Source organism: Streptomyces sp. NBC_00631 (assembly GCF_045206895.1).
GTDB lineage: Bacteria > Actinomycetota > Actinomycetes > Streptomycetales > Streptomycetaceae > Streptomyces.
Genome location: NZ_CP107734.1, coordinates 4,682,331 through 4,737,683, shown reverse-complemented (window position 1 = coordinate 4,737,683; position 55,353 = coordinate 4,682,331). Strand labels below are relative to the sequence as shown.

Genomic DNA, 55,353 nt, shown 5'->3' with positions numbered 1-55,353 from the left:
GTAGGCCTGTACGCAGCTCGGCGCATTCTCAAGAAGATGCGCTACGGCGAGGCGACCGTCACGGTCGTCGACCCCCGGTCGTACATGACCTACCAGCCCTTCCTCCCCGAAGCCGCCGCCGGCAGCATCTCCCCTCGGCACGTCGTCGTCCCGCTGCGACGCGTGCTGCCGAAGGCGGAGGTCCTCACCGGCCGGGTCACCACCATCGACCAGGACCGCAAGGTCGCCACGATCGCGCCGCTCGTCGGCGAGGCGTACGAGCTGCCCTTCGACTACCTGGTCATCGCGCTCGGCGCGGTCTCCCGCACCTTCCCGATCCCCGGCCTCGCCGAGCAGGGCATCGGCATGAAGGGCATCGAGGAGTCCATCGGCCTGCGCAACCACGTCCTTGAGCAGCTGGACAAGGCCGACTCCACGACCGACGAGGAGATCCGCCGCAAGGCGCTCACCTTCGTCTTCATCGGCGGTGGCTTCGCCGGCGCGGAGACCATCGGCGAGGTCGAGGACATGGCCCGCGACGCCGCCAAGTACTACAAGAACGTGTCCCGTGAGGACATGCGCTTCGTCCTCGTCGACGCCGCCGACAAGATCCTTCCCGAGGTCGGCCCCAAGCTCGGCCTCTACGGCAAGGAGCACCTGGAGAGCCGCGGTGTGGAGATCTACCTCTCCACCTCGATGGACTCCTGCGTCGACGGTCACGTGGTGCTGAAGAACGGCCTTGAGGTCGACTCCAACACGATCGTCTGGACGGCCGGCGTCAAGCCGAACCCGGCGCTGGCCCGCTTCGGCCTGCCGCTCGGCCCGCGCGGTCACGTCGACACCGCGCCGACCCTCCAGGTGCAGGGCACCGACTACATCTGGGCCGCGGGCGACAACGCCCAGGTGCCGGACGTCGCCGCCCGCAAGGCCGGCGTGGAGAACGCCTGGTGCCCGCCGAACGCGCAGCACGCGCTGCGGCAGGCCAAGATCCTCGGCGACAACGTGGTCTCCGGCATGCGGGGCTTCCCGCAGAAGGAGTACAGCCACGCCAACAAGGGCGCGGTCGCCGGTCTGGGTCTGCACAAGGGCGTCGCGATGATCGTCCTGGGCAAGACGAAGATCAAGGTCAAGGGCCGTCTCGCCTGGTACATGCACCGCGGCTACCACGGTCTGGCCATGCCGACCTGGAACCGCAAGATCCGCATCTTCGCCGACTGGACGCTCGGCATGTTCCTCAAGCGCGAGGTCGTGTCCCTGGGTGCCATGGAGAACCCCCGCGAGGAGTTCTACGAGGCCGCCAAGCCCGCGCCGGTCGCCGCCCCGAAGGCCGAGGAGAAGGCCAAGGCCTCCTGACCCAGGGCACATCGGTCGCCGAACCAGCCGAAGGACCTCCCGCCATCCGTGGTGCGGGAGGTCCTTCGGCGTTTCCGGGAGCCGACCCGATTAGATGTTGACTACACCTGTTTTGCCCAGTCGTAACTCCTTTGCGGGACTGCGCTGGTGGCCTCACGGTGTTTACGTGGTAACCGGCATCCGGGATCGACGTCTTGGAGGTGTGCGCCATGGCCGACGCAGCGTCGCGGCTGAGGAGTGTTGCCGAGCAGGTGCTGGGAGTTCCGCTCCCGGTGCGGCTGCGGGCCTGGGACGGCTCACAGGCCGGACCGCCGGGCGCCCCGGCGCTCGTGATCCGCAATCGCCGAGCTCTGCGTCACATGCTGTTCAAGCCGGGCGAACTGGGCCTCGCCCGGGCCTGGGTCGCCGGCGACCTGGACATCGAGGGCGACCTCTACGGCGTCCTCGGGGCGATGTCCGGTCTGCTCTGGGAGCGCGAGGACGGCGGTCGTACGGTCCTTCAGGCCCTGCGCGACCCCTCCGTGCGCAGGGCCGTCCGGGAGCTGCTCGGGCTCGTCGGACCGCCCGTCCCGCCGGCCCCGCCCCGCGAGGAGGTCCGCAGACCCCGCCATCTGCACACCCGCCACAGCGACAGGCGGGCCATCAGCCACCACTACGACGTGGGCAACGACTTCTACGAGCTCGTCCTCGGCCCGTCGATGGTCTACTCGTGCGCATACTGGGGGGCCGTCGAAAACGCAGAGACGCTGGAGAGCGCGCAGCGCGACAAGCTCGAACTCGTCTGCGCGAAGCTCGGCCTGACCCCCGGTCAGCGGCTGCTCGACGTCGGCTGCGGCTGGGGCTCCATGGCGATCCACGCGGCCCGGGAGCACGGTGTGGGCGTCGTCGGGGTCACCCTCTCCCAGGAGCAGGCCGCGTACGCCCGTAAACGGGTCGCTGACGCGGGTCTGACGGACCGGGTGGAGATCAGGGTCCAGGACTACCGGGACGTCCGGGACGGCCCGTACGACGCGATCTCGTCGATCGGGATGGCCGAGCACGTCGGGGCCGAGCGGTACCTGGCGTACGCGCAGGACCTTTACGGGCTCGTGAAGCCCGGCGGGCGGCTGCTCAACCACCAGATCGCGCGGCGGCCGCAGCGCGACGAGTCGGCGTACAACGTCGACGCGTTCATCGACGCCTACGTCTTCCCGGACGGTGAGCTCGCCCCGATCGGCACCACCGTCACCCAGCTGGAGCGGGCCGGGTTCGAGGTGCGGGACGTGGAGTCGATCCGTGAGCACTACGCGCGCACCCTGCGCCAGTGGGTGGCCAACCTGGAGGCCGAGTGGCCGCGCGCCATGCGGCTGACCAGCCCGGGCCGGGCCCGGGTCTGGCGGCTCTACATGGCCGCCTGCGCCCTGGCCTTCGAACGCAACCGCATCGGCGTCAACCAGGTGCTGGCCGTCCGTACCCCGGACTCGGGCGCCTCCGGACTGCCGCTGCGCACCCGTACCTGGAACTGACGGCATCCGAAAGGGGCCCCGCGGCGAGCGTGGGGCCCCTTCGCCGTACGTGCCGCCGCTCGCTACTCGGCCTTGATCGCCGCCAGCACGTTCAGCTTCGCCGCGCGCCGGGCGGGCCACAGGGCCGCCAGGACGCCGACCGTGCCGGCCAGCAGCAGGAAGACCGCCATCCTGGCCCAGGGCAGCACCAGTTCGTACGTCGGCATCCGCGAGCCGACCAGCTGCCCGGCCGCCCAGCCGAAGAACACGCCGAGGCCGATGCCCAGCACCCCGCCGAAGAGGGAGATGACCAGGGACTCCAGGCGGACCATCCGCTTGACCGCCTTGCGGTCCAGGCCGATCGCGCGGAGCATGCCGATCTCCTGGGAGCGTTCGAACACCGACATGGCCAGGGTGTTGATGACACCCAGGACCGCGACGATCACCGCCATCGCGAGCAGCCCGTAGACCATGTTCAGGATCAGCGTGAACGCCTGGGCGATGGAGTTCGACAGGTCCTGCTTGTCCTGGACCTTGATCGCAGGGTTGGAGCCGAGGGCCTTCTCCAGCTTGTCCTTGGTCGCGCTCGACGCGCCGTCCGCCGTCCTGACCATGACCTGCATGTCGGCGGGGTCGGTCTCGTGCGGGGTGAGGGTGGTGCTGTCGAGCATGATCCCGCGGATCACCGCGTTGCCCTCGTAGACCCCGGCGACCGTCAGCCGCTGCGACTTCCCGTCCTCGTAGTGGACGGTGAAGACGGAACCGGCCTTCCAGCCGTGCGACTTGGCGGTGTCGTCGTCCACGGCGACGTCCGAACCGCCGACCTTGAAGGTGCCGCTGTCCACCGTGAGGTCGGTGAGCTTCCCGATCGACGAGCCGTCGACGCCGGTCAGGAACTCGGTCTCGCCGTCGATCCGGGAGGCCGCGTTGCTGAGCGGGCTGGAGGCGGTCACGCCGTCGGTGGCCGCGACCTTCTTCGCCACGTCGGGGGAGAGCGCGTTGCCGTTGGCCATCGAGACGATGTAGTCCGCGCGGATCGCCGAGCTCGCCATCCTGTCGATGGACTTCTGCAGGCTGCCCGCCATCACCGTCATGCCGGTGATCAGGGTCAGGCCGATCATCAGGGCGGAGGCGGTGGCGGCGGTACGGCGCGGGTTGCGCACCGAGTTCTGGCGGGCGAGCTTGCCGGAGACCCCGAACCCGCGCAGCAGCGGTGCCGCGGCCGCGATCAGCGGACGGGACAGCAGCGGGGTCAGGACGAAGACGCCGACGATGAGCAGGACGGTGCCGAGGCCCATCGGGGCCTGGCCGTCGCTGCCGTTCATCGTGGTCGCCGCCAGGATCACCGCCACGCCCGCCGCCGAGAAGAGGGCGCCGATCGTGTTGCGCAGTACCAGCGACTTGGTGGTCGGGGCGGCGTGCAGGGCGCTCATCGCGGCCACCGGCGGGATCTTCGCGGCGCGGCGGCCGGGCAGCCAGGCGGCCAGCATGGTGATGACGACGCCGACCGCGAGCGCGGCGGCCACCGTGCCGGGGCTGACGACCAGCGGGCCGTCCGGGACGGTCGCGCCGAACGAGCCCAGCAGCGAGCGCAGTCCGGCGCCGATGCCGATACCGGCGACCAGACCGGTCACCCCCGCCACCGCGCCGACCACGAACGCCTCGATCAGCACCGAGCGGGTGACCTGACGGCGGGAGGCGCCGACCGCCCGCAGCAGCGCCAGTTCCCTGGTGCGCTGGGCGACCAGCATGGTGAAGGTGTTGGCGATGATGAACGTGCCGACGAACAGGGCGATACCGGCGAAGACCAGCAGGCCCTGGCGCAGCCCGCTCATGCTGCTGGAGATCTGCTGCGCCTGGTCGTCGGCGAGCTTCTGGCCGGTGGTGGTCTCCACGAGCTTCTTCGGCAGCGCCTGGTCCAGCTGGGACTTGAGCGCGGCCTGCCCGGTGCCGGACCTCGCGGTCACGTCGATCTCGTCGTACGCGCCCTTCTTGCCGAACAGCTGCTGCGCGGTCGCCGTGTCGAACAGGGCGAGGCTGCCGCCGGCCGCGACATTGCCGTCGTCGGTGGTGAAGACGCCGGCGACGGTCGGGGTGAGGACCGGGCCGTCGACCGAGATGCGCACGGTGTCGCCGACCTTGTAGCCGGCCCGCTCGGCGGTCCTGGAGTCGATCAGCACCTCGTCCTTGCCGCTGGGCGCGTGGCCGCTGACGAGGGGGTAGCGGGCGTCCTTGGTGCCCCAGTAGTTGCCGCCCTCGGACTGCCAGCCGCCGCCTATCAGCTTGCCGTCCTTGTCGGCGATCGCGGTGAAGCCGGAGACGACCCCGGTCGCGGAGGCGGCGCCGGGGACCTTCGCGGCCTTGTCGAGGACGGCCTGGGTGAGGTCGGGCGTCTTGCCGACGGTATTGCCCTTGTCCTCCTGGCTCTTGGCGGTGACGGCCACGTCGACGCCCTTGAAGCCCTTGGCGGAGCTGTTCTGGTAGGCGTCCGAGATGGTGTTGGTGAAGACGAGGGTGCCGGACACGAACGCGACGCCGAGCATGACGGCGAGCACGGTCATCAGCAGCCGGGCCTTGTGCGCGAGTACGTTGCGCAGGGCGGTGCGGAACATCAGCTGGTGCGGCCCTTCGCGTCGAACTGCTTCATGAAATCGAGGACCGTCTCGGCTGTCGGCCGGTACATCTCGTCGACGATCCGGCCGTCGGCGAGGAAGACCACGCGGTCCGCGTACGACGCCGCCACCGGGTCGTGGGTCACCATGACGACCGTCTGGCCCAGCTCCCGCACCGAGTTGCGCAGGAAGCCCAGGACCTCGGCGCCGGAGCGGGAGTCGAGGTTCCCGGTCGGCTCGTCGCCGAAGATGATCTCCGGGCGGGAGGCGAGCGCGCGGGCCACGGCGACGCGCTGCTGCTGACCGCCGGAGAGCTGCGAGGGACGGTGGCCGAGCCGGTCCCGCAGACCGACCATCTCGATCACGGAGTCCAGCCACTGCTTGTCCGGTTTCCGCCCCGCGATGTCCATCGGGAGGGTGATGTTCTCCAGTGCGGTCAGCGTCGGCAGCAGGTTGAACGCCTGGAAGATGAACCCGATCTTGTCCCGGCGCAGCTTGGTCAGCTGCTTGTCCTTCAGGGTGCCCAGCTCGGTGTCGCCGATCCGCGCGGAACCGGAGGAGAAGGTGTCGAGGCCGGCCACGCAGTGCATCAGCGTGGACTTGCCGGAGCCGGACGGCCCCATGATCGCGGTGAACTCGGCCTGCCGGAACTCGACGGTGACCCGGTCCAGGGCGACCACCTGGGTCTCGCCCTGGCCGTAGATCTTCGAGAGGTCCGTGGCGCGTGCGGCCACGGAAGTGGTCCGCCGGTCGGCGATGGGTGTGGTGGACACGGAAGGGCGCTCCTGTCGGGACGGCGGTGTTCGTACGGCCGAACCATCGTCTCGGGCGTACGGCGCCGTGTAGTCAGCCGCAGTTCCGGTTCCGGGGGGCGACCGAGGGGGGACCGGACGGGGGCCGGGTCATACCTGGGGATGACACCGAACCCCGAGACCCGAACCGGAACCGGATGCTCCCGGTCGTCGAGAACAGGTGGAGCCCCCTTGTTCGGACGGTGAAATTCCGTCATTCCGTGTACGTGTCCACCCACCGCGCGTAACGCTATTGGCAAGTGCGGATGGCTCGTTCCGGGGGCTGATGCTCCCTCAGACGTCAATAAAATAAGACAACATCGGGTCGCCCGTCCGCTGTTCGGGGGACGCCTCCCGATAGGGTCGGAGCCTCGTAGCGGAGCCCATGGCCTGCCCGGATGGTGGAATGCAGACACGGCGAGCTTAAACCTCGCTGCCCCTCGCGGGCGTACCGGTTCAAGTCCGGTTCCGGGCACTTCCCGCACTTCTCGTGAGTGGCGCCGACTCACCCTCGGCGCGGGCTCACCCTTCGTAGACGGTCAGGACGGCGCCGTCGACCTCGATGCGGCGGCCCGCGCGCATGCCGTTGCGGCGCAGGGCGCGCAGGCACTCCTCGAACAGGGCGAGTTCGCCCGGGTCCAGGATGGCCGCGGCCAGGTCCAGGAGTTCGCTGACCGACGCGTCGGTGAGCACCTCGGGGAGCTCCCCGGACAGCAGGACGACGGACTCGCCGTCGGGTTTGCGGACCACGGCCGTCGCCGGTCCACCGTGCACGAACAACACATCTTCCCCCTGAGAGCCCGTGGTCGTGCGGCTCTCGCGTCCCGGGCAGGACGAGAGACTAGCCGGGGATCTTGACGCTTTCGTGCGGAGTTGGATTCTTTTTCCGACTTGACGGAAGAACGTCCGGGAGTGGTCCGGCCCCGGTCACTTCTCCTCGCCGGGCCGGGAGGGCCCCGCGGGGCGGGAGGAACGGTCCAGCAGGGACTCGACGAGTGCGGTGACATGCCGGCGGTCGTCGGCCGACAGTTTCTGGACGCTCGCGATGAGCAGCGCGACCTCGGGATCGGCGGTGCCGGCGCCTTCGATGCCGTTCGGGTCCGCGGCCGGCGAGGTGTCGTACACGTGGATCCCGCAGGCCTCGGCGGCGGCGCGGCGCACCCCCTCCAGCGGGAGTTCCAGCCCCTTGGCCAGGCCTTCCAGGGTGGTCGCCTGGGGCATGCGGACCACGCGGTCGGTGGTGGCCAGGTGGTGCACGGTGGAGCGGGGGATGCCGCCGCGCCGCGCCACGTCGCCGTAGGACCAGCCCTTGCGGTCGAGGCGCTCACGGATCAACTGCTGCAGTGCGTTGGCCACTGACCGTCACTTCCTGCTCGCCGCCGGCGGGGATCGCCATGTCGCGGCCGATTCTACGGTCGGGTAGGCGATCGGCCGAGAGGGTGATTTTTCAAAAGGGTTGCGCGGCGGGTTCCAGAGGGCCTAGTGTCCAATCTCGTTGGACAGCTTGTCCGACCAGATTGGACAAAGTCCGGGGGGAACCTGACTGGGTCCGATCGGAAATGTCTATCCCTGAGGGGGAAGCGATCATGATGGACGCCCACGAGCTTGAGGCCGAGTCCGCGGAGCTGCTGCCGGGCCGTGAGGCCCTGGGCCGGCTGAAGTTCGGCTTCGGCAAGACGGTCAACGTGACCAAGCACGTCGCGAACATCAGCGCCCACAACGAGTCCGCCGCGCTGAACGACCACTCGTCGTGGTCGGTGGCCGACTCCGGCGCCGGACAGACCATCAGCGTCACCCAGTAACACCGCCCTGGCGCACGGCGCCGGCACCGAGATCGACCTCAACCTCACCGCACACGAAACGAAGGGACATCCGTCATGAGCATGGACATGAACGAGCTGGAGAACGAGTCCGCCGAGCTGCTGCCGGGCCGTGAGGCCCTCGGCCGCCTGAAGTTCAGCTTCGGCAAGACGGTCAACGTCACCAAGCACATCGCGAACATCGACGCGTCCAACCAGTCCGCCGCGCTGAACGACCACTCCGCCTGGTCGTCCGCCGAGTCGTCGGCCGCGCAGACGATCAGCGTCACCCAGTAGTCGCCAGGAGCGCCACCGCCGTCGCCCCGGCGGTGGCGCTCCCGGCCACCGGGGGGGAACACCATGGGTATCCGGGGGGAGACCACACATGACGGTGCTCGGGGACGGGGCCGCCGCACTGCACGACACGGGCCCGGTGCCCGGACCCGGCGGCTGGCCGGTGACCTACGAGCAGGTGGCGACGGGCAACCTGCCGGTCGTCGACCCGCCGTCGCCGGTGCCGAGGCTGAGCGCGGGGCTGCGGCTGCACGGTGAGTACCAGGGGTCGGGTTTCACCGAGCCCAAGTACATCGCCCGTCGGGGGGACGGGCAGGTCGTGCAGCTGTCCAGACTGCTGTACCTGGTGGCGTCGTCGGTCGACGGCGTCCGCGATGCCGAGGCCATCGCCCACCGGGTCAGCGCCCGCTTCGGACGTGAGGTCAGCGGGGAGAACATCCGCTACCTCGTCGAGAAGAAGCTCCAGCCGCTGGGTGTGACGGTCCCGGAGGGCCAGGAGGACGACGAGGTCGAGGCCCCGCGCTCCGACCTGCTGCTCGCCCTCAAGGGCCACCGGGTGATCTTCAACGAGCGGCGTACGGCGAAGATCGCGCGTTCGCTGGCGTGGCTGCACCGGCCGGCCGTGGTCGCGCTGGTGCTGGGCTCGGCCGTCGCCATGGACGTCTGGCTGTTCGGGTTCTTCGGGGCGATCGAGCCCGTCCTGGAGGTGCTCGACCAGCCGGTCCTGATCCTCGTCGTCTTCGTGCTCACCGTGGCCTCCCTCGTCTTCCACGAGTTCGGACACGCCTCCGCCTGCAGATACGGAGGAGCCCGCCCCGGCTGCATCGGGTGCGGGCTCTTCCTCATCTGGCCCTCGATGTACACCGACGTCACCGACGTCTACCGGATCGGGCGGGCCGGCCGGCTCCGCACCGACCTGGGCGGCGTCTACTTCAACGTCGTCTTCATGCTGGCCATGGCCGGGGCCTACTTCGCCACCGGGGCCCAGTTCTTCCTGGCCGCGGTGTATCTCGGGCACTTCGAGATCATGGAACAGCTGATGCCGGCCGTACGGCTGGACGGCTACTACATCCTCGGCGACCTGGCCGGGGTCCCGGACCTCTACGGCAAGATCAAGCCGATCCTGCTGGGCCTGGTGCCGGGACCGAAGGGGGACCGGGCCCGCCAGGAGGTCGCCGGGCTGAAGAAGTCGGCCCGGGCCATCGTCGCCACCTGGGTTCTGACGATGGTCCCGCTGATCATCGGCGAACTCGGCTACGCGCTGTGGAACCTGCCGCGCATCCTCACCACGATGATCCGCTCGCTGACCGAGCAACTCCTCGGCACCGGCTCGGCGTTCGTGGACGGGAAGATCGTCGAAGGGCTGGTCGGGACCATCGGCTGCGTGATGCTGCTGTGCCCGATGGCCGGTGTCGTCTATCTGTCCGTGAAGATCGGCGGCCGGATCGTCCGGGCCGCCAAGCGCGCCACGGCGGGACGGCCGAGGCTGAGGCTCGCGATCTGCGCCCTCGCCCTCGCCGCGCTCACCGGGCTCAGTTACGCCTGGATGTCCGGGGTGACTCCGAAGCCGCTGCCCAAGCAGCCGCCGATCGCACCGATCCTGCAGCCGGGGGTGCCGACCGAGGAACGGCCGCCGGCCCGGCAGGCCTCGACCCCGGACCAGCCGGAGGACTCCGGCGCCCCCTCGGACACGGTGCCCGGCGGCCCGTCCGGCTCGGCCGGGGCGAGCGCCGCGCCCTCGACCGGGAAGCCGTCGAGCGGCGCGTCCGCCTCGGCGTCGCCCTCCGCCTCGGTGCCGGGCAGCCCCGGGCAGGGCGGCCCCACCAGGTCGCCGGCGCCGGCCAGCGGGGGCCCGGTCACCGAGCCGGTGTCCTCGCCGCCTCAGAGCGTGCCGGCGTCCCCGACGCCCACCCCGTCGGAGAGCGTCCCGGTCTCCCCGACCCCCAGCCCGTCGCCGCCGCCGGCCAGCGACTCGCCGAGCCCGGCCCCGGCCACGTCCTGACGGGCGAGCCCCGGCCACGTCCTGACGGGCGGGCTCCGGCCATGCCCTGACGGGCGGCGGCACCGAACCACCTACCGCAGCAGCACAGGAGCACAGGAGCACTCCATGAGCAGTCACCGAAAACCACGCACCACCGCAGGTCCGCTCACCCGGCGGGCCGTCCGGATCGGCCTGTTCGCCGCCGGCGTCGCCGGAGCGGCGACCGCGGTACCCGCGCAGGCGGCCACCTTCGCGCCGCACGCCGCGGTCGTCTCCGACACGGTCTTCAGCCACGCCGACCGCGGGCACCACACCCAGGCCAGGGACTCCTTCACGGTCCGCCAGTTCGGCACGGTGAACGCCGCCGGCGTACGCAACCAGGCCAACGCCGTCTCGGCCGGCTGCTCGGCGGACGACCACTGCCGCTCGGTGGCCCTCTCCTTCCAGATCGTCACGATCGCCGGAGAGCACACCCACCTGAACGCCGTGAACCGCAGCGACGCCGCCAACAAGGAGTGCACGGGCTGTCAGACCCTCGCCGGGGCCTACCAGTTCGTGGTCTCCACACCGACCGCGCTGCGCTTCGACAAGGCCACCCAGGACAAGCTCGCCGACATCCACCACCGGCTCGACGCGCTGACCCGCTCCACCCTGCCGGCCGACCAGCTGCGCTCGCAGGCCGACGGGCTCGCCGCCGAGGTCACCGCGGTCCTGCACGACGCGGTGGCGAACGCCCCGAAGGGCGACCCGCAGAAGGACGTCACCCTCCACCGCCACCTGGACGGCTGGCCGGGCCGCTGATCCGTCCGCGCACACCGGCCGCCGGGCCCGCGACCGCCTCCCGCGGGCCCGGCGGCCTGCCGCATGCCATCACCAGCGGGCCCTGACCACTGCCTTCCATTGACAGGGGACACGACCGGGCCGAGACTCAGGGGAAGTCAGTGAAGGAAAGTTCACCAGACGAACGGCCTACTCTCGGAATCCCGGGCGACGACGCCCGGCCACGGAAGGGAACGACCGATGCGCACCACCGTCGGCATCATCGGAGCCGGACCCGCCGGGCTCCTCCTCGCGCGGCTGCTGCACAACGCGGGCATCGACTCGGTCGTCCTGGAGAGCCGCGATCGCTCCTACGTCGAGCACCGCCAGCGCGCCGGGATCCTGGAGCAGGGCACGGTGGACGTGCTGCGCGCGGCCGGCGCGGGGGAGCGCATGGACCGCGAGGGCCTGCGCCACGACGGCATCGAGCTGCGGTTCGCGAAGCGGCGCCACCGCGTCGACTTCCCCGGCCTCACCGGCGGCCGGTCCGTGATGGTCTACGCCCAGACCGAGGTCTGCAAGGACCTCATCGCCCTCCAGCTCAAGGAGGGCGGCCCACTGCTCTTCGAGGCGGAGGCGCTGGCGGTGGAGGGCGCCGAGGGCGAGCGGCCGCGGATCCGGTTCCGGCACGAAGGCCGCGAGGACGTCCTGGAGTGCGACTACGTGGCCGGCTGCGACGGCTTCTGGGGCGTCGCCCGCCAGGCGTTCCCCGCCGCCCTCTCACAGGTCTTCGAGCGGACGTACCCCTACTCCTGGCTGGGCGTCCTCGCCGACGTCGCCCCCTCCCACGACGAACTGGTCTACGCCCGCCACGACCGGGGCTTCGCCCTGCTCTCCATGCGTTCGCCGTCCGTCTCCCGCCTCTACCTCCAGGTCCCGGCCGGCACGGACGCCGAGGAGTGGACCGACGAGGCGATCTGGGACGAGCTGGAGCGGCGCTTCGAGACCGGCGACGACTGGCGCCTGGAGCGCGGCCCGATCACCCAGAAGTCGGTCACGCCCATGCGCTCCTACGTCCATGAGCCCATGCGGCACGGCCGGCTCCTCCTCGCCGGGGACGCCGCCCACATCGTGCCCCCGACCGGCGCCAAGGGGCTGAACCTGGCGGTCGGCGACGTCGTGACCCTCGCCCGCGCCCTGGTCCACGAGCGGGAGACCGGGTCGCCCGAACTCCTTGAGACCTACTCGGCGACCTGCCTGCGCCGCGTCTGGCAGGCCGAGCGGTTCTCGTACGACATGACGAGCATGCTCCACCCCGGCCCCGGCGACACCCCCTTCGACGCCCGGCTCCAGCTGGCCCGGCTCGGCCGGATCGCCGCCTCCCGGGCCGCCGAGACCGATCTGGCGGAGGCCTACACCGGCTTCCCCCTGGACGCCTGAGGAATGAACCGTTCCTAGAGACTGAGCGGGAGTGAGTCCTGTTGCCAGAACCCATGCTCAGCCGACGCCCCGGACGGTGTTGGGGGCGACCGCGATGACGGGGACGCCGAGTTCGGCCGCCATGGACACGAGCCGGGCCCGCAGCCGGGCCACCGGCATACCGGAGATCAGGTTCCGGAACCGCTTTTTGCGGCCGTGTTGAAGTCGAGGTCCTCGACTTCGATCGCCAGGCCGTGCCGCCCGGCTCAGTGCAGCAGCCGGATCAGGGCATGCCTGACCTGCGCGTCTCGGTGCTGGGCGATGACGCGGTCGGCCCACTGCTCGCTGTCGTGGTCCAGCCCGGCCGCGCACCGCGCCTTCAGATCGCGGGAGGCCAGCGTGCCGAGAAGGTCACCTACCAGGCCGGGCACAAACACGCTCAAGTGCCGTCAACCACCACCTGGCCACGGCCCCAAAAGGAAAGCAAGCGCTTAGAAAGTGCGGTCAGTGTCACACCCCGACACCGGTGACCGATGACATACGTACGGGTAACTTCCCAACCACCCACCCAAACGTCAATGGAGCCGTGATGCCCGAAGCCGTCATCGTCTCGACCGCCCGTTCCCCGATCGGCCGTGCCGTCAAGGGCTCCCTGAAGGACCTGCGCCCCGACGACCTCACCGCCACGATCATCCAGGCCGCCCTCGCCAAGGTCCCCGAGCTGGACCCGAGGGACATCGAGGACCTGATGCTCGGCTGCGGTCTGCCCGGCGGCGAGCAGGGCTACAACCTCGGCCGGATCGTCGCCGTGCAGATGGGCATGGACCACCTGCCCGGCACCACGATCACCCGTTACTGTTCCTCGTCGCTGCAGACCAGCCGCATGGCCCTGCACGCCATCAAGGCCGGCGAGGGCGACGTCTTCATCTCGGCCGGTGTCGAGATGGTCTCCCGCTACGCCAAGGGCAGCTCGGACGGCCTCCCGGACACCATGAACCCGATCTTCGCCGAGGCCCGGGAGCGTACCGCCGCCACCGCCGCGTCGACCGGCTCCACCTGGCACGACCCGCGCGAGGACGGCCTGCTCCCCGACCCGTACATCGCGATGGGCCAGACCGCCGAGAACCTGGCCCGCGTCAAGGGCGTCACCCGTCAGGACATGGACGAGTTCGGCGTCCGCTCCCAGAACCTCGCCGAGGAAGCCATCAAGAACGGCTTCTGGGAGCGCGAGATCACCCCCATCACCCTCCCGGACGGCACGGTCGTCAGCAAGGACGACGGCCCGCGCGCCGGCGTCACCCTGGAGGGCGTCGCGGGCCTGAAGCCGGTCTTCCGCCCCGACGGCATGGTCACCGCCGGCAACTGCTGCCCGCTGAACGACGGCGCCGCCGCGGTCGTCATCATGAGCGACACCAAGGCCCGCGAGCTGGGCCTCACACCGCTCGCCCGCATCGTGTCCACCGGCGTCACCGGCCTCTCCCCCGAGATCATGGGTCTCGGCCCGGTGGAGGCGTCGCAGCAGGCCCTGCGCCGGGCCGGCCTCACCATCGACGACATCGACCTGGTCGAGATCAACGAGGCGTTCGCCGCCCAGGTGATCCCCTCCTACCGCGACCTGGGCATCCCGCTGGAGAAGCTGAACGTGAACGGCGGCGCCATCGCCGTCGGCCACCCCTTCGGCATGACCGGCGCCCGCATCACCGGCACGCTCATCAACTCCCTCCAGTTCCACGACAAGCAGTTCGGTCTGGAGACGATGTGCGTCGGCGGCGGCCAGGGCATGGCGATGGTCATCGAGCGCCTCAGCTGAGCCCCACCGCACGACCCCCCGGTCACCCCTGAGTGACCGTCACGGAACCCACCGTGACACTGCGGCCCGGTGTTCGAGAAAACCCCGAACACCGGGCCGATTTGTGATCCAATCTCCCCCAGGATGTGACGTATCTCCCTCCGGGGAGGTGTCACCGCAGGTCAGAGCCGTTGTCCGACTAAACCCCAGGACCGAAGTCCTGTCCGTTTCGTGACGTTACGCACTGACAGCTTGATAGTCCACCCTTCAAGCTGATGTAGGAAGTCGGGGGGTCGACTTTGAACCGGGAGTACGTCAGTGAGCGCCATGCCGATCGCCTTGCTGCTCACCACGGCCGCCACGGGCGCCGTGGGCGTCGCTGTCCTGCGCACTGTTCTGAAGCTGCGCCGTCAGGTCGCCGAGCTGCACACCCAGCTTGCCCAGAACCAGGCCGCGACCTTGCGCGCGCTCATGCCGGCGGCCCGCAGTCACGCGGACGCCGAGGAGATACGCGCCGCGGTGGCGGAGGCGCTGGCCGAGGAGCGGGAGCGGGAGCTCGCCGAGGCCCGGGCCTTCTGGGCCGCGCAGGAGGCGCGTGACGTCTCCGACGCGCCGTCGCTGCTGGGACTGGCGGACGGTGAGCCGTTCCTGCCCCGGCAGACGGACTTCGTGGGCCTGGAACCGGTCGCCGAGCCGGCGGCGGAGACGGACGAGTTCACCGGGGAGTCCCCCGAACTGGCGGCGGCCCGCCGCCGTCACCCGTCCCACCCGGACTTCGTGCCGGTGCAGTCGCCGATGGTGAACGACCACGAGCGTACGGTCACGACGCTGGAGCAGCTGGCCGAGTCCCGGACCGAACTCTCCGACGTCCGCCCCGGTCCGCTGGGCACGCTGGACGTCTATGTCTTCGCCGACGGCACGACCCTGTGCATGACGCCGGGGCACCGGGAGACGGCGGAACGGCTGGCCGCCGCCCTGAACGCCGGTGAGACGCCCTACCTGTTGGGCGGGTCGGGGATCTCCGGCGCCTACACGCTGACGTTCGCGTGCGGCGAGGAGAACGTGTACATCCTGGCCGACCGGGTCATCGCGTCGCTCTGAGGTGCTTCGTCGGGTGCGGGTGCGTGGGGCTTCTCGCGCAGTTCCCCGCGCCCCTACAAGCAGAAGAAGGGGCGCGGGGAACTGCGCGAACGGCCCACCCGCACCCGCACCCGGCAACGCACGGCGGCCTCACACCCCCGCCCTCTTCTGCGCCTCCTCCACCAACCGCACCGCATCCCCCACCTCGGCCTCGTTCTTCAGCACGACCGCCAGGTCGTTCCCGGCCACGGTGATCTGGTCGGCCACCGCGAACATCCCCGCGTCCGGCATCTCCCGGCTCGCGGCGCCCGGTTCCTCCACCGCCTGTGCCCACCGGGCCAACTCCCTCGCCAGCCCCAGCGCCTCCGCGGCGGCCCCCCTCTGCAGCCGGCTCTGCGGTGCCGCCCTCAGCTTGTCGGCGAAATGCTCCACTGCACGGATAAGAGGCGTCGTATCAACCACGCCGCGAGCGTAACGCCTCCCGTCGGCTCTCCCGGCAGGACCCGGCTGTCCTGTCATGACTGTTGCCAACACGCCAACACTCAGGCACGGTGACGTGAAGGACCGGCTACAACCCCCTTTGCGCACCGGAGGCGCCGATGTCCCAAGTCTTCTCCGAGGAGACCCATCGCAACATGCTCGCCCGCATCCCCCACTGCACCGGTCGTGAAGTGTCCGACTGGCTGCGTACCGTCGACGAAGGCCCGGCGCTCTTCCGCTTCGAGGAAAAGGTCAGCTGGCTCCGCCACGAGCACAACCTCGCGTACGGCCACGCGAAGGCGTTGATCCACGAGTACGACCTGAGGAGGGCCGCGCGCAAACTTCTCTAGGCGCGCACGCACACAGACGGCTCAGACGGCGAAGGGCCCCGGGGCGGTGCCCCGGGGCCCTTCTCGGCTCACGTGCGAGAGCCTGCCGTCGCGCTAGTCGTTGCTGCTGAAGATCGCCACCAGGCGCAGCATCTCGACGTAGATCCACACCAGTGTCATGGTGAGGCCGAACGCGGCCAGCCACGCCTCGTTCTTCGGGGCGCCGTAGGCGATGCCGTCCTCGATCTGCTTGAAGTCGAGGGTCAGGAAGAACGCGCCGAGCAGGATCGCGATGATGCCGACGATCGCGCCGAGCGGGCCGAAGCTGCGCAGGCCGCCGTTGTCGGCGACGCCGAACGCGACCAGCAGCAGGTTGACCGCCATGACCAGCACGAAGGCGATGGCGATGGACATGCCGATGCGGGCGTAGCGGGCGGTGACGCGGATCCAGCCGGCCCGGTAGACCAGCAGGGTCGCTGCCGAGACCGCCATGGTGCCGAGCACCGCCTGGAACGGGGCGCCGCTCCACTGGCTGTTGTACATCTCGCTGATGACGCCGAGGAAGACGCCCTCGAAGGCGGCGTACCCGAGGATCAGCGCGGGGACCGGGGTGCGCTTGAAGCTCTGGATCAGGGCCAGGACCATCGCGACGATCGCGGAGCCGAAGGCCAGGCCGAAGCTGGTGCTGGAGACCGGCAGCAGGGCCCAGGCGAGGACCGCGCCGACGGCGACCGTGCCGAGCGTCATCGCGGAGCGCGTGATGACGTCGTCCATGGTCATCCGGCCGGTGGTGGCCGGGGCCTGCGGCGGGGCGCCCTGCTGGAGGTCCTGCTGGGCGTAGGGGTTGTTCGCGTACGGGTTCTGCGCGTACGGGTTGCCCTGTGCGTACCCGGCCTGCGGCGCGGTGTTGAAGCCCGCGTAGCCGTTGTCGCGGCTGAACCCCCGTCGCGAGAAGACCGGGTTGCTGCTCCTCATTTCACTCCTCCATGGCCACCGTGCGGGGCCTTGGCGTCAAGAGTAATGGATTGGCAAAAGACTGATCCTACTACCTGCGGAGGATCTTTCCCTCACCGTGCTGCGCAACACGCTACGCGGAGCCCTGATTCCCGGCCATGGAGGGGTGCGTCGTCGTCTGCGGGCCGGTGTGGGCCGATTGCGCCGTTCCCCGCGCCCCTATGGGGCGCGCTGCCCAGACGTGTCCAGCGGCACCCTGCCAACGCCTAGTCGGTGGTACGGGCCCTCGACCTCGCCTCCTCGGCAGCCGAGTCGGGTGGGAGTGCGGGCGGCTCCACGTGCTGGCGCCGGCGCCGCTTGAGCAGCGCCCACGGTCCCCGCGGCCCCGTCGGCATCGCCGCCGTGACCTCCGTGCCGGCCTCGGCCGCCGCCTCCGCCGCGGCCCGGGCGACCGGCAGGAAGCCCTCGCGGCGGGTGATGTCGGGGCGTTCCTCCTCCGCCGGCCAGAGGCCGAGGGCGGCGCAGACCGTCGGCAGCACCGCCATCGCCGCGGTGGCGTAGCCCTCCGCCGAAGGGTGGTAGTTGTCGGGGCCGAACAGCTCGCGGGGGTTGGCCGCGAACTCGGGCCCCAGCAGGTCGCCCAGCGACACCGTGCGGCCGCCCTGTTCCACCGCGCCGATCGTCTGGGCCGCCGCCAGCTGCCGGGACGCCCGCCGGGCCAGCCAGCGCAGCGGCTGCCGTACCGGCTCGATCGTGCCCAGGTCGGGACAGGTGCCCACCACCACCTCCGCCCCCGCGGTGCGCAGCCGGCGGACGGCCGAGGAGAGGTGGCGGACCGAGCGGGTCGGCGGCATGCGGTGCGTCACGTCGTTCGCGCCGACCATGATCACGCACACGTCGGGGACCGGCGAGGCCGTGCCCAGGACCAGGGCCACCTGGCGGTCCAGGTCGTCGGACTGGGCGCCGGGCAGCGCCACGTTGCTGAGCTCGACCGGGCGTTCGGCCACCGCCGCGAGGCCCGACGCCAGCAGGGCGCCCGGCGTCTGGGCGGCCCGGTGCACGCCCTGCCCGGCCGCCGTGGAGTCGCCGAGCATCGTCAGCCGGATGGGCGGCTCACCCAAGGCGCCGTACCCGTCGCCGTAACGGCCGTCCGCGGTCGGCACCCGGCCGCCGCTGTTGCCGTTGTGCACCGCCGTCCTGGCCATCCGCACCTCGGCCAGCACCAGGCCCACCGCGGCCGCGCCCACCAGCCCGACCCCGCCGCCGCCGTACGCCGCCCCGGCCGCGATCCGCCGGGCCACCCGCGCCCTCGACATGTTCGTCATGCGTCGCCGCCACCTCCTCGTTGCCGCTCATCCACTCCTTGCCCCGTACAGCCCGTGCGCCAATCTCAACGGGGAGTGAACCTCCGAAGCGCACTCAGGCCCGTCCGGCGGATCCTGCCGCGGCCGAGGGGCCGTCGCTCCGCGTCGCCCGCCGCGGCAGCGGCCGATGCCCATGTCTCCTCCGCCCGGCCACTGCACGCTCCCCACGCTCGAACGGGCTTGCGCGGCCGGTGCCCCCATCACCCCTTTCACCTGCGCCGATGAGTGCCGTTACGTTCCTGCGGCCTGATCCGGCGGACAGGCCCTAGGCTGGCTGGCACCACTAGGACCACATCTTTTGAAAGCGACCGGAGACAACGGTGCGATTCCACGACTCGATGATCAGCCTCGTCGGCAACACCCCGCTGGTGAGACTCAACAGCGTCACCCAGGGCATCCAGGCCACCGTGCTCGCCAAGGTCGAGTACTTCAACCCGGGCGGTTCCGTGAAGGACCGCATCGCGCTGCGGATGATCGAGGCCGCCGAGAAGAGCGGGGAGCTCGTACCGGGCGGGACCATCGTGGAGCCGACCAGCGGGAACACCGGGGTGGGGCTGGCGATCGTGGCCCAGCAGAAGGGGTACAAGTGCATCTTCGTGTGCCCCGACAAGGTGAGCACCGACAAGATCAACGTGCTGCGGGCGTACGGTGCCGAGGTCGTCGTCTGCCCGACCGCCGTCGACCCGGAGCACCCGGACTCGTACTACAACGTCTCCGACCGGCTGGTCCGCGAGACGCCCGGCGCCTGGAAGCCGGACCAGTACTCCAACCCCAACAACCCTCTTTCGCACTATCACTCGACCGGCCCCGAGCTGTGGGAGCAGACGGAGGGGAAGATCACCCATTTCGTGGCGGGCGTCGGGACCGGCGGGACCATCTCCGGCACCGGCCGCTACCTGAAGGACGCCAGTGAGGGCCGGGTCCAGGTCGTCGGCGCCGATCCCGAGGGGTCCGTGTACTCCGGCGGCTCCGGGCGGCCGTACCTCGTCGAGGGCGTCGGCGAGGACTTCTGGCCGACCGCCTATGACCGGACCGTCGCCGACGAGATCGTCGCCGTCTCGGACAAGGACTCCTTCCAGATGACCCGGCGCCTCGCCAAGGAGGAGGGCCTCCTGGTCGGCGGCTCCTGCGGGATGGCGGTCGTGGCCGCGCTGCGGGTGGCCGAGCGGCTCGGCCCGGACGACGTGGTCGTCGTACTCCTCCCGGACAGCGGCCGCGGCTACCTCAGCAAGATCTTCAACGACGAGTGGATGGCCGACTACGGCTTCCTGGAGGACGAGGGCCCCAGCGCCCGCGTCGGCGACGTGCTCAGCGACAAGGCGGGCGGCGCCATCCCCTCCCTCGTCCACATGCACCCCGAGGAGACCGTCGGTCAGGCCATCGAGGTGCTGCGCGAGTACGGCGTCTCGCAGATGCCCGTCGTCAAGCCGGGCGCCGGTCACCCGGACGTGATGGCCGCCGAGGTCGTCGGCTCGGTCGTCGAACGGGAGCTGCTCGACGCGCTGTTCAGCAAGCGGGCCTCCCTGGAGGACCCGCTGGAGAAGCACATGTGCGCCCCGCTGCCCCAGGTCGGCTCCGGCGAGCCGGTCGCGGACCTGATGTCGGTGCTGGGCGCGGCCGACGCGGCGATCGTCCTCGTCGAGGGCAAGCCCACCGGTGTGATCAGCCGGCAGGACCTGCTGGCGTTTCTCGCCAAGGGCGGAAAGCAGTGACGAACGTCCGGTGAACGGACCGTGATGCGGCGGAACTTGTTGTTCCCTGTCCGAGTGACGGACTTCGCGGAAGTGGTACGAGCGTGTCACGTGCGCGCAGCACACGCTTAACACGGGTCCGGCAGATTAGTGGATGTCGGCAGGGCGGGAGCGGCTCCCCGCCTCGGCCGGCACCGAACGTCCAAGGACCTCCGGAGCGGCTCCCGGACCTCCATGGACGCCTGGACGTGAGACCTGGCCCTGACCCGGTCCATGTCCCTCGCGGGGACCGCCGTCGTCCCGCCCCCCTTCTAGGGGGTGCGGCGGTCCCCGCGCATTACTTTTCCCGGCTCACACCGTCGTCGCTCTCCAACTCCCCAGCAGCGTCAGCCGCTCCGCCGTCTCCGAGCCCGGCTCCGGCGTGTACGCCACGATCGTCTGGTCCGGGTCCGTCGGGACCGTGAGGGTCTCGTAGGGGAGGGTGAGCAGGCCCGCCACCGGGTGCTGGATGCGCTTGGTGCCGTACGCGCACTCCCTGACCTCGTGGTCCGCCCACAGCCGGCGGAACTCCTCGCTCTTCAGGGAGAGTTCACCGACCAGCGCGGCCATGCGGGGGTCGTCGGGGTGGCGGCCCGCGTCGATACGCAGGTTGGCGACGGTCTGGGCGGCGACGGCGGCCCAGTCGGGGTAGAACCCCCTGGCCGCCGGTTCGAGGAAGACCTGGCGGGGGATGTTCCGCTCGGCCGGGGCCAGCGCGCTGAACCCGTTCACCGCGTCGCCGAGCGCGTTCCAGGCCAGGATGTCCATCCTGCGGCCCAGCACGAACGCGGGCGTCCGCTCCATGCCGTCCAGCAGCAGCTGTACGCCGGGGCGGATGCGGGGCCGGGCCGGCCGCCCGGTGCCCTTGCGCTGCGGGCGGGCCACCGTCAGCAGGTAGGCGTGCTCGGTCTCGTCCAGGCGCAGGACCCGGGCGATGGCGTCCAGGACCGCGTCCGAGACTCCCCCGGACTTCGTCCGGGAGGGACCCCCAGGACCTCTGCCCTGTTCGAGGCGGATGTAGTAGTCGACGCTCACTCCCGCCAGCTGCGCCACCTCCTCGCGGCGCAGGCCCGGCACGCGGCGCCGCCCGTGCGAGGGCAGCCCCACCTCCTCGGGCTGGATGCGGGCGCGGCGCGAGCGCAGGAAGTCTCCGAGTTCCCCGTCCATGGGTTCGATCGTAGGGGAGCGGCGCCCCGCCAACCTGGTTCTGCCAGACCCAGGAAAAGCTCAGCCCTGGGTAGGCCGCCCGGACCCGGCGAGTGTGGAGACACGCCACCGGGGCCGTCCCGGCGGCACTGACCAGGGAGTACCTCATGTCGTACGACAACCTGTCCGGCCGTACCGCCGTCGTCACCGGCGCCGCCAGCGGGATCGGGGCGGCCGTCGCCCTGCGGCTCGCCGAGTCGGGGGCCCGGGTGGCGCTGCTCGCCCGGCGCGCGGACCGGCTGGAGACGGTCGTGGCGAAGATCCGGGCGAACGGCGGGGAGGCCCTCGCGGTGGTCGCCGACGTCACCGACGACGCCTCCGTGCAGGCGGCGGCCGACGCCGTGCACGCGGCCTACGGGAGCGTCGACCTCGTCGTCAACAACGCCGGCGTCATGCTGCCCAACCCCGTCGACGACGGCCGTATCGACGAGTGGCAGCGCATGCTCGACACCAATGTCACCGGTGTGCTGCGGGTGCTGCGGGCCTTCACCGGGGACCTGGTGGCGGCCGCGGCCGCGGGGCGTACCGCCGACCTCGTCAACGTGTCGTCCATCGGCGCCCACGTCGTCTTCCCCACCTTCGCGGTGTACGGCGCCACCAAGGCCGCCGTCACCTTCCTCTCGCAGTCCCTGCGCGCCGAGTTCGGGCCGCGTGACGTGCGGGTCACCAATGTCGAGCCGGGCCTGACGGACACCGAACTCGGTACCCACATCGAGGGCGAGGAGCTGCGCGAGCAGGTGGCGGGCATGTTCGACGGGATGGGCGCACTGGCTGCCGAGGACCTCGCGGACCTGGTCGGCTACGTGGTGAGTCGCCCCCGGCACGTCAACCTGCGGCAGGTCGTGGTCCAGCCGACCCGCCAGGTGTGACCCGGCCCGCCTCAGGCCCCGCCTCCGGCCCCGTCTCGGGCCCCGGGTCAGTCCTCGTGGCCGCGGCCGCTCCGTTGGAACAGGCCGGGGTTGAGGCGGACGGCCTGGGTGACGTTGACGCCGACGATGCCGATCCAGGTGACGACCACGCCCGTCATGCCGCCGAACGCGCCGCTGATCGCGGAGAGCGGGATCGCCAGCACCAGCGAGACGATCCCGAAGCCGAAGCGCTCGCCCCAGGAGTCGGTGCCGCCCCTGGGGCCGCGCGCCCCCCGGGCCACCTGCATCTGCTGCTCGGCGAGGCTCCTGCGCAGCCGGCGCTCGACCGCGCCGTCGATGCGCTGGTCGATCTTCTCCAGGAAGGAGTCGGCCAGTTCCGACTCGTACTCGGGCCCCAGCTCCCTGCGGGCATGCAGGGTGGCGTCGAGTTCCTTCTTCAGGTCGGTGTCACGCGCGTCCGTCATGGTGCCCACGGTAGGGATCCGGGGCACCCGCCGCACTGGGGAAATCCCCCGCATCCGGCCGGGGGTCCGCCCTCAGGGCAGCAGCGACACCAGCCCGCTGCCGGCGTCGAACCGGGCCGCCACCACCGAGGCCCCCGCGAACCCGGAGTCCGCGCGGATCGCGTCCCGCGCCCACACCGTCTGGGCCCGCATGGTGTGTTCGGCCCAGTCGCCGGGCAGCGCCCTGGTGCGCAGGGCGGCCGGCGCGATCTGGTCGGCGAGGAGCTCCAGGTGACCGGGGACGGGCGCGCCGGTGCGCAGCCGGTCGAGGGTGGCGGTGACGGCCCCGCAGCCCTCGTGACCGAGCACCACGACCAGGGGGACGCGCAGTTCCTGCACGCCGTACTGGAGGGAACCGAGCACCGCCTCGTCCAGCACCTGCCCCGCCGTCCTCATGCTCAGCAGGTCGCCGAGGCTCTGGTCGAAGACCAGTTCCGGGGCGGCCGCGGAGTCCACGCAGCCGAGCACCGCCGCGAGCGGGTGCGGTGCGGCGGCCCGGCGCCGGCGGGAGCGGCCGGTGGCGTACCGCCGGTTGCCCTGGAGCAGTTCGTCGAGGGCCGCGCTCGCCGAGGCGGGGACGACGGCCGCCGACGCGAGGGCGACGGCCGGCGCGCCGACGGCGGTGGCCGTCGGAAGGGCCGTGGGGTTCGGGACCATGACGCTTCCTCAGGTGCTGGCGCTGATGGTTCTCATCACTCTACGCGGCGGCAACGTCACACTCGGTATTGGTTTAACGGCTCTTGGTCGGATCATCGCCCGCGCGATACCGATACGGCCGCCCGTTTCCGGCCCGTGCTCAGGCCAGCCCGTGCTGCTTCGCGTAGGCGGCCGCCACGTCCTCCGGGTCCTTCTTGTCGTTGTCGACCTGGCTGTTGAGCTGGGTGAGCTGCTCCGTGGTGAGGACGTTGCCCAGCCGGGCGAGGGCCTTGCGGACCGTGTCGTCGGCCTTGCGGTCGGCGATCAGCGGGACGATGTGCTGGCTGGGGATCAGGTTCTTCGGGTCGGCCAGCACCACCCAGCCGTTGGCCGCGATGTCGGTGTCGGTGGTGAACAGGTTCGCCACGTCCACATCACCCTTCTTCAACGCGCCCTTGACCAGCGGCCCGTCCGAGTCCAGCGACTTGAACTCCTTGAACTCGACGCCGTACACCTCCTGCAGGCCGATCGCGCCCACCCGGCGCTTCTTCACCTCGGGCGCGGCGCCGATGACCAGCTTGCCGTTCTGCTTGGCCAGGTCGGCGAGGGAGGTCAGGCCGTACTTCCGGGCGGTCGCCCGGGTGACGACGAAGCAGTCGGAGTCGGCCGCCTGCCCGTACGGCAGCACCTGGAGCCCGGCCGGCAGCGCCAGGGTGAGGGCGTTCTGCATGGTGCCCGGCTCGGCGGAGGCGTCCTTCGGGGCCAGGTAGTTGAGGAGGGCGCCCTGGTACTCGGGCAGCAGGTCGATGTCGCCCGCCTTGAGCGCGGGGATCACGATCTCCCGGGTGCCGAGGTTGGGGCGGACCTTCACCTTCACGCCGGCCTTCTGGAGCACGGCCGCGTAGAGGTATCCGAGCACCTGGTTCTCGGTGAAGTTGGCGGTGCCGATGGTGATCCCGCCCTTGCTGGAGCCGCCGCCGGCGGTCGAGCCGCTGCTCTCGTTCAGCGAGGTGATGCCGCTGGAGCAGGCGGCGAGGGCGGGGACGGATCCGGCGGCGAGCAGGCCACCGAGGAGGGTACGACGGTTCATCTTCGGATTCCCTAGGCGGTGCGGTGGCGGAAGAGGAAACGCTGGAGGGTGCTCAGGAGCAGGTCGAGGACGACGGCCACGAGGGCGACCAGCACCGCGCCGCCGAGCACCTGGACGAGGTCGCGCTGGGCGAGTCCGTCGAAGACGTAGCGGCCGAGGCCGCCGAAGGAGACGTACGCGGCGATGGTGGCGGTGGCCACGACCTGGATGAGCGCGAGGCGCAGGCCCGTCATGATCAGGGGAAGCGCGAGCGGCAACTCGACCTGGAAGAGGACCTGGTGGCCGCGCATGCCCTGGCCGCGGGCGGCATCCTTCACGTCCGGGTCGACGGCCGACATCCCGGCGTAGGTGTTGGTGACGATCGCCGGGACCGCGAGGGCCACCAGCGCCACGTACACCGGCAGCATCGAGAGGCCGCCCGCGAGGAAGACCAGCACCACCAGTCCGACGGTCGGCAGGGCACGGCCGAAGGAGGCCAGGTTGATGGCGACGAACGCGCCCTTGCCGGTGTGGCCGATCAGCAGGCCGAGGGGGAGGCCGATCGCGGCCGCGATGAGGGTCGCGAGGAGCGAGTACTGGAGGTGCTCGGCGAGGCGGTGGGCGATGCCGTCCTGCCCGGCCCACTGGGAGCCGCTGGTCAGCCAGGTGCCGAGGTTCTTGAAGAGTTCGAACATGTCAGGCTCGCCTCCGCCGCCACGGGGTCAGTACGTACTGGAGCGCCACCAGCAGGGCGTCCGCGACCACCGCGAGCAGGATCGTGAGGACCACGCCCACGATCACCGGGGTCGGGAAGTCGCGCTGGAAGCCGTCGGTGAAGAGCTGGCCGAGACCGCCGTCGCCGATGTAGGTGGCGACGCTCACCAGCGAGATGGACATGACCGTGGCGATCCGGACACCGGCCATGATCACCGGGAGGGCCAGCGGGAGTTCGACGGTGAGGAGCGTGCGCAGTGGGCGGGTGCCCATCGCCTTCGCCGCCTCCTTGGTCTTCGCGGGGACCGAGTCCAGGCCCTCGACCGTGTTCCTGAGCAGCACGACCAGCGTGTAGACGGTCAGGCCGATGACGGTCGTGGTCCGGGTCAGGCCGCTGATGGGGAGCAGCAGCACGAAGATCGCGATCGAGGGGATCGTGAAGAGCACGTTGGACAGGCCGAGCAGGAAGCCGCGCAGCGGACGGACCCGGTGGGCGACCACCGCGAGCGGCAGCGAGATCAGCAGGCCGAAGAAGACGGCGGTCATCGCGGCCTGGAGGTGGGAGAGGGTGAGGCTGGTGAGGTCGTCGGTGTGGTCGCCGATCCACGACCAGTCGATGGTCATGCCGCCACCACCCGGGCCGCGCTGTGCGCCTGGCCGGCGTGCACGTGGATGTCGTCGCGGGACGAGACACCGGTGAGGACCCCTTGGGCGTCCACCCGGGCGACGAGTCCGGTCGGGGAGGCGATGGACTCGTTGAGGGCGGCGAGCAGGGAGTCGCCGTCCGCCAGCGGCCGTACGGGGAGTTCGGCGTCCTTCGAGGCCCAGTGCAGGGGCTTGCCCGCCGGGTCCAGGGCGAGGGTCCAGTCGCCGCCCCGGGGCGCCGGGCCCTGCGGGACGTCGGCGAGGGTCTGCAGGGACAGCAGCTTCAGTCCCCGTTCCGCGCCGAGGAAGTCGGCCACGAAGTCGTCCGCGGGCCGGGCCAGCAGTTCGGCGGGCGGGGCGCACTGGACCAGGTGGCCGCCGGTGCGGAAGATCGCGATCCGGTCGCCGAGCCGGACCGCCTCGTCGACGTCGTGGGTGACGAAGACGATGGTCTTGCTCAGCTCCTTCTGGAGCCGGAGCAGTTCGTCCTGGAGCTGGGTGCGGACCACCGGGTCGACCGCGCCGAACGGCTCGTCCATCAGCAGCACCGGTGGGTCGGCGGCCAGCGCGCGGGCCACACCGACGCGCTGCTGCTGGCCGCCGGAGAGCTGGTGCGGGTAGCGCTTGCCGGCGTCGGCGGCGAGGCCGACGGTCTCCAGGAGCTCGGCGGCGCGGGCGCGGGCCTTCTTCCGGTTCCAGCCGAGCAGCAGCGGGACGGTGGCGATGTTGTCCAGCACCGTGCGGTGCGGGAAGAGGCCGGCCTGCTGGATGACGTACCCGATGGACCGGCGCAGCTCGGCGGCGTCCTGCTGGGTGACGTCCTTGCCGTTCACCTTGATCGTGCCGGAGGTCGGCTCGACCATCCGGTTGATCATCCGCAGGGTGGTGGTCTTGCCGCAACCGGAGGAGCCGACCAGGACGGTGACCCCGCCCTCCGGCATCTCCAGGGAGAGATCATGGACTGCTGTCGTGCCGTTGGGGAAGCGCTTGTGGACCGCGTCGAACTGGATCATGAGATGTCCCTTGCCCGGCTGTATAACGTCATGCAGAGTTCTCGGTATGTGAATAGCTTGTCAACGGTCTGACGTTAATCCGAGGTAACGGATGACCGAGAGGCAAGATCGAGTGTCCGGATTGAGGGGAGTTTGGGCGTGATGTCGTCTCACACTGTGGACGCTCCCGGAATGGCGCATTCCGGCCTGGTGGTCCTCGACGGCATCGGCATGGGCGTCGAGGACGTCGTACGCCTCGCCGACGGCACCGCCCGCCCGGTCCCGGGCACCGAGGCGATGCGGCGCGTGGAGGAGTCCTGGAGCGCCGCCCGGCAGATCGCCGCGACCGGCCGCGTCTACGGCCGTTCCACCGGCGTCGGCGCCAACCGGAACGAGGACGTGCCCACCGAGGCCGCCGCCGGCCACGGACTGCGGCTGCTGCGCAGCCACGCCGGGGCGATCGGCGAGGAGCTGCCCGCCCGGCAGGTGCGCGCGATGCTCGCGGTGCGGGCCAACCAGCTGCTGGCGGGCGGCGCGGGCCTCAGGCCCAGTGTCGTGACGGCCCTGTGCGAGGCACTGGAGTCGGGCGCGTACCCGGTCGTCAACGAGTTCGGCTCGGTCGGCACCGGGGACATCGCGGCGCTGGCGCAGATGGGCCTGGCGCTGGCGGGGGAGCACCCCTGGCGGGGCTCCGGCGCGCCGGCATCCCAGCCACTGGACAACAACGACGCGCTCGCCCTGATCAGCAGCAACGCCCTCACCCTCGGCCAGTCCGCGCTCGCCCTGCACGAGCTGCGCGGGCTGATCGAGGCCACCCAGGTGGTGGCCGCCCTGTCACTGCTCGCCGTCGACGGTTCCCACGAGGCGTTCGCGGCGCCCGTGCACGCGGCCCGTCCGCACCGGGGCAGTGTCGAGGCCGCCCGGCGGATGCGGGAGCTGATCGGCGCCGCCGACCGGCCGACCCCGCCGCTCGGCCGGATCCAGGACCCGTACGGCTTCCGCTGCGTGCCCCAGATCCACGGCCCGGCCCAGGACGCGGCCGATGCCCTGGAGGGCGTACTGGCGATCGAGATCAACGCGGCCGCCGAGAACCCCCTCATCTCCCCCGAGGACCTCGCCGCCTACCACCACGGCGGCTTCTACCAGGCCCAACTCGCCCTCGCCCTGGACCACTTCCGGCTCGCCGTCACCCAGGTCGCGCGCCTGTCCACGTCCCGCCTGTCCACCCTCAACGAGCCCGCCTACACCCGGCTGCGCCCCTTCCTCGCCGACCACGAACCCGCCTCCTCCGGCGTGATGATCCTGGAGTACGCCGCCGGCGCCGCCCTCGGCGACCTGCGCGCCTTCTCCGCGCCCGCCTCCCTCGGGCACGCTGTACTCTCCCGAGGCGTCGAGGAACAGGCCAGTTTCGCCTCGCTCGCCGCCCGTCAAACGCTGCGCGCCTGCCGTGCGTACCGTCTGGTGGTCGGCTGCGAACTCGTCGCCGCCGTACGGGCGCTGCGCCAGCGCGAGCTGCGTCCCGACCCCGGGCTCGGGGCGGGGCGGGCGCTGGAGCTCGCCGAGGCGGTGCTGGAGGGGGACCCGGCCGACCGGCCGCTCACGGACGACGTCACCGCGGCGGCCGGACTGCTCGACCGGTTCACGGACATCTGGAGGGGGAGCACGTCATGAACGTGACCGACAGCCCTGCGACTCGGTTGCAGGCGCTCTTCGAGGGGCACCGGCTCACGCCGACCCAGCGGCGCATCGCGCACAGCATGGTGCGGCGCGCCGCCGACGTGCCCTTCCTGTCCAGCGTGGAGCTGGCCGAACTGGCCGGGGTCAGCCAGCCCTCCGTCACCCGCTTCGCGGTCGCCCTGGGCTTCGACGGCTATCCGGCGCTGCGCAAGCACCTGCGCGAGGTCGTGCCCCCCGAACAGGCGGCCGGCAACGGGACGTACAACGAGTACCAGCAGGCCGTCGAGGCCGAGATCGAGAACCTCCGGCACCTCGCCGAGGTGCTCGCCGACCCGCGCCCGGTGCAGCAGGCGGGGCGGCTGCTGGCCGCGTCCCGGCCGCTGCCGGTGCTCGGCCTGCGCGCCGCCGCCTCCCAGGCCTACGGCTTCGCCTACTTCGCCGCCAAGGTGCACCCGGACGTGCGGCTGCTCAACGAGGGCGGCACGATGATCCACGACCGCATCGACGCGGCCGTCCTCGCCGGTGCCACGGCACTGCTGTGCTTCGCGCTGCCCCGGCATCCGCGCGAGGTCGTGGACACCCTGGGCTATGCCAAGGAGGCCGGGCTCACCGTCGTGACCGTCGCCGACTCCGCCTTCGCGCCTGTCGCCAAGGTCTCCGACCTGCTGCTGCCGGCCGCCGTCGGCACCGGGCTCGCCTTCGACACGGCCTGTGCGCCGATGCTGCTCGGCCGCGTGCTCCTGGAGGCGATGTGCGACGACCTGCCGGACGCACAGGCCCGCCTGGAGGAGTTCGACACGCGGGCGGCGGCGCGCGGTCTCTTCGTCGAGTAGGCGGCTTTAAGACTCGTCTCACGTTCGCTGGTTAGCGTCCCGCCATACGGACTGGGCCGAGACCGGCGAGGAGGCTGCGGACATGGCGCGCGCGGGACGAGGGACACGCGGAGGACAGGGCCTGGCCCGGGTGGCCGTGGTCGTACGGGCCGGGGCCGCGCCGCTGTGGTGGTCCGGGGTGGTCGCGGCGGGCGTCGGCGTGCTGCCCTCCGGGATCACCGGGCGGCGCATCGGGGTCATGGCCGGGGCCGCGCTGTTCATCATCGCCGCCGCCGTCGTGGCGCTCGTCCGGCGCAAGCGGTACACCGCGCTGGTGCACGGCGCCGCCCGGGCCGGCAAGCACGACGTGCTCCAGGACCGGGCGGTGACCGTGCGGAACTGGCGCCGGGGACACCGCTGGTGGTTGCTGCTCGCCTTCGCCGGCGCGCTCGGCAGCGCCTTCGCGATGCCCGCGGCGGGCGGCATGCTGCTCGCCGGGACCGGCACCGGGCTGCGCCTGAAGGCGGCCTGGCTGGGCCGCCGGGAGAGGGCCGGCGAACAGCTGGTGTGGCTGCGCGTCGACTGGCTCGACGAGCGCGGCGGCCGCCCGGCCGGCAAGGCCGTCAAGGCCTACCGCGGTACCGGCATCGCGGCGGGCGACGCGGCCCCGGGCGGGGCCCGCCGCCGCACCGCGGCGCTGGTGTGAGGCCGGTCAGACCTCCAGGTCCTCCTCGACCTTCTTCAGCTGGTGCCGGGCCATCGCCAGGTTGGCGCGGGACTGGTCGAGCACCAGGTAGAGGAAGAGGCCGTTGCCGCCCCGGCCCTTGAGCAGCCGGATCAGGTGGTACTGGTTGGAGAGCGTGATCAGGATGTCCTCGATCTCGCCCTTGAGGCCGAGGTGCTCCATGGTGCGCATCTTGGCGCGGATCACGTCGGTGTTGCCGGCCGCGGCCACGTTCAGGTCGAAGGTCTTGCTGCCGCCCATCGTGCCCAGCGCCATCCCGCTGGTGTAGTCGACGAGCGCGACGCCCGTCGCGCCCTCGATGGAGGTGAGGCACTCTTTCAGGGCGGTTTCGGTGTTGGCCATGACTTTCTGGTTCCTTTCAACTGTTCAACTGTCGGTTGCGGTGCGCGCGTCGGTGGTGGTGCTGGTGCGTGGCGTGCGCGTGGTTCTGGTCCGTGTGGCCGCGCTGCGGGCCGGGCGCAGGGCCTTGGCGGCGGCCTCGGCGGTGTCGACCAGCTCACCGATCCGGGCGGCGGCCCGGCGGCCCTCCAGGTGGAGCCGGCCGACGTTCACCCGGTCCTCGGCGAGCAGGGTGAGCACGGCGCTGTGTCCGGCGGCATAGGTGGCGACATAACCGTCCTCGCCGCGCACCAGCAGCTCCTTGAGTTCGCCCTTGCCGGTGGCGTCGGAGACCCGGACGGCGACGCCGAGCTCGGCCGCGGTGAGCGCGGCGAGCCCCTCGGGATCGACGCCCGGGCAGTCGTGGGCGACGACCAGGCCGTCGACACCGGCCGCGAGGGCACCGGTGAGCTGGGGCATCCGGGTGCGTAACCGGCGCAGTTCGTCGAGGACGGCCTCTCTGTCGGAGCTGCCGGGTTCTGCCGCCATCAGCTGTCTCCTCTCGGCGGGGCGGTGCCGTTCAAAGGGCCTCCAGCGCATCCCTGAGCCTCTTCAGCAGCGCGATGTCGGGGTCGGTGACCGGGGGAAGCGGGGGCGGGACGGGCGTGGTGTTCCTCGGGGCGAGGAGTCCGGCCGCCGACAGCCGCCGTACGTCCACCAGCGTGTGGAAGGCCGGCCTGCCCAGTTCCCGGGCGATCTGCGGGGCCGTGCGGACACCGTCCACCCGGTCCAGGACCGCCCGTTGCCGGGAGGTGACCGGCGGTGGCGCGACGGGGTCGGCGCGGATCAGCGGGGCGCCGTCCGCCGACGGGTCGGGCCAGATGCGGTGCAGCAGCTCGCGGCGGCGCAGGGTCTCGTGCTCCAGGGCGGTGACGGGGACGGCGCGCAACGGGCCGGCGGCGGCCGTGGTGCCGTAGCGGAACCGGCCCGGGGTGCTGCTGGGTGCCAGTGCGAAGTACCCGGCGTCGTACAGGGCGCCCAGGCGGCACATTTCCAGGGCGCCCTTGGGCAGCAGGCCGGCGGCGAGCAGCCGGTGGGTGGCGGCGGGTATGTCGTCGGTCCAGGGCCAGGCCGCCGCGTCGAGCGTGCCGTGGGCCGTGAGGAGCACGTCGAGGCCGGGGGCGAGGGGGCTCTCGGCATGCACCACGCGGCCCTCGGCCAGGTGCAGGGTGCCGTGCTCGCGGACCAGGACACCGGTGGCCCGCTCCTCGGCGAGGCGTATCAGCATCGGTGAGAGCGCGCCGGGCACTCTCTCGTGCAGGGCCGCCCGGTCCCGGACCGGCAGCGGCGGCGGTGTCTCGACCACGGTCATCCCAGCACCAGCCGCTCGGCCATCTCGCCGAGCCGGATCCGGGCGAGGGCGAGGTTGCCGTCCTCGCGGGTCAGCCACAGATGCAGGAACACGGTGGCGTCGAAGGACGTGACCACGAACCGCAGCAGGTGGTAGCTGTCCCGGTTGCTGACGATCAGGTCCTCCACCGGAGGAGTCACCTCGGTGTCGCCCGCCGTGCTGAAGGCCCCGTGCTCGGCGGCCAGCCGGGCCAGCTCGGCAGCCTCCGCCGCGGTGGTCTCGTGGTCACCGCCGGGCGCCTCCCCGACCGTGCCCAGGGCCAGCCCGCTGGTCCAGTCGACCAACGCCGCGCCCCGGGCACCGGGCAGTCGCATCGCTTCCAGTAAGCACTCGTCGATTCCGGGCACCGTGGCTCCCCTCCCGCCGCGTGGCTCTCCGGTTGAGTGACGCAGACACTACGCAACGTGTGTGGGAGGGGGCAGTCGTTTGGCATTTTCCAGTGGAACATGCGTCCGGCAGGCTAGTGTTGGTCAACTGAGCTGCTTTTCACACCAGTTGATCGCTACTTTCCGAGGTGTCTCAACGGCTCCCGGTTGCGCCCAGGGTGGTGAGCGCGTCGGCGTGCGCCCCTCCGGATTCGGCCACGACCTCGGCGACCGTCTGCGGCTCCCGTACGACGGCGAACGCCACGCCCCCCTCGCCGTCCGGTGCGAAGCCGTAAACCCCGGGCCGGGCAAGGGAGTTGTAGGAGTAGTGGGTGCCGAAGTAGTACGCCCCGGTGTCCAGCACCGCCGCGAGGTCGCCCTGCTCCAGCGGCGGCAGGGCGCGCCCCTCGGCGAGCAGGTCGCCCGAGAAGCAGGCCGGCCCTGCCACGTCCTGCACCACCGGCGCGCCCTCCTTGGGCCGCCCCTTCGCGTCGTAGGCGGCGATCCTGAGCGGCCACGCCCCCGGCGCGTACACCGTCCGCGGCGCCACCTGCACCCCCGCGTGCGTCACCGCGATCCGGCGCCCGCCGGAGCTCTTCGCGTACTCCACCCGGGCCACCACCGTGCCGTGCCGGGCCAGCAGCGACCGCCCGAACTCCGTCACCAGCCCGTACCGCCCGTCGAACAGCCCCGGCACGGCCTCCGCCAGCAGCCGCGCGTACTGCGCGAACGTGGGCTCGGTCGCCTCCGAGGCGAAGTTGACCGAAAGCCCGCCCCCGATGTCGAGGGTGTCGACCTGCCGCCGCCCGGCCCGCGCGTTGATCTCCCCGGCCAGCGCGTACGTCTCCGCCACGCCCCGCGCCAGCAGCGACAGCGAGATGCCCTGCGACCCGACGTGCGCGTGCAGCCGCGTCAGCCACGGCCGCTCCGCGAACGCCTGTACGACCCACTCCCGGGCCCCCTCGTCCCGCAGCCCCACCCCGAACTTCGAGGTCGCGGTCGCGGTTGAGGTGGCCCCGATCGTCCCGGCGCCGATCTGCGGGTTCACCCGGATCCCGAGCGGCGAACGGGTGAGGCCGGTGTGCCGGAGCGCGTCGATCCGGGTGAGCTCCTGCGGGTTGTCCGCGTTCACGGCCACGCCCAGCAGCAGTGCCTCGCGCAGCTCCGCCTCGGTCTTCGCGGGGGCGTCGAACACCATCAGCTCCGCCGGCATCCCGGCCGCCCGCGCCAGCGCCAGCTCGCCCGCGCTGGCCACCTCGGCGCCCAGCCCGGCCTCGGCCAGCAGCCGCAGGACCGGGACCAGCGGGTTCGCCTTCACCGCGAAGGCGTGCAGGAGCGCGGTGCCGGGCGCCGCGAGCGCCCCGAACGCCCGGCGCAGCGCCGCGGCCGACGCGCGGATGCCCCGCACATCCAGCAGGCCTACGATCGGCGCGTCCGGCCCCAGCAGTCCCTGCTCCACCGCGGCCCGCACGGCGTCGTCCCGCCGCCCGGCCCGCTCACCGTCGTCCCCGCGTCCGTCCACGACGTCCCCCGACATGTCGTCGTCCACACCCTTAAGGCCCATAAGTCCAGCGAAACATCCGGGATGCGGCCGCGCTGCCGGACCAACGTATTGACTAGTTCTATTCAGCGAGCCAGGATGTGAATAACCGAATAACCGCAGGAACACTTTCGCCGGCCCGTTGATCCCTGAGACGCCAGGAGGCAGACCATGTCAGGACCCCGCCCCGTACGAGCGCCGCGCGGTACGGAACTGAGCGCCCTGGGATGGCAGCAGGAAGCCGCCCTGCGGATGCTGCAGAACAACCTGGACCCCGAGGTCGCCGAGCACCCCGACAAGCTCGTCGTCTACGGCGGCACCGGCAAGGCCGCCCGCGACTGGCGCTCCTTCGACGCCATGGTGCGCACCCTGCGCACCCTCAAGCAGGACGAGACCATGCTGGTCCAGTCCGGCCGCCCGGTCGGTGTGATGCAGACCCACGAGTGGGCCCCGCGCGTCCTCATCGCCAACTCCAACCTCGTCGGCGACTGGGCCAACTGGGAGGAGTTCCGCCGCCTGGAGGCCCTCGGCCTGACCATGTACGGCCAGATGACCGCCGGCTCCTGGATCTACATCGGTACCCAGGGCATCCTCCAGGGCACCTACGAGACCTTCGCCGCCGTCGCCGCCAAGAAGTTCAACGGCACCCTCGCCGGCACCATCACCCTGACGGCCGGCCTCGGCGGCATGGGCGGCGCCCAGCCCCTCGCGGTCACCATGAACGACGGCGTCGCGATCTGCATCGACTGCGACCCGCGCGCCATCGAGCGCCGCATCGAGCACCGCTACCTGGACGTGAAGGCCGACAGCCTGGAGCACGCCCTCCAGCTGGCCACCGAGGCCCGCGACGCCCGCCGCCCGCTCTCCATCGGCCTGCTGGGCAACGCGGCGGAGCTGCTGCCGCGGATGCTCGCCGAGGGCGCCCCGATCGACATCGTCACCGACCAGACCTCCGCGCACGACCCGCTGTCGTACCTGCCGGTCGGCGTCGCCTTCGAGGACATGGCCGACGCCGCCGCCAAGGACCCGGCCGGCTTCACCACCCGGGCCCGCGAGTCCATGGCCCGCCACGTCGAGGCCATGGTCGGCTTCATGGACGCGGGCGCCGAGGTCTTCGACTACGGCAACTCCATCCGCGGCGAGGCACAACTGGCCGGATACGACCGGGCGTTCGCCTTCCCCGGCTTCGTCCCCGCCTACATCCGGCCGCTCTTCTGCGAGGGCAAGGGCCCCTTCCGGTGGGCGGCGCTGTCCGGCGACCCCGCCGACATCGCCAAGACCGACAAGGCGATCCTCGACCTCTTCCCGGAGAACGAGTCCCTCGCCCGCTGGATCAGGATGGCCGGCGAGCGGGTCCAGTTCCAGGGCCTGCCCGCGCGCATCTGCTGGCTCGGCTACGGCGAGCGGGACAAGGCCGGCGAGCGGTTCAACGACATGGTGGCGAGCGGTGAGCTGGCGGCGCCGCTGGCCATCGGGCGCGACCACCTCGACGCCGGCTCCGTCGCGTCCCCCTACCGCGAGACGGAGGCCATGCTGGACGGCTCCGACGCGATCGCCGACTGGCCGCTGCTGAACGCGATGGTCAACGTGGCGTCGGGTGCGTCCTGGGTCTCCATCCACCACGGCGGCGGGGTCGGCATGGGGCGGTCGATCCACGCCGGGCAGGTGACGGTCGCCGACGGCACGAAGCTCGCCGGCGAGAAGATCCGCCGGGTGCTGACGAACGACCCCGGCATGGGTGTCATCCGGCACGTGGACGCGGGCTACGACATCGCGGAGTCGGTCGCCGAGGAGCGCGGGGTTCGGGTGCCGATGCGTGAGGGCGAGCAGGCGTGACGGGCGGCGATTCTCCGGTGGGGGCCGAGCTCTCGCCGCCGGGCGCGGGTGCGGCTGTGCCCACCCGTTCCGCCCTGCGGAACGACTGCCCACAGCCTGTACGGGGTGAGGGGCCGCAGCCTGTGCGGGCCGGAGAACCACACCCTGTGCGGGGCGATGGCCTGCAGCCTGTGCGGGGTGAGGGGCCGCAGCCTGTGCGGGGTGGGGGCTCGCAGTCTGGTGGTGTGTCGGTCGGGAGTGCGGGGTCCTTCCACTCCATGTGGCGTGAGCTGCTTCCCGTCGGTCGGCACCCCGATTCCCGCGGCTATCGGCGGTTCGCCTGGAGCGGGGCCGATGCCGAGTGCCGGGCCTGGTTCAAGGAGCAGGCGGAGGCGCGCGGGCTCGTCCACGAGGTCGACCGGAACGGGAACCAGTGGGCCTGGCTCGGGGACCCGGATGCCGGGGACGCCGTCGTCACCGGGTCGCATCTGGACTCCGTGCCCGACGGTGGTGCCTTCGACGGGCCCCTCGGTGTCGTGTCCTCCTTCGCCGCGCTGGACGAACTCCGGGGGCGCGGGGCGGAGTTCACCCGGCCCCTCGCCATCGTGAACTTCGGTGACGAGGAGGGGGCCCGGTTCGGGCTCGCCTGTGTCGGGTCCCGGCTGACCGCGGGGCACCTGACCGTCGAGCAGGCCCACCGGCTCACCGACGGCGACGGCGTCACGCTGCCGCGGGCGATGGAGGCCGCCGGTTACGACCCCGACGCCATCGGGCCCGACCCCGAGCGGCTCGCCCGCATCGGCGCCTTCGTCGAGCTGCATGTCGAACAGGGCCGTGCGCTGGACCTGTCCGGTGACCGGGTCGGCATCGCCAGTGCCATCTGGCCGCACGGCCGCTGGCGGTTCGACTTCCGGGGCGAGGCCAACCACGCCGGCACGACGCGGCTGGTGGACCGGCGCGACCCCATGCTGTCGTACGCCGAGACCGTGCTCGCCGCCCGCCGTGAGGCCGAACTCGCCGGTGCCGTCGCCACCTTCGGCAAGATCGCCGTCGAGCCGAACGGCGTCAACGCCATCCCCTCCCTGGTGCGCGGCTGGCTCGACTCCCGCGCCGCCGACCAGGCCACCCTCGACACCGTCGTCGGCGGCATCGAGAAGGCGGCCCGGGAGTACGCGCAGGCGCACGGCATCGACCTGGACGTGGTCCGCGAGTCGTTCACCCCGGTCGTCGAGTTCGACCACGCCCTGCGCGACGAGCTGGGCCGCATTCTCGGCCGGGACACCGGTCTCACCGTGCCCGTCCTGGGTACCGGGGCCGGACACGACGCCGGGATCCTCTCCGGGAGCATCCCGACCGCCATGCTGTTCGTGCGCAACCCCACCGGCGTCTCGCACTCCCCGGCCGAGTTCGCGGCCGAGGACGACTGCGTGGCCGGGGTGCGCGCGCTCGCCGACGTACTGGAAGGGCTGGCCTGCGAGTGACGACACGGACGACGTACTGGTTGGAGTACGCCTGGCTGGACACGCACGTCGAGCCGGGCGTCGCCGTGGAGGTGGCCGGCGGCCGGATCACGGCGGTGCGGACCGAGGTGCCCGCGCCGCCGCCCGGGGCCGAGGTCCTGCGCGGCCTCACCCTCCCCGGCCTGGCGAACGCCCACTCGCACGCCTTCCACCGCTCGCTGCGCGGCACCGTCCAGGTCGGCTCCGGGACCTTCTGGACCTGGCGCGAACTCATGTACACCTTCGCGGACCAGCTGACCCCGGAGACCTACCACGCGCTCGCCCGCGCGGTGTACGCCGAGATGGCGCTGGCGGGTGTCTCCTGCGTCGGCGAGTTCCACTACGTCCACCACACTCCCGACGGCACCCCGTACGCCGACCCCAACGCCATGGGCGAGGCGCTGCTCGCGGCGGCCGCCGACGCCGGCATCCGGATCACCCTCCTCGACACCGCTTATCTCTCCGCCGGCTTCGGTGAGCCGCCCAACGCCCACCAGCGGCGCTTCTCCGACGGCAGCGCGGAGGCCTGGGCCGAACGCTGTTCAGTTCTCAAGGAACGGGATCACGCACGGATCGGGGCGGCCATCCACTCCGTACGGGCCGTGCCCGCCGGGCAGTTGGCGACCGTGGCGCGGTGGGCCGAGGAGCGGCGGGCTCCGCTGCATGTGCACCTGTCCGAGCAGACGGCGGAGAACGACGCCTGCCAGGCCGCCCACGGCTGCACGCCCACCCGTCTGCTCGCCGACCACGGCGTCCTCGGCCCGCGCACCACCGGCGTCCACAACACCCACCTCACGGCCGAGGACATCGCCCTGCTCGGCGGCTCCGGCACTGGCACCTGCATGTGCCCGACCACCGAGCGCGACCTGGCCGACGGCATCGGCCCCGCCGTCGCTCTCCAGAGGCAGGGCTCACCGCTCTCCCTCGGCTCCGACAGCCACGCCGTCATCGACCTGCTCGAAGAGGCGCGCGCGATGGAGCTCAACGAGCGGCTGCGCACCCGCACCCGGGGGCACTGGACGGCCGCGGCCCTGCTGCGCGCCGCCTCCGCCGACGGCCACGCCGCCCTCGGCTGGGACGACGCCGGCACCATCGGGACCGGCATGCTCGCCGATCTCACCACGATCGCGCTGGACTCCGTCAGAACGGCAGGGCCGCTGCCGCGCCTCGGCGCCGAGACGGCCGTATTCGCCGCGACGGCAGCGGACGTACGGCACACGGTCGTCGGAGGCAGGCACGTCGTACGCGACGGTGCGCACACCCTCGTACCCGATGTGCCGCAGGCCCTCGCGCGGGCCGTCGAAGCCCTTCGCGCCTGACGACCAGCCCACCCCAGGACTCCGACGAGGCCACCATGAGCAGCAGCACCGTCATCACCAACATCGCCACGCTGGTCACCAACGACCCCTCCCTCGGTGACAACTCCCCTCTCGGTCTGATCCAGGACGCGGCCGTCGTCATCGACGGCGACCGTGTCGTGTGGACCGGTGAATCCAGCAAAGCACCCGCCACTGACAACCGGGTCGACGCGGGCGGCAGGGCGGTGCTGCCGGGCTTCGTGGACTCCCACTCCCACCTGGTCTTCGCGGGCGACCGTACCCAGGAGTTCAACGCCCGCATGTCCGGCCGCTCGTACACCGCGGGCGGCATCCGGACGACCGTCGCGGCGACCAGGGCGGCGACCGACGCGGAACTGGAGGCGAACCTCACCCGTTACCTGACCGAGGCCCTCCGCCAGGGCACGACCACCTTCGAGACGAAGTCCGGCTACGGCCTGACCGTCGAGGACGAGGCGAGGGCCCTGCGCATCGCGGCCCGGCACACCGACGAGGTGACGTACCTGGGCGCCCACATCGTCCCGCCCGACCACGCCGACGACCCGGCCGCGTACGTCGCCCTCGTCACCGGCGAGATGCTGGACGCCTGCGCGCCGCACGCCCGTTGGATCGACGTCTTCTGCGAGCAGGGTGCCTTCGACGGCGACCAGGCCCGGACGATCCTCGGCGCGGGCAAGGCCAGGGGCCTGACCCCCCGCGTCCACGCCAACCAGCTCTCCTACGGCCCCGGTGTCCAGCTCGCCGTGGAACTCGACGCGGCCAGCGCCGACCACTGCACCCACCTGACGCCCGAGGACGTGGACGCGCTGGCCAACAGCCGGACGGTCGCCACCCTCCTGCCCGGCGCCGAGTTCTCCACCCGCGCCGCATGGCCCGACGCCCGCCGCCTCCTCGACGCCGGCGTGACGGTCGCCCTCTCCACCGACTGCAACCCCGGCTCGTCCTTCACGTCCTCCGTCCCCTTCTGCGTCGCCCTGGCCGTGCGCGACATGGGCATGACCCCTGACGAGGCGGTGTGGTCGGCCACCGCAGGCGGCGCGGCGGCCCTGCGCCGGGACGACATCGGCCGCCTGACCCCGGGCGCCCGCGCGGACCTTCTCCTCCTCGACGCCCCGAGCCACGTCCACCTGGCCTACCGGCCGGGGGTGCCGCTGGTCAGCGGGGTGTGGCGGCAGGGCGTACGGGTCGCCGGCTGAGTCAGCTCGCCCCCGCCCGCCAGCGCTGGGCCGTGGTGTCGTCCACCCGGTCCAGGGAGAGTTCGTCGTCGCCGTTCGGGGTGAGGGACGTTTCGAGGGCGATGGCCGGGCGGATCTCGCCGTCGGGGGTCACGGTGAAGCGGAGGTTGATGCCGTGGTCGCCGTCCACCGAGTCGCAGTTCCAGATGCCCACGCCCTTGTCGACGGAACCCCGGCTGTCCAGGCAGAAGTCGGGATCCGCGGCGGACTGCAGGACACCCCGGTCCGGGTCGACCCGCCAGCGCTGGGTGCCGGAGCCGGAGCAGGGGGCTGTGACGACGTCGGTGCCGTTGTCGAAGTCGGCGTCGCGGACGTCCAGGCAGCGGGCGGTGGCGAGGTTCACGACCTGGGCGTAGGCGGTGCCCGGCGGTTCGGGAGTGGGGGAGGGGGTCGCGGTCGGGGACGGACGGGAAGTCGCGGTCGGGCCATGTGACACGGCACTGGCGCTGGGCGCGGCGGAGACACCGGCCGGTGCCGACGAGACCGTCGCCGTCGCCGTCACGGTCACCTGGGGGCTCGGACGCGATGGGGTCGCGGCGGCGGGGTCCTGGGCGCGCGTGTCCCGGTGGGCCAGGAGGAACAGCAGCAACGGCACGAGGGCCACGCCCAGCGCCGTGGAGGTCAGGAGGAGGCGCCGGGACGGGAGTCCGCGCTGCCGGGGCGGGTGGGGATCGGCGGCGGGCTCCGGCGGGCTGTCCTGGCGTACGTACGCCGTTCCGGCCCATGGCAGCAGGCCCTCCGCCAGGGTCTCGCGCGGGGCGTCCCGGAGCGCGGTGAGGTCCTCGAAGGCGGCCGTGCAGTGCGGGCAGTGGGCCATGTGCGCGTGCAGGTCGGCGCTGTGGCGCGGGCTCTGCGGGCGGACAGACTCCTCGATCAGGCGGCGGAAGTCCGCGCAGCGGGGGTCGTCCGAGGCGGCCAGGCGGGTGCGCAGACAGGCCTGGGCCAGGGACTGGAGGGCGGGCGGCGTGTCGTACCGGACGTCCTCGGGGGTCAGGCCGAGGTGGGTGGCGGTCCGCTCGGCGGGCTCGCGGTCCAGCACGCCGTACCAGAGCAGGCCCTGGGTGCGGGACGGCAGGGACTGGAACGCCGGGAGCAGGGGCGGGACAGGGCCGCCGGGGACGCCGGAGGAGTTCAGGACCAGCAGGAGGGTGGCGTCCAGGGAGGCGGAGCGTTCGTCGTCGGACCAGCCGGCCGCCAGCCGGACGGTGAGCAGGAGCAGGTGGTGGCGGAGCGGTACGACCGGCTCGGCGCCGCGAGCGATGTCGCGGGCGGCGGTGGTGAAGGTCTGCGCGGTGAGCCGGCGGGCGGCCGCGTCGCCGGTCGTGCAGAGGCGGGCGTAGCCGAGAACCGCGGGGTGGTGGCGGGCGCGGAGCTCCTGGAGGGCGGGGTAGGCGGTGGCGGTGGGGGTGCGCAGGAGTTCGGTCAGGCGTGCGTCCGAGGGTGGGTCCCCCTGGCTGTCCTGGACCATCGTGCACCCCTTCTCCTGGGCCGTCCTTCCTGACGTACCGGCCAGTTTGGGGTGTGACTCGCGGTACGGGGGGAGCTTTGGCCAAAGACGCGGCGGCCCGTGGCGGGGGCCGGACGGGGGGATCCCCGCCCGGCCCCGTGGCGGGGCGGCCCGAGCGGGGTTATTCGTCCAGGGTGAGCGCCCTGCGCAGCTGCACGAGTGTGCGGGACAACAGGCGGGACACGTGCATCTGGGAGATCCCGAGTTCGTCGCCGATCTCCGACTGGGTCATGCCCGCGACGAAACGGAGGGAGAGGATGGTGCGGTCCCTGGGCTGGAGCTGGGCGATGAGGGGCTTCAGGGACTCGATGTACTCGATGCCCTCCAGGCCGTGGTCCTCGTAGCCGATGCGGTCCGCCAGGGAGCCCTCGGCCTCGTCCTCCTCGGGTTGCGCGTCCAGGGAGGAGGCCGTGTAGGCGTTGGACGCCGTCATGCCCTCGACGACCTCCTCGTTGGAGAGGCCGAGGCGCTCCGCGAGTTCCGCGACCGTGGGAGCGCGGTCCAGTTTCTGGGCCAGTTCGTCGCCCGCCTTGGCGAGGTCCAGACGGAGCTCCTGGAGGCGGCGCGGGACACGTACCGACCACGACGTGTCGCGGAAGAAACGCTTGATCTCGCCGATGATGGTCGGCATCGCGAAAGTGGGGAACTCGACGCCGCGTGAGAGCTCGAAACGATCGATGGCCTTGATCAGGCCGATGGTGCCGACCTGGATGATGTCCTCCATCGGCTCGCTGCGGGAGCGGAAGCGGGAGGCGGCGAACTTGACCAGTGCGAGGTTCAGTTCGACGAGGGTGTTGCGGACGTACGAATATTCGTGCGTGCCTTCCTCCAGCGACTCCAGCCGCTCGAAGAGAGTCTTGGACAGGGCTCGCGCGTCGACCGCGCCGACCTCGTCGTACGGGGGGATCTCCGGGAGGCCGAGTCCGGCGAAGAATCCCTCGATGGCATCCAGTGGTTCCGGTGGGGGAGTCGACGTCGCCGTCATGGGGTGCGAGGCGTCGAGCCGGGGTGACATGGTGTCCTCCATCGTTCTCGGCAAATCAGGCTGCCGGAGCCGTGCGTGCACTGCGGTGTGCGGCGCCTCCAAAGCCGGCCGTGTCGGTTACGTGTCCCTACTAGCCCTACCCGCTCCGTCGAGCCACTCGCAAGTCCGTTCTATTATCGTTTGTCCCGTTCTGCGAAGTAGTTCGGCTGTCGGGTTGCGTGCAGAAGGCGTAATGTTCGAGGGCGTCGGCATGGCGTTCGGCAGACATCGGTGGGCATCGTCCGACAACGGTCAGACGGTGGCAAAAGCGGTCACGACCTCGGGAGAGAGACGGCAATGGACCACGGGACGGTCGGCAGCGCACAGTCGGGCCGGCTGCTGGTGGAGGTGCGGGAAGAAGGCTCCAGCGCTGTCGTGATTCCGGCGGGTGAGCTCGATCACCACACCGCAGACCTGCTGCGCGAGCCGCTGGACGATCTCCTCGACAAGGGCTTCTCGCGCCTTGTCGTCGACTGCTCACGCCTTGAGTTCTGTGACTCCACCGGACTGAACGTGCTGCTCGGTGCCCGCCTGCGGGCCGAGGCCGCCGGGGGCGGGGTGCACCTCGCCGGGATGCTGCCCGTCGTCGCCCGGGTCTTCGAGATCACGGGGGCTGAGGCGGTCTTCTCCGTCCATGACTCCGTCGAGGCGGCGCTGGCCGACGAGGGCGGCGGCGACGGGGCCGACGCGGCCGGTGGCGAGGGCTGAGTCCCGGTCCGGCTCGTGGAATCGGGGGGTGTTCCTGTGGATCGCTCGGGCAGGAGAGACTCTGGATCTGTCGCCGCCCGGCCCGGCTCCGTTCGAGTCGATCGCGCCATCAGGCCCGTACGAACTGCAGCAACGCGAAATTTTCCATGTGAACCGGTGAATCGGTGAGGTGAAGCGCTGATGAGCACCACCCGGCCTTACCCGCCGGGCGACCGCGGCCCGGAGCCCAGCGGCGCTTCCGGGATGTCCGAGGAGGCGGCGTCCGACGAGCTGCCCGCCTCGACGGGGGGTCGTCAGGTCCGCAGGCTGCGCCTCGACGGGGAGAGCGGGGTCGTACCGCTGGCCCGCGACTTCACCCGCCAGGCGCTGCACGCGTGGGGGTGGCTGCCGGCCGCGACCGCCGACCGCAGGGCCGCCGCCGAGGACGTGCTGCTCGTCGTCTCCGAGCTCGTGACGAACGCCTGCCTGCACGCGGAGGGGCCGGACGAGCTCTTCCTGGCCTGCGACAAGAAGGTGATCCGGGTGGAGGTGTCGGACCGGGGGGCCGGGGAGCCGGCGCCGCGGACGCCGCATCGGGCCGGGCGGCCCGGGGGGCACGGGATGTTCATCGTCCAACGGCTCTGCCTGGACTGGGGGGTTGTGCGGACGCAGGGGGCGGCGGGGAAGACGGTCTGGGCGGAGCTGGGGGCGCCTGCGTAACGGGGGCGCCGTAGGGGGTTGTTCTGCGGCGTGCGGCCGGTGGGGGCTGGTCGTGCCCACGCGGCGGCAGCCGCACATCAAACACGGCCCCGCGCCCCTTCGGGGCGCTACAGCCAGGGGCGCTACAGGTCACGGGGTGCTTTGGTATCCCCACACTTCCGCCACGCCCTTTCTCTTCCCTCCTCATGAGCCGCGGCGTACCTTGACGGCCGAATCTGATACCTCGTCAGTAGCGAATGGGGTGGACCGACCGTGTCGTCGTACCCGAAACGTACCGCCGTGCTCGCGTCCGCCGCCGCCCTGGCCGGATCGGCGGTGCTGCTCGCCGCCCCCGCGGCGCACGCCACCGTCGTCAACGTCAACTACAAGTGCGCGACGCCGATCGGTCAGAAGAGCGCTGTCTCCCCGATCGACATCAAGGGCGTCAAGAGCGGCAGCGGCTACAAGATCACGATGTCCTGGCAGAAGGGCGTCTCCTCCAGCCCCGTCGAACTCGGCAAGGGCGCCGTGAACCCGAGCGCCGTCATCAAGATCGGCGGCGCCGACAGCGGCACCCTGAACGTCACCGGCGCCGCCAACCAGGCCGCCATCCCCGCCAACACCCCCATCAAGATCAACGACTTGAGCGGCACCTACACCCCGGAGAAGTCCGGCAAGGTGACGTTCACGGCGGGCACGCTCACCATCAAGGCGCTCGGTACGACGACCACCTGCACCCCCACCAACAACCCCGGGCCGTCCCTGACCCTGGACGTGACCGCGGCGGGCGGCGGGTCGAGCAGTTCCGGCAGCTCCGGTTCGTCGTCATCGTCCGGCAGCACCGGCACCGACTCCGGAGGCACCCTCCCGAAGACCGGCCCCGCGGACTCGTTCGTCGCCCTGGGCACCCTCGGTGGCACCGTGCTGCTCGCGGGCGCGGCGGGCACGCTCTGGCTGACCCGGCGGAACCAGACCGTACGCCGCTGACCTCCGGGTCCGACCGCTGGAGCCGCCCATGCCGTCCGCCCAGTCCGCCGCCGCCCGGTACGCCGCCCGGGTCCTCGGCGTCACCGCCCTGGCCCTGCTCGCCACCGCCCCGCGCGCGTCGGCCGCCGAAGGCTGGTCCCTCGCGCCCGCGGGCGGCGGCCGCCCCTCCTTCTACGCCGAGGGCGCCCCCGGTGCGGTCCTCCAGGACACCGTGTCGCTGACCAACCCCGGCGGGCACCCGGTCACGGTACGGCTGGCCGGCACCGGCGTCCCCGTCACCTTCGCCGAGCCGACCGTCCGGGTCCCCGCCCGCACCCGCGCTGACATCCCCTTCACCATGACCGTCCCGACCGGCGCGGCCCCCGGCGACCGCCCCGCCGCACTCGTCGCCAAGGACACCGACGGCCGCACCGCCACCGCCCGCATCCGCCTGCGCGTCGGCGGCCCCGCCCTGTCCGCGCTGACCGTCGAACACCTCGCCGTCCACGGTGACCGCATCACGTACGAGCTGGTCAACCGGGGTACGACGGTGCTCGCACCGAAGCTGGCGGTGCGCGCCGACGGGCTCTTCGGCCGCGTCCTGCTGGACCGGGCCCCGCGCACCCTCCCGGTCCGCCTCGCCCCGGGCACCCGCACCGAACTCAGCGAGCCCTGGCCCGGCCACCCCGCCCTGGACGCGGTCGACGTCCGGCTGACGGCGACCGCGTCGGGCGGCGCGCACGACACGGCGGACACCGAGGCACGGTTCGTGCCCTGGGCCGCGGTCGCGGGGGCCGCGGGCGCGCCGGCGGCGGGCGCCGCCGTGACGGTCGTACGACTGCGCGGGCGCCGGAGCCGCGGCGGCCGCCCGGCCGAACCCCTTTCCGAGGACGTCGAGTTGACGGGAGCCGCGAGGTGAGAGTGCGTGTGGTCCCGGTACTGGCGGTGCTGACATCGCTGGCGGCGCTGTTCTCGCTGCTCCTCGTGCCCATGGCGGCGGCCGCCGAAGGGCCCGCGGTCAAGGTCTCCAAGTCCCAGGCGGGCACCGGCGGTTCGGTCACCGTCAGCGGCACCGGCTGGCGGCCGCACACCCTGCTGATGATGCTGATCTGCGGCCAGTCCAGCCCGTCCCGGGGCGTGATCGGCGGCACCAACTCCTGCGCCAACGCCGACGGACGGGCCGTCACCACCGACGCGAACGGCGGCTTCAGCAAGCGGCTCCCGGTCGCCGAACCGCCGGCCCCCTGCCCCTGCGTGGTGCACGTGGCCACCGTGACCGGCACCAGCGCCGACGCGGACGCCGCCTTCCAGGTCGCCGGACACCCCGTCAAGGACCTGCCCGCGGAGTCCACCGGCGGCAGCCTGTCGATGCTCACCGACACCCGCCTCGAAGGCTCCTCGGGCCTGCTGACCTGGTTCGGCGCACCCCCCACCCGGACCCTCGTCTTCACCATCGGCAACGCGGGATCAAGCACCCTCAAGGATCCGGTTTTCCAAGTCGGCACCGCGCACGGCGTGTTCGCCCCCCAGTGGGACGAGCAGCAGTGGCACGGCACCCTCGCGCCCGGCAAGAAGGCGCAGGTCAAACTGCCCGTCGAACTCTCCGCCGGGGCACACGGCGGCTACACCGTCTCCCTCAGGTACGCCGGCAAGGACCTCGCCGACCAGCCCTGGGGCGTCGGCCGTCCCTGGGGCGTGACCCTCTTCTGGATCCTGCTCTGCGCGGTCGTACCGGCGGCTGTCTTCCGCGTCGGGATGGCGGTGGTGGACCGGGTACGGCCGCCCCGCGCGGGTGGCATCCGGCACCGGGGAGTGCCCGGCCCGGTCTTCCGTGTGCCGCGCCTGCGCGCCGCGGAGCCCACGCCCTCGACGACCGTCACCACCTCGACCCTGCCGTGGTTCACCCCGGGCTCCGATCCGGGCGCGACGGCCGGCCGGCTCTCCGCACCGCACGACGACAGCTCCACGAGTCCTCCGACTCCGACCACGAAAGGACCCACGTGATCATGCGAAGGAGAGTGACACCGGTACCGGCCAGAGCGGGCGCGGCGGCGGCCGCGCTGGTCCTCGCCGGGGCGGGCGCCCTGCTCGGCGCGACGGCGGGGACCGCCCAGGCGGCCGAGGTGTCGTACGCCACCCACTGCGTACCGCCGGCCGGGGTCGCCGACCCGATCGACGGGACCACCAAGGTCGAGATCAGCGCGCCCGCCACGGCGAAGGTCGGCGACACCGTCGACATCACCTGGAAGTTCGTGCAGGCCGCGTCCAAGAACCCGGACATCATCGACCTGCCCGCGAACACGGTGCAGCCGTCCGGCACGCTCAAGGCGGCCGGTGCCCAGACCGCCGACATCGCCATGCAGGGGCCGCGCGAGAACCCGGCGATCCCCAAGGGCGGCGACATGGTGCTGTCCGACATGACAGGCACGCTGAAACTGACCTCGCCCGGCGAGGTCACGCTCACGCCGGGCGCGTACACGGTCAACGCGTACTCGACGGACACCGTGTGCACCCCGACGGGTACGGTGCCGAAGGCGGCGACGATCGAGGTGACCGGAAGCGGTTCGAGCGAGTCGGCGAGCCCGTCGGACAGCACGTCCGCCTCCGCCTCCGCCTCACCGTCGGACTCGGCGAGCCCGTCCGAGTCGGCGTCGGAGTCGGCCTCCGCCTCGGCGTCCCCCTCCGACGGCACCGGACAGACCGACTTCACGGGCAAGGAGGTCGACATCCCCTACGCCTGCAAGACGCCCATCGGCGACAAGAGCGCGACCTCGCCGGTGCAGATCAACGCCAAGAAGGACGGCGGCAGCTTCGCTCTCACCGTGCAGTTCAACGGGTCGGTGATGGACAGCCCCGCCGACATCCCGGCAGGCTCGGTGAAACCGTCGATGGAGGTGGTCCTGGGCGGCGCCGACAAGGGCACGGTCCATGTGGAGGGACCCACCAACTCCTCCGCGATCAAGTCCGGCGACCCGATCAAGATCCCGGACCTGACGGGCACCTACAAGCCGGGGGCGAGCGGCGAGTCGACACTGTCGCCGGGCGTCCTGACGGTCAAGGCACTCGGTACGACGACCACCTGCACGCCGACGAAGACCGAGGTCTCCCTCACCCTGGACACGGCCGAGCAGGCGAGCGGGGCGTCGGGCAGCACCAGTTCGGGAAGCAGCGGAAGCAGCAGCAGTAGCAGCGGCGGCCTCGCGGAGACGGGCGACAGCAGCAACGGCGCACTCAAGGCCCTCGGCTTGGTGGCGGGCACCGCGATCCTGCTGGGCGGCGCCGTGTTCACGTTCATGCCTCGAAAGAGGACGCGGTGACCAACCTGCCTTCAGGGGCGCGGGGCTGCGTCTGATGTGCGGCTCCGCCGCGTGGGCGCGATCAGCCCCCACAAACCGTTAGGCGAAACACAAGAGGGCCACCCCATCCAGAAGATGCGGTGGCCCTCTGCCAGAAGACGATCAGTGCACGTCCCCCATGAGCTCTCGCACCTTCTTCCGGTACAGCCACACGGCCACACCGGCCAGCACCGCCAGCACCGCCTGGAACGCCACGATCCCGGTCTTGTTCAGGTCGACACCGGCGATGGACAGCAGGCCGGTCGTCGCGTCGCCCGCGGTGACCGCCAGGAACCACACACCCATCATCTGGGACGCGTACTTCGCCGGCGCCATCTTGGTCGTCACGGACAGACCCACCGGAGACAGCATCAGCTCGCCCACGGTCTGCACGAAGTAGATCCCGACCAGCCACATCGCCGCGGCCTTGTGACCGCCGTCGGCGATCGACAGGGGCGCGAGGAACAGGAAGAACGACGCACCGATCAGCACCAGACCACCGGCGAACTTCACGGCGGTGCTCGGCTCCTTGCCGCGCCGCGCCATCGCCAGCCACGCCCAGGCGAAGACCGGCGCGAACGCCATGATCATGACCGGGTTGACGGACTGGTACCAGGAGACCGGGAAGTTCCAGCCGAAGATGGTGTTCTTCGCGGAGGCGTCGGCGAACAGGGAGACGGTGGAGCCGCCCTGGTCGTAGATCATCCAGAAGACCGCGGCGGCCACGAAGAACCAGATGTACGCGCTCATCTTGGACTGCTCCGCGCGGTCCAGGTCCTTGTCCCGCTTGATGCGGGCGATGACGACGACCGGGATCAGCAGACCGGCGATCGTGATCGGCACCAGCAGCCAGTTCAGCGTGTAGACGCCGGAGACGCCCACGACGATGTAGAAGACCGCGGCGACGGCGGCCCAGAAGCCGGCCTTCGTCAGCGTCGCCTTCTTCTCCGCGGCGGACAGCGGGGTCGGGACGACGTCCGAGCGCGAGCTCAGGTGGCGGGTGCCGAGCAGGAACTGGGCGAGGCCCAGCGCCATGCCGACCGCGGCCAGCGCGAAGCCGAGGTGCCAGTTGTAGTTCTCGCCGACCGTGCCGATGACCAGCGGCGCGGCGAACGCGCCCAGGTTGATGCCGATGTAGAAGAGCGTGAAGCCACCGTCACGGCGCGGGTCGTCCGGGCCGTCGTACAGGTGGCCGACCATCGTGGAGATGTTGGCCTTCAGCAGACCGGATCCGATCGCGACCAGGCCGAGGCCCGCGAAGAAGGTGCCGGAGCTGGGCAGCGCCAGCGTCAGGTGGCCGAGCATGATGACCGTGCCCGCGACGGCGACCGTCTTGCGGGGGCCGAGGACGCGGTCGGCGAACCAGCCGCCTGGCAGGGCGAGCAGGTACACGAGCGACAGGTACACCGAGTAGATCGCCGTCGCCGCGGCCGCGCTCATGTGCAGGCCGCCGGGAGCGACCAGGTACAGCGGGAGCAGGGCCTTCATGCCGTAGTAGGAGAATCGCTCCCACATCTCGGTCATGAAGAGGGTGGCCAGTCCGCGGGGGTGGCCGAAGAAGGTCTTCTCGGAACCGGGGGTGCCCGGTCGGACCGAGTCCTTCGTCAGGCTGGACGCCATGGTCGTTCCTTGCTGGTCGGAGCGCGCGGTGGGGCTCTGCGCGCCCGTGGGGGGAGCGGCCGGCACCGGCAGGGTCCGCCCGTCCACCCCACGCCCACAGGGATTCCGCCCCGGGTCGCGGGGCGATGGAGGGCGACCACCGGGATCCACGCCCCGTGACGCTGCGTCGCGTCCGGAGCCCGGCCAGAGGTCATTCCTTTCGAGGCTGGCAGGCCAGCCCGCACACAAAAGAGACCTTCAGCGTCAAGACGGCCACCAAAGGTCCCCGGGTGTACTACAGGCGTTCAGGTCACTCTACGTCAGGACACTGCCGGATATGGAAGGACTTGAGACACGGATCACAGGTGTCGGGGGAACCGTGCTCCCGGTTTCCAAGGTCACTCCTCTGATCTCACCTCTCGCTCACAGGTTCGCACCACTGTGCCCCAAGGTAAGAATTCCGCGTGCCGATCACACCCCAGCACTGCGCGTAATCGGACTACCATCACCTCATGACCCGTGTACTGCTCGCCGAGGACGACGCGTCCATCTCGGAGCCGCTGGCCCGCGCACTGCGTCGGGAAGGTTACGAGGTCGAGGTGCGCGAGGACGGACCCACCGCGCTCGACGCCGGAATGCAGGGCGGCGTCGACCTGGTCGTGCTGGACCTCGGGCTGCCCGGCATGGACGGCTTGGAGGTGGCTCGTCGGCTGCGTGCCGAGGGCCATGCCGTGCCGATCCTCATCCTGACCGCGCGGGCCGACGAGGTGGACACCGTCGTCGGCCTGGACGCGGGCGCCGACGACTACGTGACCAAGCCGTTCCGTCTCGCCGAACTGCTCGCCCGGGTGCGGGCGCTGCTGCGGCGCGGTGCCGCGGAGCCTGCGCAGCCGCCGGCCACGCACGGGGTGCGGATCGACGTCGAGTCGCACCGGGCGTGGATGGGTGACGAGGAACTCCAGCTCACGGCGAAGGAGTTCGATCTGCTGCGGGTGCTGGTGCGGGACGCGGGGCGGGTCGTCACGCGGGACCAGCTGATGCGGGAGGTCTGGGACACGACGTGGTGGTCGTCGACCAAGACGCTCGACATGCACATCTCGTGGCTGCGCAAGAAGCTGGGCGACGACGCGGCGAACCCTCGGTACATCGCCACGGTGCGTGGGGTCGGGTTCCGTTTCGAAAAGAGCTAGGTCGGCTGAAGGGGCGCTGAAGTCGCCGTTTCTCGGAGAGTGCTGTGCGTCGTCGTCTGATCCAGTCCACCCTCGCTGTCGTTCTCGTCGTCATCGCCGTGTTCGGCGTCTCCCTGGTGATCGTCGAGAGTCGGACCATCAGCAACAGCGCCCAGGAGCGCGTCGACTCCGAGGCGCTCCGCCTCGCCAGCATCGTGGACGGCCGGATTCTCGAAAACGAGGACGTCACCGTCGAGATACTGCGGAGTCAGGTCGGCAAGGAGCAGTACGCCGTCATCCGGATCCCGGGCAAGCCTCCGATCGAGCTGGGTGTGAAGCCCGAGGGCGATGTCATCCACTACACGGCCGACGGTGAGGAAGGCGAGACGGTCACCGTCCAGGAGCCCCGGTCGACCGTGACCCGGGAGGTCGGCCGTACGCTGCTGATCATCGGGGCCGTCGCGCTCCTCGCCGTGATCGCCGCCGTGCTGCTCGCCATCCGGCAGGCCAACCGGCTCGCCTCCCCGCTCACCGACCTCGCGGAGACCGCCGAGCGGCTCGGCTCCGGCGACCCGCGACCCCGGCACAAGCGGTACGGCGTCCCGGAGCTGGACCGGGTCGCCGATGTGCTGGACTCCTCCGCGGAGCGGATCGGGCGGATGCTCACCGCCGAGCGGCGGCTCGCCGCGGACGCCTCCCACCAGCTGCGCACCCCCCTGACCGCGCTGTCCATGCGGCTTGAGGAGATCACCCTCACCGACGACCCGGACACCGTGAAGGACGAGGCGAACGTGGCGCTCACGCAGGTGGAGCGGCTGACGGACGTCGTCGAGCGGCTGCTCACGAACTCCAGGGACCCGCGCACCGGCTCCGCCGTCTCCTTCGACCTGGACGAGGTCATCCAGCAGCAGCTCGCCGAGTGGCGGCCCGCCTACCGCAGCGCGGGCCGGGCGATCGTCAGCTCGGGCAAGCGGCATCTGCGGGCCGTGGGCACGCCGGGCGCGGTGGCGCAGGTGCTGGCCGCGCTGATCGAGAACTCCCTGATGCACGGCGGCGGCACGGTCGCCCTGCGGACCAGGGTGACCGGCAACCAGGCGGTGGTCGAGGTGACCGACGAGGGCGCCGGGGTTCCGGCGGACCTGGGCAACCGCATCTTCGAGCGGACCATCAGCGGCCGTAACTCCACCGGGATCGGGCTGGCCGTCGCGCGCGACCTCGCCGAGGCCGACGGGGGCCGGCTGGAGCTGCTGCAGGCCCAGCCGCCGGTGTTCGGTCTGTTCCTGTCCCGCACCCCGCCTATGCACAAGCCGGACGACGACCGGCCCATGGTCCGCTAGGACCAGGGCGCTCTAGCGCACCCGCTGCCTGGGCTTCTCGGTGTCGGCGGCCCGCTCCAGCAGGGCCTCCGCGTCCGCGACCGTCCCACGGGCCGGCAGCGTCTTGAACACCCAGGTGCGGTACGACCAGAAGCGGAACAGCGTCGCCACGCCGATGCCGACGAACTTGAAGACGTTGCTCTGCAGCGGGCTGTCCCAGCCGAAGCCGTAGGTGGCCAGATACAGCAGACCGTTCTCGATCACCAGGCCGACCGCGCTGAACAGCAGGAACAGCGTGAGTTCCTTGGTGCGGCCGTGCTTGTCGCGGTCCCGGTACGTCCAGTAACGGAACCCCAGGTAGTTGAAGACGATGGCGACGACCGTCGCTATGACGCTCGCCCGCACCACCGGCAGGTCCGTGACGTGCCGGACCAGGTTGAAGACGCCGAGATTTACGAGAATGCCGGCACCGCCGACCGCGCCGAATTTGGCGACCTCGCGTACGAGCCGTTGCAGCCCCGAGGAACCACGTTCCATGGTTGTGCGGGCTCCCGTCCGTAGGTATTGCGACCCAGCCACTCTAACGACCCAGCATCTCCGACGCCTGTGGATGGCGACACAGGTCGGGAACGGCTTGGAAAGAACACCGGAAAACCGCGGGAAAAGCGGGGCAAGAAGCGGCGAAGCGGCGGGTAAGAGCCCTGGTCGAGGGCGCGGAAACCGGCCACCCTGGCGCGGCCGATACCCTAGGGGCGTGACGTTCCCGGTAGTCGGCATGGTCGGCGGGGGTCAGCTCGCGCGTATGACGCACGAGGCGGGCATCCCGCTGGGCATCAGGTTCAAGCTTCTCAGTGACACCCCTCAGGATTCCGCGGCCCAGGTGGTGAGCGATGTCGTCGTCGGCGACTACCGCGACCTGGAGACACTGCGCGCCTTCGCGCAGGGCTGCGACGTGATCACCTTCGATCACGAGCACGTGCCCACCGAGCACCTGCGGGCCCTGGAGGCGGACGGCATCCCCGTGCGCCCCGGCCCCGACGCCCTGGTGCACGCCCAGGACAAGGGCGTGATGCGGGCGAAGCTCACCGAGATCGGCGTGCCGTGCCCGCGCCACCGGATCGTGGCCGATCCCGAGGACGTGGTCCGGTTCGCGGCGGAGGGCGACGGCTTCCCCGTCGTCCTGAAGACCGTGCGCGGCGGCTACGACGGCAAGGGCGTGTGGGTCGTGGAGACCGCCGAGGAGGCCTCCGACCCCTTCCGGGCCGGCGTGCCGGTCCTCGCCGAGGAGAAGGTCGACTACGTCCGCGAGCTCGCCGCCAACGTCGTACGCTCCCCGCACGGCCAGGCCGTCGCCTACCCGGTGGTCGAGTCCCGGCAGGTGGGCGGCGTCTGCGACACCGTGATCGCGCCCGCCCCCGACCTGGACGAGACGCTCGCCCTGCGCGCCGAGGAGATGGCCCTGCGGATCGCCAAGGAACTGGGCGTGGTCGGCCACCTGGCCGTCGAGCTGTTCCAGACCCGTGACGGCCGCATCCTCGTCAACGAGCTGGCGATGCGCCCGCACAACTCCGGCCACTGGAGCCAGGACGGCGCGATCACCAGCCAGTTCGCCAACCACGTCCGCGCGGTCCTGGACCTGCCCCTCGGCGACCCGCGCCCGCGCGCCACATGGACGGTCATGGTCAACGTCCTGGGCGGCGACTACCCGGACATGTACTCCGCGTACCTGCACTGCATGGCCCGCGACCCCAGACTGAAGATCCACATGTACGGCAAGGACGTGAAACCCGGCCGCAAGGTCGGCCACGTCAACACCTACGGCGACGACCTGGACGACGTTCTTGAGCGCGCACGTCACGCTGCCGGCTACCTGAGAGGCACGATCACCGAATGAGCCCCGTTGTTGGCATCGTCATGGGTTCCGACTCCGACTGGCCCGTCATGGAGGCCGCCGCCAAGGCCCTGGACGAGTTCGAGATCGAGTACGAGGTCGATGTCGTCTCCGCGCACCGGATGCCGCGCGAGATGGTCACGTACGGCGAGCAGGCGGCGGAGCGCGGCCTGAAGGTGATCATCGCGGGTGCCGGCGGGGCGGCCCACCTCCCGGGCATGCTCGCCTCGGTCACCCCCCTCCCGGTCATCGGCGTCCCCGTCCCGCTGAAGTACCTCGACGGCATGGACTCCCTGCTCTCCATCGTGCAGATGCCGGCCGGTGTCCCGGTCGCCACGGTCTCGGTCGCCGGCGCCCGCAACGCGGGCCTGCTGGCCGCCCGCATCCTGGCCACCCACGACGAGGATCTGCTCGGCCGGATGCGCGACTTCCAGCAGGACCTCACCGACCAGGCCACCGAGAAGGGCAAGCGACTGCGCGCCAAGGTCGAGGGCCCGAACGGCTTCGGCTTCGGCAAGTAGGACTCCGGGAAGCAATACGCAATGACGTCCCTCGATGAAGCCCGGTCCCTGCTGCGCGAGTTCCCGGTCGTCGACGGCCACAACGACCTGCCGTACGCACTGCGCGAGCAGGTCCGCTACGACCTCGACGCACGCGACATCGCCACGCACCAGAACGCACATCTGCACACCGACATCCCGCGCCTGCGGGAGGGCGGCGTCGGCGCGCAGTACTGGTCGGTGTACGTCCGCTCGGACCTGCCCGGCGCGGTCCCGGCGACCCTCGAACAGATCGACTGCGTACGGCAGTTGATCGCCCGGTACCCGGCCGACCTGCGGGCCGCGCTGACCGCCGCCGACATGGAGGCGGCGCGCGCGGAAGGCCGTATCGCCTCCCTGATGGGGGCGGAGGGCGGCCACTCCATCGACAACTCGCTGGGCACCCTGCGCGGCCTGTACGAGCTGGGCGTGCGCTACATGACGCTCACCCACAACGACAACAACGACTGGGCGGACTCGGCGACCGACGAGCCGAACGTCGGCGGCCTGTCCGCCTTCGGCCGCGAGGTCGTCCGGGAGATGAACCGCCTGGGCATGCTGGTCGACCTCTCCCATGTGGCGGCCACGACCATGCGCGCCGCCCTCGACACCTCCACCGCCCCGGTGATCTTCTCCCACTCCTCCTCCCGGGCCGTCTGCGACCACCCGCGCAACATCCCGGACGACGTCCTCGAACGTCTCCCCGGCAACGGCGGCATGGCGATGGTGACGTTCGTACCGAAGTTCGTGCTCCAGGCGGCGGTCGACTGGACGGCGACCGCCGACGACAACATGCGCGCCCACGGCTTCCACCACCTCGACACGACCGAGGCGGCGATGAAGGTCCACCGGGCCTTCGAGGAGACCAACCCGCGCCCGATCGCCACGGCCGCCACGGTCGCCGACCACCTCGACCACATGCGCGAGGTCGCCGGCATCGACCACCTCGGCATCGGCGGCGACTACGACGGCACGGCCTTCACGCCCGACGGCCTGAACGACGTCTCCGGCTACCCCAACCTGATCGCCGAGCTGC

The 55,353-nt window shown here is 71.5% G+C and carries 53 protein-coding genes, 1 tRNA gene and 1 pseudogene (2 of these 55 running past the window's edge); 31 read left to right on the top strand and 24 right to left on the bottom strand.

Translation table 11 applies throughout. The annotated features are described in order from the left end of the window. Both OHB00_RS21665 and OHB00_RS21660 read left to right on the top strand, forming a co-directional pair. A protein-coding gene (locus OHB00_RS21665) for an NAD(P)/FAD-dependent oxidoreductase (RefSeq protein ID WP_406436633.1) crosses the window boundary here: on the top strand, positions 1-1,332 show its 3' portion. Its footprint begins 48 nt before the window's first position; 1,332 of the gene's 1,380 nt are visible here — the last part of the coding sequence; its start codon lies off the left edge, out of view; it ends in the stop codon at positions 1,330-1,332. A 209-nt stretch (positions 1,333-1,541) separates the two neighbouring features. Next, on the top strand, positions 1,542-2,837 hold the full coding sequence (locus OHB00_RS21660; RefSeq protein ID WP_406436631.1) for a class I SAM-dependent methyltransferase: 1,296 nt from the start codon (positions 1,542-1,544) through the stop codon (positions 2,835-2,837). Between the two features lie 62 nt (positions 2,838-2,899). Here the strand turns inward: OHB00_RS21660 and OHB00_RS21655 are convergent, their stop codons facing one another. Next, positions 2,900-5,428 (bottom strand): ABC transporter permease, encoded by a 2,529-nt coding sequence (locus tag OHB00_RS21655; protein ID WP_406436629.1) that lies wholly within the window; start codon positions 5,426-5,428, stop codon positions 2,900-2,902. Continuing rightward, a complete protein-coding gene (locus tag OHB00_RS21650) occupies positions 5,428-6,201 on the bottom strand; it encodes an ABC transporter ATP-binding protein (RefSeq protein ID WP_406436627.1) in 774 nt (257 codons plus the stop codon). Before OHB00_RS21650 ends, OHB00_RS21655 begins: the two co-directional genes overlap by 1 nt. A 410-nt stretch (positions 6,202-6,611) precedes the next feature. Here OHB00_RS21650 and OHB00_RS21645 point away from each other — a divergent pair. Next, positions 6,612-6,694 (top strand) — tRNA-Leu (locus OHB00_RS21645). Positions 6,695-6,741: 47 nt separating this feature from the next. On the opposite strand, the gene OHB00_RS21640 is transcribed toward OHB00_RS21645, so the two are convergent. Continuing rightward, entirely contained in the window at positions 6,742-6,993 is a 252-nt protein-coding gene (locus OHB00_RS21640) for a hypothetical protein (RefSeq protein WP_406436625.1), read from the bottom strand. 153 nt (positions 6,994-7,146) lie between these two features. Continuing rightward, positions 7,147-7,575, bottom strand: a complete 429-nt coding sequence (locus OHB00_RS21635; protein WP_406436623.1) for a transcriptional regulator — start codon at positions 7,573-7,575, stop codon at positions 7,147-7,149. A gap of 230 nt (positions 7,576-7,805) precedes the next feature. On the opposite strand from OHB00_RS21635, the gene OHB00_RS21630 reads away from it, so the two are divergent. The 5 genes from OHB00_RS21630 (at position 7,806) to OHB00_RS21610 (ending at position 12,492) form a co-directional block, all read left to right on the top strand. Further along, positions 7,806-8,021, top strand: a complete 216-nt coding sequence (locus OHB00_RS21630; RefSeq protein WP_150134605.1) for a hypothetical protein — start codon at positions 7,806-7,808, stop codon at positions 8,019-8,021. 75 nt (positions 8,022-8,096) lie between these two features. Continuing rightward, positions 8,097-8,315, top strand: a complete 219-nt coding sequence (locus OHB00_RS21625) for a hypothetical protein (protein WP_189268007.1) — start codon at positions 8,097-8,099, stop codon at positions 8,313-8,315. 88 nt (positions 8,316-8,403) lie between these two features. Continuing rightward, positions 8,404-10,314 carry a hypothetical protein gene (locus tag OHB00_RS21620; protein WP_406436621.1) on the top strand — a complete coding sequence of 637 codons (1,911 nt, stop codon included), beginning with the start codon at positions 8,404-8,406 and terminating at the stop codon, positions 10,312-10,314. A gap of 105 nt (positions 10,315-10,419) precedes the next feature. Beyond that, the gene (locus OHB00_RS21615; RefSeq protein ID WP_406436619.1) at positions 10,420-11,094 is read left to right on the top strand and encodes a hypothetical protein; all 675 of its coding nucleotides are present in this window, start codon (positions 10,420-10,422) and stop codon (positions 11,092-11,094) included. Positions 11,095-11,313: 219 nt separating this feature from the next. Continuing rightward, entirely contained in the window at positions 11,314-12,492 is a 1,179-nt protein-coding gene (locus OHB00_RS21610; protein ID WP_406436617.1) for a 4-hydroxybenzoate 3-monooxygenase, read from the top strand. A gap of 81 nt (positions 12,493-12,573) precedes the next feature. On the opposite strand, the pseudogene OHB00_RS21605 reads toward OHB00_RS21610, so the two are convergent. Continuing rightward, positions 12,574-12,791 (bottom strand): annotated as a pseudogene (locus tag OHB00_RS21605) (IS200/IS605 family accessory protein TnpB-related protein); the annotation flags it as partial. 269 nt (positions 12,792-13,060) lie between these two features. On the opposite strand from OHB00_RS21605, the gene OHB00_RS21600 reads away from it, so the two are divergent. Beyond that, positions 13,061-14,281, top strand: a complete 1,221-nt coding sequence (locus OHB00_RS21600) for an acetyl-CoA C-acetyltransferase (protein WP_406436615.1) — start codon at positions 13,061-13,063, stop codon at positions 14,279-14,281. A gap of 297 nt (positions 14,282-14,578) precedes the next feature. Then, on the top strand, positions 14,579-15,361 hold the full coding sequence (locus OHB00_RS21595; RefSeq protein WP_406436614.1) for a hypothetical protein: 783 nt from the start codon (positions 14,579-14,581) through the stop codon (positions 15,359-15,361). Between the two features lie 129 nt (positions 15,362-15,490). On the opposite strand, the gene OHB00_RS21590 is transcribed toward OHB00_RS21595, so the two are convergent. After that, entirely contained in the window at positions 15,491-15,802 is a 312-nt protein-coding gene (locus OHB00_RS21590) for a hypothetical protein (protein WP_406436612.1), read from the bottom strand. Between the two features lie 137 nt (positions 15,803-15,939). Between OHB00_RS21590 and OHB00_RS21585 the strand changes: the two genes are divergently transcribed. Continuing rightward, positions 15,940-16,170, top strand: coding sequence for a DUF4287 domain-containing protein (locus OHB00_RS21585; protein WP_093502087.1), 231 nt, complete (start codon positions 15,940-15,942; stop codon positions 16,168-16,170). A 93-nt stretch (positions 16,171-16,263) separates the two neighbouring features. Here OHB00_RS21585 and OHB00_RS21580 read toward each other — a convergent pair whose 3' ends face one another. Both OHB00_RS21580 and OHB00_RS21575 read right to left on the bottom strand, forming a co-directional pair. Further along, on the bottom strand, positions 16,264-17,124 hold the full coding sequence (locus OHB00_RS21580) for a Bax inhibitor-1/YccA family protein (protein WP_406436609.1): 861 nt from the start codon (positions 17,122-17,124) through the stop codon (positions 16,264-16,266). A 245-nt stretch (positions 17,125-17,369) separates the two neighbouring features. Then, a complete protein-coding gene (locus OHB00_RS21575) occupies positions 17,370-18,428 on the bottom strand; it encodes an SGNH/GDSL hydrolase family protein (RefSeq protein ID WP_406436608.1) in 1,059 nt (352 codons plus the stop codon). Positions 18,429-18,787: 359 nt separating this feature from the next. On the opposite strand from OHB00_RS21575, the gene OHB00_RS21570 reads away from it, so the two are divergent. Then, complete coding sequence (locus tag OHB00_RS21570) at positions 18,788-20,179, top strand: cystathionine beta-synthase (protein ID WP_406436606.1); 1,392 nt, start codon at positions 18,788-18,790, stop codon at positions 20,177-20,179. A 330-nt stretch (positions 20,180-20,509) separates the two neighbouring features. Here the strand turns inward: OHB00_RS21570 and OHB00_RS21565 are convergent, their stop codons facing one another. After that, on the bottom strand, positions 20,510-21,364 hold the full coding sequence (locus OHB00_RS21565; protein WP_406436605.1) for a helix-turn-helix transcriptional regulator: 855 nt from the start codon (positions 21,362-21,364) through the stop codon (positions 20,510-20,512). Between the two features lie 146 nt (positions 21,365-21,510). Between OHB00_RS21565 and OHB00_RS21560 the strand changes: the two genes are divergently transcribed. Next, positions 21,511-22,272 carry an SDR family oxidoreductase gene (locus OHB00_RS21560; protein ID WP_406436603.1) on the top strand — a complete coding sequence of 254 codons (762 nt, stop codon included), beginning with the start codon at positions 21,511-21,513 and terminating at the stop codon, positions 22,270-22,272. Between the two features lie 47 nt (positions 22,273-22,319). Here the strand turns inward: OHB00_RS21560 and OHB00_RS21555 are convergent, their stop codons facing one another. From OHB00_RS21555 to OHB00_RS21530, 6 genes are all read right to left on the bottom strand, one after another. Next, entirely contained in the window at positions 22,320-22,736 is a 417-nt protein-coding gene (locus OHB00_RS21555) for a hypothetical protein (RefSeq protein WP_406436601.1), read from the bottom strand. A gap of 72 nt (positions 22,737-22,808) precedes the next feature. Further along, the gene (locus OHB00_RS21550; RefSeq protein ID WP_406436600.1) at positions 22,809-23,432 is read right to left on the bottom strand and encodes a carbonic anhydrase; all 624 of its coding nucleotides are present in this window, start codon (positions 23,430-23,432) and stop codon (positions 22,809-22,811) included. 139 nt (positions 23,433-23,571) lie between these two features. After that, complete coding sequence (locus tag OHB00_RS21545) at positions 23,572-24,501, bottom strand: ABC transporter substrate-binding protein (protein WP_406436598.1); 930 nt, start codon at positions 24,499-24,501, stop codon at positions 23,572-23,574. Between the two features lie 11 nt (positions 24,502-24,512). Continuing rightward, positions 24,513-25,175 carry an ABC transporter permease gene (locus OHB00_RS21540; RefSeq protein ID WP_406436596.1) on the bottom strand — a complete coding sequence of 221 codons (663 nt, stop codon included), beginning with the start codon at positions 25,173-25,175 and terminating at the stop codon, positions 24,513-24,515. Between the two features lies 1 nt (position 25,176). Beyond that, positions 25,177-25,818 (bottom strand): ABC transporter permease, encoded by a 642-nt coding sequence (locus OHB00_RS21535; RefSeq protein WP_217550740.1) that lies wholly within the window; start codon positions 25,816-25,818, stop codon positions 25,177-25,179. Continuing rightward, positions 25,815-26,852 (bottom strand): ABC transporter ATP-binding protein, encoded by a 1,038-nt coding sequence (locus OHB00_RS21530; protein ID WP_406436594.1) that lies wholly within the window; start codon positions 26,850-26,852, stop codon positions 25,815-25,817. Before OHB00_RS21530 ends, OHB00_RS21535 begins: the two co-directional genes overlap by 4 nt. 141 nt (positions 26,853-26,993) lie before the next feature. Between OHB00_RS21530 and OHB00_RS21525 the strand changes: the two genes are divergently transcribed. The 3 genes from OHB00_RS21525 to OHB00_RS21515 all read left to right on the top strand — a co-directional run bounded on the left by OHB00_RS21525 (position 26,994) and on the right by OHB00_RS21515 (position 30,026). After that, on the top strand, positions 26,994-28,502 hold the full coding sequence (locus OHB00_RS21525; protein ID WP_406436592.1) for an aromatic amino acid ammonia-lyase: 1,509 nt from the start codon (positions 26,994-26,996) through the stop codon (positions 28,500-28,502). Beyond that, a complete protein-coding gene (locus OHB00_RS21520) occupies positions 28,499-29,341 on the top strand; it encodes a MurR/RpiR family transcriptional regulator (protein ID WP_406436590.1) in 843 nt (280 codons plus the stop codon). The genes OHB00_RS21525 and OHB00_RS21520 overlap by 4 nt, the downstream gene beginning before the upstream one ends. 82 nt (positions 29,342-29,423) lie before the next feature. Continuing rightward, entirely contained in the window at positions 29,424-30,026 is a 603-nt protein-coding gene (locus OHB00_RS21515; RefSeq protein ID WP_406436588.1) for a hypothetical protein, read from the top strand. A gap of 6 nt (positions 30,027-30,032) precedes the next feature. On the opposite strand, the gene OHB00_RS21510 is transcribed toward OHB00_RS21515, so the two are convergent. From OHB00_RS21510 to OHB00_RS21490, 5 genes are all read right to left on the bottom strand, one after another. Continuing rightward, positions 30,033-30,407, bottom strand: coding sequence for a hypothetical protein (locus OHB00_RS21510; protein WP_406436586.1), 375 nt, complete (start codon positions 30,405-30,407; stop codon positions 30,033-30,035). A 24-nt stretch (positions 30,408-30,431) separates the two neighbouring features. After that, positions 30,432-30,932 (bottom strand): roadblock/LC7 domain-containing protein, encoded by a 501-nt coding sequence (locus OHB00_RS21505; protein ID WP_406436584.1) that lies wholly within the window; start codon positions 30,930-30,932, stop codon positions 30,432-30,434. Between the two features lie 31 nt (positions 30,933-30,963). Continuing rightward, positions 30,964-31,755 carry a transcriptional regulator gene (locus OHB00_RS21500; RefSeq protein WP_406436582.1) on the bottom strand — a complete coding sequence of 264 codons (792 nt, stop codon included), beginning with the start codon at positions 31,753-31,755 and terminating at the stop codon, positions 30,964-30,966. Further along, entirely contained in the window at positions 31,752-32,141 is a 390-nt protein-coding gene (locus OHB00_RS21495) for a hypothetical protein (RefSeq protein WP_406436580.1), read from the bottom strand. Before OHB00_RS21495 ends, OHB00_RS21500 begins: the two co-directional genes overlap by 4 nt. 172 nt (positions 32,142-32,313) lie before the next feature. Then, the gene (locus tag OHB00_RS21490; protein ID WP_406436578.1) at positions 32,314-33,696 is read right to left on the bottom strand and encodes a diaminopimelate decarboxylase; all 1,383 of its coding nucleotides are present in this window, start codon (positions 33,694-33,696) and stop codon (positions 32,314-32,316) included. 174 nt (positions 33,697-33,870) lie between these two features. Here OHB00_RS21490 and hutU point away from each other — a divergent pair, with 174 nt between their 5' ends. The 4 genes from hutU (at position 33,871) to hutI (ending at position 39,546) form a co-directional block, all read left to right on the top strand. After that, positions 33,871-35,535: a urocanate hydratase gene (gene hutU, locus OHB00_RS21485; protein ID WP_406436576.1), complete on the top strand. Its 1,665-nt coding sequence runs from the start codon at positions 33,871-33,873 to the stop codon at positions 35,533-35,535. 257 nt (positions 35,536-35,792) lie between these two features. Beyond that, positions 35,793-36,995, top strand: a complete 1,203-nt coding sequence (locus tag OHB00_RS21480) for an allantoate amidohydrolase (protein WP_406445923.1) — start codon at positions 35,793-35,795, stop codon at positions 36,993-36,995. After that, on the top strand, positions 36,992-38,332 hold the full coding sequence (locus tag OHB00_RS21475; RefSeq protein ID WP_406436574.1) for a formimidoylglutamate deiminase: 1,341 nt from the start codon (positions 36,992-36,994) through the stop codon (positions 38,330-38,332). The genes OHB00_RS21480 and OHB00_RS21475 overlap by 4 nt, the downstream gene beginning before the upstream one ends. Positions 38,333-38,367: 35 nt before the next feature. Further along, positions 38,368-39,546 carry an imidazolonepropionase gene (gene hutI, locus OHB00_RS21470; protein ID WP_406436572.1) on the top strand — a complete coding sequence of 393 codons (1,179 nt, stop codon included), beginning with the start codon at positions 38,368-38,370 and terminating at the stop codon, positions 39,544-39,546. 1 nt (position 39,547) lies between these two features. Here hutI and OHB00_RS21465 read toward each other — a convergent pair whose 3' ends face one another. Continuing rightward, entirely contained in the window at positions 39,548-41,053 is a 1,506-nt protein-coding gene (locus tag OHB00_RS21465) for a ricin-type beta-trefoil lectin domain protein (RefSeq protein WP_406436570.1), read from the bottom strand. A gap of 160 nt (positions 41,054-41,213) precedes the next feature. Further along, positions 41,214-42,107 carry an RNA polymerase sigma factor SigF gene (locus OHB00_RS21460; RefSeq protein ID WP_406436568.1) on the bottom strand — a complete coding sequence of 298 codons (894 nt, stop codon included), beginning with the start codon at positions 42,105-42,107 and terminating at the stop codon, positions 41,214-41,216. Positions 42,108-42,413: 306 nt separating this feature from the next. On the opposite strand from OHB00_RS21460, the gene OHB00_RS21455 reads away from it, so the two are divergent. The 6 genes from OHB00_RS21455 to OHB00_RS21430 all read left to right on the top strand — a co-directional run bounded on the left by OHB00_RS21455 (position 42,414) and on the right by OHB00_RS21430 (position 47,785). Continuing rightward, positions 42,414-42,824 carry an STAS domain-containing protein gene (locus tag OHB00_RS21455; RefSeq protein WP_406436566.1) on the top strand — a complete coding sequence of 137 codons (411 nt, stop codon included), beginning with the start codon at positions 42,414-42,416 and terminating at the stop codon, positions 42,822-42,824. 180 nt (positions 42,825-43,004) lie between these two features. Next, the gene (locus OHB00_RS21450) at positions 43,005-43,523 is read left to right on the top strand and encodes an ATP-binding protein (RefSeq protein ID WP_406436564.1); all 519 of its coding nucleotides are present in this window, start codon (positions 43,005-43,007) and stop codon (positions 43,521-43,523) included. Between the two features lie 252 nt (positions 43,524-43,775). Next, positions 43,776-44,489, top strand: coding sequence for an LPXTG cell wall anchor domain-containing protein (locus tag OHB00_RS21445; protein ID WP_406436562.1), 714 nt, complete (start codon positions 43,776-43,778; stop codon positions 44,487-44,489). Between the two features lie 28 nt (positions 44,490-44,517). Next, on the top strand, positions 44,518-45,387 hold the full coding sequence (locus OHB00_RS21440; RefSeq protein ID WP_406436560.1) for a hypothetical protein: 870 nt from the start codon (positions 44,518-44,520) through the stop codon (positions 45,385-45,387). Between the two features lie 71 nt (positions 45,388-45,458). After that, a complete protein-coding gene (locus tag OHB00_RS21435; protein ID WP_406445921.1) occupies positions 45,459-46,472 on the top strand; it encodes a hypothetical protein in 1,014 nt (337 codons plus the stop codon). A 2-nt stretch (positions 46,473-46,474) separates the two neighbouring features. Beyond that, positions 46,475-47,785 carry a hypothetical protein gene (locus OHB00_RS21430; RefSeq protein ID WP_406436558.1) on the top strand — a complete coding sequence of 437 codons (1,311 nt, stop codon included), beginning with the start codon at positions 46,475-46,477 and terminating at the stop codon, positions 47,783-47,785. A 141-nt stretch (positions 47,786-47,926) separates the two neighbouring features. Here OHB00_RS21430 and OHB00_RS21425 read toward each other — a convergent pair whose 3' ends face one another. Continuing rightward, positions 47,927-49,423, bottom strand: coding sequence for an oligopeptide:H+ symporter (locus OHB00_RS21425; RefSeq protein WP_406436556.1), 1,497 nt, complete (start codon positions 49,421-49,423; stop codon positions 47,927-47,929). Between the two features lie 491 nt (positions 49,424-49,914). On the opposite strand from OHB00_RS21425, the gene OHB00_RS21420 reads away from it, so the two are divergent. Further along, entirely contained in the window at positions 49,915-50,592 is a 678-nt protein-coding gene (locus OHB00_RS21420; RefSeq protein WP_016436346.1) for a response regulator transcription factor, read from the top strand. 44 nt (positions 50,593-50,636) lie between these two features. Further along, entirely contained in the window at positions 50,637-51,908 is a 1,272-nt protein-coding gene (locus OHB00_RS21415; protein ID WP_406436553.1) for an ATP-binding protein, read from the top strand. Between the two features lie 12 nt (positions 51,909-51,920). On the opposite strand, the gene OHB00_RS21410 is transcribed toward OHB00_RS21415, so the two are convergent. Next, positions 51,921-52,424: a GtrA family protein gene (locus tag OHB00_RS21410; RefSeq protein WP_406436551.1), complete on the bottom strand. Its 504-nt coding sequence runs from the start codon at positions 52,422-52,424 to the stop codon at positions 51,921-51,923. 217 nt (positions 52,425-52,641) lie between these two features. Between OHB00_RS21410 and OHB00_RS21405 the strand changes: the two genes are divergently transcribed. The 3 genes in view from OHB00_RS21405 to OHB00_RS21395 are tightly spaced (at most 21 nt apart) and all read left to right on the top strand, a layout consistent with a single transcriptional unit that may run on beyond the window. Next, positions 52,642-53,781: a 5-(carboxyamino)imidazole ribonucleotide synthase gene (locus OHB00_RS21405; RefSeq protein ID WP_406436549.1), complete on the top strand. Its 1,140-nt coding sequence runs from the start codon at positions 52,642-52,644 to the stop codon at positions 53,779-53,781. Next, complete coding sequence (gene purE, locus OHB00_RS21400) at positions 53,778-54,299, top strand: 5-(carboxyamino)imidazole ribonucleotide mutase (protein ID WP_406436547.1); 522 nt, start codon at positions 53,778-53,780, stop codon at positions 54,297-54,299. The genes OHB00_RS21405 and purE overlap by 4 nt, the downstream gene beginning before the upstream one ends. A 21-nt stretch (positions 54,300-54,320) precedes the next feature. Beyond that, positions 54,321-55,353, top strand: the 5' portion of a protein-coding gene (locus OHB00_RS21395) for a dipeptidase (RefSeq protein WP_406436545.1). It continues 146 nt past the right edge of the window; 1,033 of the gene's 1,179 nt are visible here — the first part of the coding sequence; the start codon lies at positions 54,321-54,323; its stop codon lies beyond the right edge, outside the window.

Bases quoted from the DNA above. Each gene is read 5' to 3' on its own strand.
- OHB00_RS21615 (WP_406436619.1), top strand. From the start codon at position 10,420: ATGAGCAGTCACCGAAAACCACGCACCACCGCAGGTCCGCTCACCCGG.
- OHB00_RS21560 (WP_406436603.1), top strand. From the start codon at position 21,511: ATGTCGTACGACAACCTGTCCGGCCGTACCGCCGTCGTCACCGGCGCC.
- OHB00_RS21505 (WP_406436584.1), bottom strand. From the start codon at position 30,932: ATGGCGGCAGAACCCGGCAGCTCCGACAGAGAGGCCGTCCTCGACGAA.
- OHB00_RS21520 (WP_406436590.1), top strand. From the start codon at position 28,499: ATGAACGTGACCGACAGCCCTGCGACTCGGTTGCAGGCGCTCTTCGAG.
- OHB00_RS21575 (WP_406436608.1), bottom strand. From the start codon at position 18,428: ATGACGAACATGTCGAGGGCGCGGGTGGCCCGGCGGATCGCGGCCGGG.
- OHB00_RS21420 (WP_016436346.1), top strand. From the start codon at position 49,915: ATGACCCGTGTACTGCTCGCCGAGGACGACGCGTCCATCTCGGAGCCG.
- OHB00_RS21565 (WP_406436605.1), bottom strand. From the start codon at position 21,364: ATGGACGGGGAACTCGGAGACTTCCTGCGCTCGCGCCGCGCCCGCATC.
- OHB00_RS21585 (WP_093502087.1), top strand. From the start codon at position 15,940: ATGTCCCAAGTCTTCTCCGAGGAGACCCATCGCAACATGCTCGCCCGC.
- OHB00_RS21425 (WP_406436556.1), bottom strand. From the start codon at position 49,423: ATGGCGTCCAGCCTGACGAAGGACTCGGTCCGACCGGGCACCCCCGGT.
- OHB00_RS21490 (WP_406436578.1), bottom strand. From the start codon at position 33,696: ATGTCGGGGGACGTCGTGGACGGACGCGGGGACGACGGTGAGCGGGCC.
- OHB00_RS21435 (WP_406445921.1), top strand. From the start codon at position 45,459: ATGGCGGCGGCCGCCGAAGGGCCCGCGGTCAAGGTCTCCAAGTCCCAG.
- OHB00_RS21515 (WP_406436588.1), top strand. From the start codon at position 29,424: ATGGCGCGCGCGGGACGAGGGACACGCGGAGGACAGGGCCTGGCCCGG.
- hutI (WP_406436572.1), top strand. From the start codon at position 38,368: ATGAGCAGCAGCACCGTCATCACCAACATCGCCACGCTGGTCACCAAC.
- OHB00_RS21500 (WP_406436582.1), bottom strand. From the start codon at position 31,755: ATGACCGTGGTCGAGACACCGCCGCCGCTGCCGGTCCGGGACCGGGCG.
- OHB00_RS21630 (WP_150134605.1), top strand. From the start codon at position 7,806: ATGATGGACGCCCACGAGCTTGAGGCCGAGTCCGCGGAGCTGCTGCCG.
- OHB00_RS21525 (WP_406436592.1), top strand. From the start codon at position 26,994: ATGTCGTCTCACACTGTGGACGCTCCCGGAATGGCGCATTCCGGCCTG.
- OHB00_RS21430 (WP_406436558.1), top strand. From the start codon at position 46,475: ATGCGAAGGAGAGTGACACCGGTACCGGCCAGAGCGGGCGCGGCGGCG.
- OHB00_RS21440 (WP_406436560.1), top strand. From the start codon at position 44,518: ATGCCGTCCGCCCAGTCCGCCGCCGCCCGGTACGCCGCCCGGGTCCTC.
- OHB00_RS21655 (WP_406436629.1), bottom strand. From the start codon at position 5,428: ATGTTCCGCACCGCCCTGCGCAACGTACTCGCGCACAAGGCCCGGCTG.
- OHB00_RS21460 (WP_406436568.1), bottom strand. From the start codon at position 42,107: ATGTCACCCCGGCTCGACGCCTCGCACCCCATGACGGCGACGTCGACT.
- OHB00_RS21510 (WP_406436586.1), bottom strand. From the start codon at position 30,407: ATGGCCAACACCGAAACCGCCCTGAAAGAGTGCCTCACCTCCATCGAG.
- OHB00_RS21550 (WP_406436600.1), bottom strand. From the start codon at position 23,432: ATGGTCCCGAACCCCACGGCCCTTCCGACGGCCACCGCCGTCGGCGCG.
- OHB00_RS21535 (WP_217550740.1), bottom strand. From the start codon at position 25,818: ATGACCATCGACTGGTCGTGGATCGGCGACCACACCGACGACCTCACC.
- hutU (WP_406436576.1), top strand. From the start codon at position 33,871: ATGTCAGGACCCCGCCCCGTACGAGCGCCGCGCGGTACGGAACTGAGC.
- OHB00_RS21580 (WP_406436609.1), bottom strand. From the start codon at position 17,124: ATGAGGAGCAGCAACCCGGTCTTCTCGCGACGGGGGTTCAGCCGCGAC.
- OHB00_RS21660 (WP_406436631.1), top strand. From the start codon at position 1,542: ATGGCCGACGCAGCGTCGCGGCTGAGGAGTGTTGCCGAGCAGGTGCTG.
- OHB00_RS21610 (WP_406436617.1), top strand. From the start codon at position 11,314: ATGCGCACCACCGTCGGCATCATCGGAGCCGGACCCGCCGGGCTCCTC.
- purE (WP_406436547.1), top strand. From the start codon at position 53,778: ATGAGCCCCGTTGTTGGCATCGTCATGGGTTCCGACTCCGACTGGCCC.
- OHB00_RS21555 (WP_406436601.1), bottom strand. From the start codon at position 22,736: ATGACGGACGCGCGTGACACCGACCTGAAGAAGGAACTCGACGCCACC.
- OHB00_RS21410 (WP_406436551.1), bottom strand. From the start codon at position 52,424: ATGGAACGTGGTTCCTCGGGGCTGCAACGGCTCGTACGCGAGGTCGCC.
- OHB00_RS21600 (WP_406436615.1), top strand. From the start codon at position 13,061: ATGCCCGAAGCCGTCATCGTCTCGACCGCCCGTTCCCCGATCGGCCGT.
- OHB00_RS21465 (WP_406436570.1), bottom strand. From the start codon at position 41,053: ATGGTCCAGGACAGCCAGGGGGACCCACCCTCGGACGCACGCCTGACC.
- OHB00_RS21455 (WP_406436566.1), top strand. From the start codon at position 42,414: ATGGACCACGGGACGGTCGGCAGCGCACAGTCGGGCCGGCTGCTGGTG.
- OHB00_RS21545 (WP_406436598.1), bottom strand. From the start codon at position 24,501: ATGAACCGTCGTACCCTCCTCGGTGGCCTGCTCGCCGCCGGATCCGTC.
- OHB00_RS21480 (WP_406445923.1), top strand. From the start codon at position 35,793: ATGTGGCGTGAGCTGCTTCCCGTCGGTCGGCACCCCGATTCCCGCGGC.
- OHB00_RS21450 (WP_406436564.1), top strand. From the start codon at position 43,005: ATGAGCACCACCCGGCCTTACCCGCCGGGCGACCGCGGCCCGGAGCCC.
- OHB00_RS21625 (WP_189268007.1), top strand. From the start codon at position 8,097: ATGAGCATGGACATGAACGAGCTGGAGAACGAGTCCGCCGAGCTGCTG.
- OHB00_RS21540 (WP_406436596.1), bottom strand. From the start codon at position 25,175: ATGTTCGAACTCTTCAAGAACCTCGGCACCTGGCTGACCAGCGGCTCC.
- OHB00_RS21620 (WP_406436621.1), top strand. From the start codon at position 8,404: ATGACGGTGCTCGGGGACGGGGCCGCCGCACTGCACGACACGGGCCCG.
- OHB00_RS21530 (WP_406436594.1), bottom strand. From the start codon at position 26,852: ATGATCCAGTTCGACGCGGTCCACAAGCGCTTCCCCAACGGCACGACA.